The organism is Macrococcus brunensis (assembly GCF_004359615.1).
GTDB lineage: Bacteria > Bacillota > Bacilli > Staphylococcales > Staphylococcaceae > Macrococcus > Macrococcus brunensis.
In genome coordinates, this window is the sequence record NZ_SCWA01000001.1 from 57,672 (window position 1) to 115,342 (window position 57,671).

Annotated in this window: 63 protein-coding genes (2 of these 63 cut by a window edge); 27 read left to right on the top strand and 36 right to left on the bottom strand. The window is 41.7% G+C overall.

Translation table 11 applies throughout. The features are described 5' to 3' along the window. The 12 genes from uvrB to ERX27_RS00365 form a co-directional block, all read right to left on the bottom strand. Positions 1-4 carry the start of an excinuclease ABC subunit UvrB gene (uvrB, locus tag ERX27_RS00310; protein WP_133430814.1) on the bottom strand. It extends 1,973 nt beyond the left edge of the window, so only the first 4 of its 1,977 coding nucleotides appear in the window; the start codon lies at positions 2-4; its stop codon lies off the left edge, out of view. A gap of 104 nt (positions 5-108) precedes the next feature. Next, positions 109-339, bottom strand: a complete 231-nt coding sequence (locus ERX27_RS00315; protein WP_133430815.1) for a DUF2198 family protein — start codon at positions 337-339, stop codon at positions 109-111. A gap of 9 nt (positions 340-348) precedes the next feature. Beyond that, positions 349-888, bottom strand: coding sequence for a TlpA family protein disulfide reductase (locus tag ERX27_RS00320; RefSeq protein ID WP_133430816.1), 540 nt, complete (start codon positions 886-888; stop codon positions 349-351). 81 nt (positions 889-969) lie between these two features. Then, the gene (locus ERX27_RS00325) at positions 970-1,404 is read right to left on the bottom strand and encodes a CHAP domain-containing protein (RefSeq protein ID WP_165983029.1); all 435 of its coding nucleotides are present in this window, start codon (positions 1,402-1,404) and stop codon (positions 970-972) included. Positions 1,405-1,563: 159 nt separating this feature from the next. After that, entirely contained in the window at positions 1,564-2,496 is a 933-nt protein-coding gene (locus ERX27_RS00330) for a C40 family peptidase (RefSeq protein ID WP_133430817.1), read from the bottom strand. Between the two features lie 109 nt (positions 2,497-2,605). Continuing rightward, positions 2,606-2,923, bottom strand: coding sequence for a cytochrome c551 (cccB, locus tag ERX27_RS00335; protein WP_133430818.1), 318 nt, complete (start codon positions 2,921-2,923; stop codon positions 2,606-2,608). A gap of 54 nt (positions 2,924-2,977) precedes the next feature. After that, positions 2,978-4,079, bottom strand: a protein-coding gene (gene prfB / locus ERX27_RS00340; protein WP_133430819.1) for a peptide chain release factor 2 whose coding sequence is annotated in 2 segments (ribosomal slippage) — positions 2,978-4,006 and positions 4,008-4,079 — 1,101 coding nt in all. Because the reading frame shifts where the segments join, the coding sequence is not laid out codon by codon here. Then, positions 4,079-6,610 (bottom strand): preprotein translocase subunit SecA, encoded by a 2,532-nt coding sequence (gene secA / locus ERX27_RS00345; protein WP_133430820.1) that lies wholly within the window; start codon positions 6,608-6,610, stop codon positions 4,079-4,081. Before secA ends, prfB begins: the two co-directional genes overlap by 1 nt. A 113-nt stretch (positions 6,611-6,723) precedes the next feature. Next, complete coding sequence (hpf, locus tag ERX27_RS00350; RefSeq protein ID WP_133430821.1) at positions 6,724-7,278, bottom strand: ribosome hibernation-promoting factor, HPF/YfiA family; 555 nt, start codon at positions 7,276-7,278, stop codon at positions 6,724-6,726. 65 nt (positions 7,279-7,343) lie between these two features. Beyond that, the gene (locus tag ERX27_RS00355; RefSeq protein WP_133430822.1) at positions 7,344-7,823 is read right to left on the bottom strand and encodes a ComF family protein; all 480 of its coding nucleotides are present in this window, start codon (positions 7,821-7,823) and stop codon (positions 7,344-7,346) included. Positions 7,824-7,999: 176 nt separating this feature from the next. Next, entirely contained in the window at positions 8,000-9,214 is a 1,215-nt protein-coding gene (locus ERX27_RS00360) for a DEAD/DEAH box helicase family protein (RefSeq protein WP_133430823.1), read from the bottom strand. 69 nt (positions 9,215-9,283) lie between these two features. Beyond that, the gene (locus ERX27_RS00365) at positions 9,284-10,141 is read right to left on the bottom strand and encodes a DegV family protein (RefSeq protein WP_133430824.1); all 858 of its coding nucleotides are present in this window, start codon (positions 10,139-10,141) and stop codon (positions 9,284-9,286) included. Between the two features lie 122 nt (positions 10,142-10,263). On the opposite strand from ERX27_RS00365, the gene ERX27_RS00370 reads away from it, so the two are divergent. Beyond that, positions 10,264-10,893 carry a YigZ family protein gene (locus ERX27_RS00370; protein WP_133430825.1) on the top strand — a complete coding sequence of 210 codons (630 nt, stop codon included), beginning with the start codon at positions 10,264-10,266 and terminating at the stop codon, positions 10,891-10,893. On the opposite strand, the gene ERX27_RS00375 is transcribed toward ERX27_RS00370, so the two are convergent. Next, positions 10,894-11,937 (bottom strand): glycosyltransferase family 4 protein, encoded by a 1,044-nt coding sequence (locus tag ERX27_RS00375; RefSeq protein ID WP_133430826.1) that lies wholly within the window; start codon positions 11,935-11,937, stop codon positions 10,894-10,896. Between the two features lie 165 nt (positions 11,938-12,102). Here ERX27_RS00375 and ERX27_RS00380 point away from each other — a divergent pair, with 165 nt between their 5' ends. Genes ERX27_RS00380 through pepT form a run of 5 tightly spaced genes read left to right on the top strand, consistent with a single transcriptional unit; the run spans position 12,103 to position 16,537 of the window. Further along, positions 12,103-12,972 (top strand): YitT family protein, encoded by an 870-nt coding sequence (locus ERX27_RS00380; protein WP_133430827.1) that lies wholly within the window; start codon positions 12,103-12,105, stop codon positions 12,970-12,972. Further along, positions 12,965-14,026 carry a GGDEF domain-containing protein GdpS gene (gene gdpS, locus ERX27_RS00385; RefSeq protein WP_133430828.1) on the top strand — a complete coding sequence of 354 codons (1,062 nt, stop codon included), beginning with the start codon at positions 12,965-12,967 and terminating at the stop codon, positions 14,024-14,026. The genes ERX27_RS00380 and gdpS overlap by 8 nt, the downstream gene beginning before the upstream one ends. Positions 14,027-14,072: 46 nt before the next feature. Continuing rightward, positions 14,073-14,822: a threonine/serine exporter family protein gene (locus ERX27_RS00390; protein ID WP_239035351.1), complete on the top strand. Its 750-nt coding sequence runs from the start codon at positions 14,073-14,075 to the stop codon at positions 14,820-14,822. Next, on the top strand, positions 14,804-15,286 hold the full coding sequence (locus ERX27_RS00395; protein ID WP_208001740.1) for a threonine/serine exporter family protein: 483 nt from the start codon (positions 14,804-14,806) through the stop codon (positions 15,284-15,286). Before ERX27_RS00390 ends, ERX27_RS00395 begins: the two co-directional genes overlap by 19 nt. A gap of 27 nt (positions 15,287-15,313) precedes the next feature. Next, positions 15,314-16,537 carry a peptidase T gene (gene pepT / locus ERX27_RS00400; protein ID WP_133430830.1) on the top strand — a complete coding sequence of 408 codons (1,224 nt, stop codon included), beginning with the start codon at positions 15,314-15,316 and terminating at the stop codon, positions 16,535-16,537. 28 nt (positions 16,538-16,565) lie between these two features. On the opposite strand, the gene ERX27_RS00405 is transcribed toward pepT, so the two are convergent. Then, positions 16,566-17,633, bottom strand: coding sequence for a glycerate kinase (locus ERX27_RS00405; RefSeq protein WP_165983030.1), 1,068 nt, complete (start codon positions 17,631-17,633; stop codon positions 16,566-16,568). Between the two features lie 54 nt (positions 17,634-17,687). Further along, positions 17,688-18,008 (bottom strand): bacillithiol system redox-active protein YtxJ, encoded by a 321-nt coding sequence (ytxJ, locus tag ERX27_RS00410; protein ID WP_133430832.1) that lies wholly within the window; start codon positions 18,006-18,008, stop codon positions 17,688-17,690. 101 nt (positions 18,009-18,109) lie between these two features. On the opposite strand from ytxJ, the gene ERX27_RS00415 reads away from it, so the two are divergent. Further along, the gene (locus ERX27_RS00415) at positions 18,110-18,310 is read left to right on the top strand and encodes a hypothetical protein (protein WP_133430833.1); all 201 of its coding nucleotides are present in this window, start codon (positions 18,110-18,112) and stop codon (positions 18,308-18,310) included. 9 nt (positions 18,311-18,319) lie between these two features. Here ERX27_RS00415 and ERX27_RS00420 read toward each other — a convergent pair whose 3' ends face one another. Then, a complete protein-coding gene (locus tag ERX27_RS00420) occupies positions 18,320-19,210 on the bottom strand; it encodes an EMYY motif lipoprotein (RefSeq protein WP_133430834.1) in 891 nt (296 codons plus the stop codon). A gap of 77 nt (positions 19,211-19,287) precedes the next feature. Here ERX27_RS00420 and ERX27_RS00425 point away from each other — a divergent pair, with 77 nt between their 5' ends. The 6 genes from ERX27_RS00425 to ERX27_RS00450 all read left to right on the top strand — a co-directional run bounded on the left by ERX27_RS00425 (position 19,288) and on the right by ERX27_RS00450 (position 24,033). Then, a complete protein-coding gene (locus ERX27_RS00425; RefSeq protein WP_133430835.1) occupies positions 19,288-19,752 on the top strand; it encodes a GrpB family protein in 465 nt (154 codons plus the stop codon). A gap of 44 nt (positions 19,753-19,796) precedes the next feature. Then, on the top strand, positions 19,797-20,717 hold the full coding sequence (gene murB / locus ERX27_RS00430) for a UDP-N-acetylmuramate dehydrogenase (protein ID WP_133430836.1): 921 nt from the start codon (positions 19,797-19,799) through the stop codon (positions 20,715-20,717). 30 nt (positions 20,718-20,747) lie between these two features. Then, entirely contained in the window at positions 20,748-21,404 is a 657-nt protein-coding gene (locus ERX27_RS00435; RefSeq protein WP_133430837.1) for a response regulator transcription factor, read from the top strand. Beyond that, entirely contained in the window at positions 21,397-22,581 is a 1,185-nt protein-coding gene (locus ERX27_RS00440) for a sensor histidine kinase (RefSeq protein ID WP_133430838.1), read from the top strand. The genes ERX27_RS00435 and ERX27_RS00440 overlap by 8 nt, the downstream gene beginning before the upstream one ends. Positions 22,582-22,648: 67 nt before the next feature. Beyond that, complete coding sequence (locus ERX27_RS00445; protein WP_133430839.1) at positions 22,649-23,083, top strand: DUF2231 domain-containing protein; 435 nt, start codon at positions 22,649-22,651, stop codon at positions 23,081-23,083. Between the two features lie 2 nt (positions 23,084-23,085). Continuing rightward, entirely contained in the window at positions 23,086-24,033 is a 948-nt protein-coding gene (locus ERX27_RS00450) for a cation diffusion facilitator family transporter (protein WP_424960601.1), read from the top strand. Positions 24,034-24,055: 22 nt separating this feature from the next. Here the strand turns inward: ERX27_RS00450 and ERX27_RS00455 are convergent, their stop codons facing one another. Next, positions 24,056-24,769, bottom strand: a complete 714-nt coding sequence (locus tag ERX27_RS00455) for a FixH family protein (RefSeq protein WP_133430841.1) — start codon at positions 24,767-24,769, stop codon at positions 24,056-24,058. 198 nt (positions 24,770-24,967) lie between these two features. On the opposite strand from ERX27_RS00455, the gene ERX27_RS00460 reads away from it, so the two are divergent. Continuing rightward, positions 24,968-26,161, top strand: coding sequence for a GTP-binding protein (locus ERX27_RS00460; RefSeq protein ID WP_133430842.1), 1,194 nt, complete (start codon positions 24,968-24,970; stop codon positions 26,159-26,161). A 17-nt stretch (positions 26,162-26,178) separates the two neighbouring features. After that, on the top strand, positions 26,179-26,328 hold the full coding sequence (gene rpmG, locus ERX27_RS00465) for a 50S ribosomal protein L33 (protein WP_096076614.1): 150 nt from the start codon (positions 26,179-26,181) through the stop codon (positions 26,326-26,328). 175 nt (positions 26,329-26,503) lie between these two features. Here rpmG and nrdF read toward each other — a convergent pair whose 3' ends face one another. Genes nrdF through nrdI form a run of 3 tightly spaced genes read right to left on the bottom strand, consistent with a single transcriptional unit; the run spans position 26,504 to position 29,948 of the window. Further along, positions 26,504-27,469 carry a class 1b ribonucleoside-diphosphate reductase subunit beta gene (gene nrdF, locus ERX27_RS00470; protein WP_133430843.1) on the bottom strand — a complete coding sequence of 322 codons (966 nt, stop codon included), beginning with the start codon at positions 27,467-27,469 and terminating at the stop codon, positions 26,504-26,506. Between the two features lie 24 nt (positions 27,470-27,493). Continuing rightward, positions 27,494-29,599 carry a class 1b ribonucleoside-diphosphate reductase subunit alpha gene (gene nrdE / locus ERX27_RS00475; protein WP_133430844.1) on the bottom strand — a complete coding sequence of 702 codons (2,106 nt, stop codon included), beginning with the start codon at positions 29,597-29,599 and terminating at the stop codon, positions 27,494-27,496. Then, positions 29,571-29,948: a class Ib ribonucleoside-diphosphate reductase assembly flavoprotein NrdI gene (gene nrdI, locus ERX27_RS00480; RefSeq protein ID WP_133430845.1), complete on the bottom strand. Its 378-nt coding sequence runs from the start codon at positions 29,946-29,948 to the stop codon at positions 29,571-29,573. The genes nrdE and nrdI overlap by 29 nt, the downstream gene beginning before the upstream one ends. Before the next feature lie 306 nt (positions 29,949-30,254). Between nrdI and ERX27_RS00485 the strand changes: the two genes are divergently transcribed. The 5 genes from ERX27_RS00485 (at position 30,255) to ERX27_RS00505 (ending at position 35,849) form a co-directional block, all read left to right on the top strand. Continuing rightward, positions 30,255-31,103: a DMT family transporter gene (locus tag ERX27_RS00485; protein ID WP_133430846.1), complete on the top strand. Its 849-nt coding sequence runs from the start codon at positions 30,255-30,257 to the stop codon at positions 31,101-31,103. 49 nt (positions 31,104-31,152) lie between these two features. Then, positions 31,153-31,647 (top strand): preQ(1) synthase, encoded by a 495-nt coding sequence (queF, locus tag ERX27_RS00490; RefSeq protein WP_133430847.1) that lies wholly within the window; start codon positions 31,153-31,155, stop codon positions 31,645-31,647. A 116-nt stretch (positions 31,648-31,763) separates the two neighbouring features. Next, a complete protein-coding gene (locus ERX27_RS00495) occupies positions 31,764-33,236 on the top strand; it encodes a peptide MFS transporter (protein ID WP_133430958.1) in 1,473 nt (490 codons plus the stop codon). Between the two features lie 133 nt (positions 33,237-33,369). Further along, positions 33,370-34,872: a peptide MFS transporter gene (locus ERX27_RS00500; protein WP_133430848.1), complete on the top strand. Its 1,503-nt coding sequence runs from the start codon at positions 33,370-33,372 to the stop codon at positions 34,870-34,872. A gap of 71 nt (positions 34,873-34,943) precedes the next feature. Next, entirely contained in the window at positions 34,944-35,849 is a 906-nt protein-coding gene (locus ERX27_RS00505; protein WP_133430849.1) for a diacylglycerol/lipid kinase family protein, read from the top strand. A gap of 35 nt (positions 35,850-35,884) precedes the next feature. Here ERX27_RS00505 and ERX27_RS00510 read toward each other — a convergent pair whose 3' ends face one another. Genes ERX27_RS00510 through ERX27_RS00535 form a run of 6 tightly spaced genes read right to left on the bottom strand, consistent with a single transcriptional unit; the run spans position 35,885 to position 43,584 of the window. Then, the gene (locus ERX27_RS00510) at positions 35,885-36,421 is read right to left on the bottom strand and encodes a 5' nucleotidase, NT5C type (RefSeq protein ID WP_133430850.1); all 537 of its coding nucleotides are present in this window, start codon (positions 36,419-36,421) and stop codon (positions 35,885-35,887) included. Next, positions 36,418-37,479: a histidinol-phosphate transaminase gene (gene hisC, locus ERX27_RS00515; protein WP_133430851.1), complete on the bottom strand. Its 1,062-nt coding sequence runs from the start codon at positions 37,477-37,479 to the stop codon at positions 36,418-36,420. Before hisC ends, ERX27_RS00510 begins: the two co-directional genes overlap by 4 nt. Positions 37,480-37,491: 12 nt before the next feature. Next, positions 37,492-39,006 carry an ABC transporter permease/substrate-binding protein gene (locus tag ERX27_RS00520; RefSeq protein ID WP_133430852.1) on the bottom strand — a complete coding sequence of 505 codons (1,515 nt, stop codon included), beginning with the start codon at positions 39,004-39,006 and terminating at the stop codon, positions 37,492-37,494. Continuing rightward, on the bottom strand, positions 39,006-39,926 hold the full coding sequence (locus tag ERX27_RS00525) for an ABC transporter ATP-binding protein (RefSeq protein ID WP_133430853.1): 921 nt from the start codon (positions 39,924-39,926) through the stop codon (positions 39,006-39,008). Before ERX27_RS00525 ends, ERX27_RS00520 begins: the two co-directional genes overlap by 1 nt. A gap of 39 nt (positions 39,927-39,965) precedes the next feature. Continuing rightward, the gene (gene recQ / locus ERX27_RS00530; protein ID WP_133430854.1) at positions 39,966-41,726 is read right to left on the bottom strand and encodes a DNA helicase RecQ; all 1,761 of its coding nucleotides are present in this window, start codon (positions 41,724-41,726) and stop codon (positions 39,966-39,968) included. A gap of 1 nt (position 41,727) precedes the next feature. Then, on the bottom strand, positions 41,728-43,584 hold the full coding sequence (locus tag ERX27_RS00535; protein ID WP_133430855.1) for an ABC-F family ATP-binding cassette domain-containing protein: 1,857 nt from the start codon (positions 43,582-43,584) through the stop codon (positions 41,728-41,730). Between the two features lie 90 nt (positions 43,585-43,674). Here ERX27_RS00535 and ERX27_RS00540 point away from each other — a divergent pair, with 90 nt between their 5' ends. Then, complete coding sequence (locus ERX27_RS00540) at positions 43,675-44,487, top strand: ZIP family metal transporter (protein ID WP_133430856.1); 813 nt, start codon at positions 43,675-43,677, stop codon at positions 44,485-44,487. Positions 44,488-44,524: 37 nt separating this feature from the next. On the opposite strand, the gene ltaS is transcribed toward ERX27_RS00540, so the two are convergent. From ltaS to ERX27_RS00565, 5 genes are all read right to left on the bottom strand, one after another. After that, on the bottom strand, positions 44,525-46,465 hold the full coding sequence (gene ltaS, locus ERX27_RS00545) for a polyglycerol-phosphate lipoteichoic acid synthase LtaS (protein WP_133430857.1): 1,941 nt from the start codon (positions 46,463-46,465) through the stop codon (positions 44,525-44,527). A gap of 188 nt (positions 46,466-46,653) precedes the next feature. Beyond that, positions 46,654-47,520: a 5-oxoprolinase subunit C family protein gene (locus tag ERX27_RS00550; RefSeq protein ID WP_133430858.1), complete on the bottom strand. Its 867-nt coding sequence runs from the start codon at positions 47,518-47,520 to the stop codon at positions 46,654-46,656. 44 nt (positions 47,521-47,564) lie between these two features. Beyond that, on the bottom strand, positions 47,565-47,777 hold the full coding sequence (locus ERX27_RS00555) for a hypothetical protein (protein ID WP_133430859.1): 213 nt from the start codon (positions 47,775-47,777) through the stop codon (positions 47,565-47,567). Positions 47,778-47,827: 50 nt separating this feature from the next. Next, positions 47,828-49,504 (bottom strand): aminodeoxychorismate synthase component I, encoded by a 1,677-nt coding sequence (gene pabB, locus ERX27_RS00560; protein ID WP_133430860.1) that lies wholly within the window; start codon positions 49,502-49,504, stop codon positions 47,828-47,830. Beyond that, positions 49,501-50,064 carry an anthranilate synthase component II gene (locus ERX27_RS00565; RefSeq protein WP_133430861.1) on the bottom strand — a complete coding sequence of 188 codons (564 nt, stop codon included), beginning with the start codon at positions 50,062-50,064 and terminating at the stop codon, positions 49,501-49,503. Before ERX27_RS00565 ends, pabB begins: the two co-directional genes overlap by 4 nt. A gap of 165 nt (positions 50,065-50,229) precedes the next feature. Here ERX27_RS00565 and queC point away from each other — a divergent pair, with 165 nt between their 5' ends. The 5 genes from queC (at position 50,230) to ERX27_RS00590 (ending at position 52,860) form a co-directional block, all read left to right on the top strand. Further along, a complete protein-coding gene (gene queC, locus ERX27_RS00570; protein ID WP_133430862.1) occupies positions 50,230-50,886 on the top strand; it encodes a 7-cyano-7-deazaguanine synthase QueC in 657 nt (218 codons plus the stop codon). Then, positions 50,883-51,296 (top strand): 6-carboxytetrahydropterin synthase QueD, encoded by a 414-nt coding sequence (gene queD, locus ERX27_RS00575; protein ID WP_133430863.1) that lies wholly within the window; start codon positions 50,883-50,885, stop codon positions 51,294-51,296. The genes queC and queD overlap by 4 nt, the downstream gene beginning before the upstream one ends. Beyond that, positions 51,293-52,000, top strand: coding sequence for a 7-carboxy-7-deazaguanine synthase QueE (gene queE / locus ERX27_RS00580; protein ID WP_133430864.1), 708 nt, complete (start codon positions 51,293-51,295; stop codon positions 51,998-52,000). The genes queD and queE overlap by 4 nt, the downstream gene beginning before the upstream one ends. 102 nt (positions 52,001-52,102) lie before the next feature. After that, positions 52,103-52,357, top strand: coding sequence for a GlsB/YeaQ/YmgE family stress response membrane protein (locus tag ERX27_RS00585; protein ID WP_133430865.1), 255 nt, complete (start codon positions 52,103-52,105; stop codon positions 52,355-52,357). Positions 52,358-52,407: 50 nt separating this feature from the next. Next, a complete protein-coding gene (locus tag ERX27_RS00590) occupies positions 52,408-52,860 on the top strand; it encodes a DUF4385 domain-containing protein (protein WP_133430866.1) in 453 nt (150 codons plus the stop codon). Positions 52,861-52,933: 73 nt separating this feature from the next. Here ERX27_RS00590 and ERX27_RS00595 read toward each other — a convergent pair whose 3' ends face one another. Then, on the bottom strand, positions 52,934-53,653 hold the full coding sequence (locus ERX27_RS00595) for a YwiC-like family protein (RefSeq protein ID WP_133430867.1): 720 nt from the start codon (positions 53,651-53,653) through the stop codon (positions 52,934-52,936). A gap of 120 nt (positions 53,654-53,773) precedes the next feature. Here ERX27_RS00595 and ERX27_RS00600 point away from each other — a divergent pair, with 120 nt between their 5' ends. After that, a complete protein-coding gene (locus ERX27_RS00600) occupies positions 53,774-54,568 on the top strand; it encodes a TIGR00266 family protein (RefSeq protein WP_133430868.1) in 795 nt (264 codons plus the stop codon). A 164-nt stretch (positions 54,569-54,732) separates the two neighbouring features. Here the strand turns inward: ERX27_RS00600 and ERX27_RS00605 are convergent, their stop codons facing one another. From ERX27_RS00605 to ERX27_RS00620, 4 genes are all read right to left on the bottom strand, one after another. Beyond that, a complete protein-coding gene (locus tag ERX27_RS00605; RefSeq protein WP_133430869.1) occupies positions 54,733-55,437 on the bottom strand; it encodes a pseudouridine synthase in 705 nt (234 codons plus the stop codon). A 37-nt stretch (positions 55,438-55,474) separates the two neighbouring features. After that, entirely contained in the window at positions 55,475-55,783 is a 309-nt protein-coding gene (locus ERX27_RS00610; protein WP_133430870.1) for a DUF3817 domain-containing protein, read from the bottom strand. Beyond that, a complete protein-coding gene (locus tag ERX27_RS00615; protein ID WP_133430871.1) occupies positions 55,780-57,117 on the bottom strand; it encodes a hemolysin family protein in 1,338 nt (445 codons plus the stop codon). The genes ERX27_RS00610 and ERX27_RS00615 overlap by 4 nt, the downstream gene beginning before the upstream one ends. Positions 57,118-57,225: 108 nt before the next feature. Further along, positions 57,226-57,671 carry the 3' portion of an alpha/beta fold hydrolase gene (locus ERX27_RS00620; protein WP_133430872.1) on the bottom strand. 328 nt of this gene lie beyond the right edge of the window, so only the last 446 of its 774 coding nucleotides appear in the window; the start codon falls outside the window, past its right edge; it ends in the stop codon at positions 57,226-57,228.

Genomic DNA, 57,671 nt, shown 5'->3' on the forward strand with positions numbered 1-57,671 from the left:
CCATGTAACCCCTCCTTAACGTATCTATTTTAGCAAATATAACCTTAAAAATACAAACATCTGTTCGCTCTCAAAATAAAAACACGTTCGCATTTGCGACCGTGTCTATTAATAATGACTCGTTTGATCCAGCTTCAGCTGATCAACTGCAAAATAGCCCAGCATCAGCGAGAGAGTATCAAGAAACACAATCATTTCTGAATGAAAAAAGCCTTTGTAGACAGATACCCCTATCACTAAAGCGGCTAACGCTAATCCTGTATATTTATTTTTTATCATCATACTGAACATAATCACCATGATAGCCGGCAGAAAAGAAGCAAGTATATACCATATCATAATACTGATCTATGATCTCCCTTCCACTTCCTGAACAAGAGTCTCCAGTTTACTGGCATCCAGTTCGCCGACATAAGTCGAGAGGACCTTACCCTCTTTACTCACAAAAATAGTTGTCGGTATATTATAGATTTTGTAATATTTGACCATATCCTCAGTACCAGTAACAATCGAGTAATCAGGCTGATACTTCTTAAGAAACGCGTCTCGTCCCTTTTCTTTATCCTGGACGTTCATTCCTATCAGCTTAATGTGATTCGGCTTCTGCTGATTGTATTTGATCAGTTCAGGCATTTCTTTATTACATGGTTCACACCAGGAGGCCCAGAAATTAATGATATTAATGTCAGCTGTCAGTTCACGGCCTAAGTTCAGTTTCTCTCCTTCCAAACTCTGCACCGGCTCCTTGCTGATATTGCGGTCGTTTATGTAATGCGCTTGTCCGCTGACTTTCAACTCTGTCGTGTCCTGATTGATGACAGTATATACACTGTATGCCGCCAGCAGCATAAAAATACCGCTCAATACCCACATCAAGATTCTTTTCATATTCTGCCTCCTTCTCCTTCGCTATTATAACAAGAATCCATAAAAAAAAGGATAAACAAATTCGTTTATCCTTTCTAAAAATTAATAGATATATTGGAAATTACGTACTTGATAGCTAGGAATTGTACGGTATGTTTTAACGCCCTGACGTGGATAGTTCATTTCTGATACAACAATTGAACCATTTGTATATTTTTTCTCAACAACTGCTACGTGACCATAGTAGCCTAATTGTGAAACAAGGACAGAACCTTTAATAGGTTTACGGCTCACCGTATAACCGTAGCGTGATGCATTGTATGCCCAGTTTCTTGCATTGCCCCATTGGTTGGAAACATAGCGTCCGAGTTGAGCACGACGATTGAATGCGTAGTATGCACAGCTGCCCCATGTGTAGTAGTTAGCCGCTTTATATTTTACAGGATTTGAATAAGCTTGAGCAGTAGGCTGTTCAACAGCAGTAGAGATAGTCAGTAACATAAGGACAGTTAAGATCGACAGCATCATTTTTTTCATCGTGAATTGTTCCTCCAACATTTTCTTAGTAAGATGATAATAGCATAGAAAATGAGAGCAAAATTCGATGTTACTTAAGCGTAATATAACTGTTACCTATTATATACTTATAGACATATTTCTATAAAATTAAACAAAAAAGACAGCTTTCGCCGTCTTTTAATATCTATAATAACCTGTCACACTACCGTTAATATAACTGACTGCACGCTGCTTAACGCCTTCTTTCGGATTTAGAGCATCCACCATCTGGCCGTTGCCAATATAGATACCTACGTGACTGCCCTCATTAAAGAAGACAAGATCTCCTGCAACTGGAGAAGTGACTCGTTTTCCAACTGCCATCTGCTGGTAAGTCGTCCGTGGCAGAGATTTACCCATAGCAGCGAAAACTTGTTGAGCAAAAGAAGAACAATCGACTTGTGTAGATGAATTGGCACCATAGACATAAGACTTATTGGCTGCAATTTTCAGTGCAATCTGAGCAATGCGGTTTGAAGAAGGTATTTTGACTTCTGACCGTTCGAGTTTTGTTTCAGTATCTGTGGCATCAAAATGATATGTTTCAGGTGAGATAAAATTGTTCTCTTCATCGTGTGGTCTGATGATCGGTGAGTCAGATTCTGCTGATTCAAAATCATAAGTTTCCGGGGAGATGACGTTGACTTCTTCATCATACGGTCTTATAACAGGCGCTGCTGCTTGTTCAGGTTCTGATTTAACGGTGATGGTTGGTTCAGCGGCCTGGTCTCGTCCTTCTGCAGCGGGTTCTGTAATTTTAGCTTCAGACTTTTTTTCAGTTTTGACAATATCGATTTTCGGATCCAGCATCGTTTTAAGTTCATGTGACTTTTTCACTTTTTTCTCATCAACAATTAAGATTTTACCTGGTTTTAATTGATTTGATTTAAGGTTGTTCCATTTTTTGAGACGTAACGTAGAAATTTCATATTTATCAGCTACTTTTAATAATGTATCGCCTTTTTTCACTTTATATTCTCCGGCATGCGCTTTTTCAGCTGCATCTGCGCCGGCTATAGATGTCACTGATAATGTTGTTGCTAAAGTCAGTGTTAAGATTACTTTCTTCATATAAAAAAATTCCCCCGCCTTTAAATCAAATTCACAAATTTGATTCAAATATAGCACAGGGGAACCTGTAAAGATATAGACTCAATGATATCTTTATATAACTGTAATATTACTTCTGTTTGCTTAAATATTCAGCAATTTTATCGACGTCTTCGCCCTGAGCCTGACCTTTAGGCATATTGCCTTTACCATTTTTGATGATATCTGCAATTTCTGCTTTAGAGTATTTAGCGCCTACCTGAGTGAGGTTCGGGCCGCTTGCACCTTCTAAGTCTTTACCATGACAGCCGACACATGAATTATTCTGGAACGCTGTTAATCCAGGATCTGCGTTACTATTATCTGCTGTTTTCGTCTCTTCTCCGTTGCCACACGCTGCAAGAGCTAGCGTTCCTGCTAAAACTGTACCTACTAACCATTTTTTCATCAGCAATTCCCCCTTTTTATTTACACTTACCATTATAATACATCTGCTAAACCATTACAGCTGACTTTTTAAGTAAGCATCAATAAAAAGTGAGATGTCGCCATCCATGACGGCTGATGTGTTTCCTGTTTCAGCGTTTGTCCTGTGGTCCTTGACCATTGAGTACGGGTGGAAGACGTAAGAACGAATCTGAGAACCCCAGCCAATTTCTTTCTGTTCACCACGTATAGCAAGCATCTCTGCTTCCTGCTCTTCCAGTTTACGCTGGTAGAGCTTCGCTTTCAGCATCTTCATCGCCTGTTCACGGTTTTTGATCTGTGAACGTTCGTTCTGACAAGTCACCACAATACCGGTCGGCTGATGGGTAATACGAACGGCGGAGTCAGTCGTATTGATGTGCTGCCCACCTGCGCCTGTCGCACGGTACGTATCCACACTGATATCTTCCGGATTAATCTCGATCTCAATATTATCGTTATCAAATTCAGGCACCACTTCACATGAAGCAAAAGATGTATGACGCCGGCCAGATGAATCAAATGGTGATATACGCACAAGACGATGGACGCCTTTTTCGGCTTTTAAATAACCATAAGCGTTGTGTCCTTTGATCAATAGCGTCACACTTTTAATACCTGCCTCGTCTCCCGGCTGGTAATCAATGGTCTCTACTTTAAAACCTTGTTTATCGCTGAAACGCTGGTACATGCGTAATAACATGGCACCCCAGTCCTGCGACTCCGTACCTCCGGCACCTGGATGAAGTTCAAGGATGGCATTGTTAGCATCATATTCACCATCTAACAGCATCTTCAGTTCAAACTGATCGACATCCTCGCTGAGACTTCTTAAGTTTTCAGCGATTTCTGCTTCCATCTCTTCATCACTTTCTTCTTTAACCATCTCAAGCATGACTTCAATATTTTCTTTTTCTTCAGCCAGCGCTTTATAGCCATTGACCACTTCTTTTAAGGCATTACTTTTATTGATGATGTCCTGAGCTTTGTTTGCATCGTCCCAGAAGCCTGGATCAGCCATCATTTCATCGTATTCCTGTATATTCGTCTCTTTTTCCTCTAAGTCAAAGAGACCCCCTGAAACTATTTAATTTTTCATCTATTGATGAAAGAGTATTCTTGATTTCGAATGCTTCCATTAATTCTCATCTCTTCCGTGACAGTTTTTGTATTTTTTGCCGCTGCCGCATGGACAAGGTTCATTTCGTCCGATAGTCGGCTCAGCCTGCTTAGGCTGTTTCTTCACTTTTTCTTTACCATCATTTGCGACCATGGCTTCGCCTTGAGCCACTTGTTCACGCTCTACCTGCTCACCTTTATCGATGATGGATTTAAGTACATATTTAGAAACGTCATCTTCAATGTTATCAAGCATATCTTCAAACATTGTGAGACCTTCATTCTGATATTCACGTAGCGGGTTGATCTGACCGTATGAACGTAAATGGATACCTGTTCTCAGCTGATCCATCGTATCGATATGATCTGTCCACTTCATATCAATCGTACGAAGGAGAATCATGCGCTCAAATTCATGCATCTGTTCGCCCAGTTGAACTTCCTGGCGTTTATACTGTGCATCAATATGATCCATGACGACATTATATATTTCATCGTTATCACGGCGGGCAATTTCTTCTTCTTTTAAGTCGCCCTCAGGAATATACATGTCTTCAATGTAATTGATGAATGTTTCGTAGTCCTGCCGACCGTCTTCCCCTGTGAAATGCGCGTTAACTGCACGACGGACTGACTCCTGAATCATTGAATGAACCTGAGCTGAACAGTCTTCCTGCTCTAAGATGTCATTACGTTCTTTATAGATAATTTCACGTTGTTTACGCAGTACATCATCATATTCAAGGACACGTTTACGGCTGTCATAGTTATTCCCCTCTACTCGTTTCTGAGCAGATTCTACAGCACGTGACACCATTTTAGATTCAATCGGTGCCTCGTCATTCATGCCGAGACGCGTCATCATATTCTGCATACGCTCAGAACCGAAACGGACCATAAGTTCATCCTGCAGTGACAGATAGAAACGACTGAAACCTGGGTCTCCCTGACGACCTGCACGACCACGAAGCTGATCATCGATACGACGAGATTCGTGACGTTCTGTACCGATAACTGCGAGCCCACCGATTTCCTGAACACCTTCACCGAGTTTAATATCTGTACCACGACCAGCCATGTTCGTTGCAATCGTCACAGCGCCTTTTTGGCCCGCGTTCGCTACAATCTCTGCTTCTCGCTCATGATTTTTGGCATTCAGTACATTATGACGGATGCCACGCTTTTTAAGCAGATCTGAAATATATTCACTCGTTTCAACTGCTACAGTACCTAACAGAACGGGCTGTCCTGCTTTATGACGGGCAATCACTTCTTCAACTACAGCTCCAAGTTTCCCTTTTTCTGATGCGAAGATTAAATCGGCATTATCTTCACGCGCAATTGGTTTATTCGTTGGAATCTGTGTGACAACCATATTGTAAATACTGATAAATTCCTCTTCTTCTGTTTTCGCTGTCCCTGTCATACCGGACAGTTTGTTATACATACGGAAGAAGTTCTGGAATGTAATTGAAGCCATCGTTTTAGATTCGTTTTGAATCTCCACGCCTTCTTTTGCTTCAATGGCCTGATGGACACCATCAGAAAAACGGCGACCAGGCATTGTACGTCCAGTGAACTGGTCGACGATAACAATTTCACCATCTTCAACGACGTAATCCACATCTTTCAGCATAGAGCGATGAGCTTTCAGTGCAATATTGATGTGATGCATCAGGCTGACATTTTTCACGTCATATAAGTTATCCACTTTGAACATTTTCTCTGCTTTATCAATACCGCTTTCTGATAACTGGATGCCTTTTGTTTTTTCATCATAGTTATAATCCACATCAGGTTTCAGCATCTTAACGAAGACATTTGCCTGAATATACATACCTGTTGACTTCTCAGCCTGACCAGAGATAATCAGAGGCGTTCTCGCTTCATCAATCAGGATAGAATCGACCTCATCGATGATGGCAAAGTTAAGTGGACGCATGACCCGTTCTTCACTATACGTCACCATGTTATCCCGTAAGTAGTCGAAGCCGAGTTCATTATTCGTGCTGTATGTAATATCAGCCGCGTAAGCTTCACGTTTCTCAGCCGTTGTCTTACTATTTAAGTTAAGACCGACAGACAGGCCGAGGAAATTATAAAGCTGTGCCATTTCTTCAGACTGCGTGCTTGATAAGTATTCATTGACGGTAACTACATGCACACCTCGTCCTGTCAGTGCATTTAAATAGACGGGCATTGTAGCCGTCAGTGTCTTACCTTCACCGGTCTTCATCTCTGCGATATCCCCGCGATGAAGAACAGTCCCACCCATGATCTGTACAGGGTGAGGGAACATTTTAAGGACACGCATCGATGCCTCGCGCACCACCGCGAAAGCTTCCGGTAAAATGCGATCGAGATAATCCTGCTGTGCTCTATAATCTTCTATTTCTTTCAGTTCATTCTGATACATAACGGTCATGTTTTTCAGTTCATCATCTGTTTTTGCTGCCATGACATCTTTGAAACCATCAACTTGATCTGCAATTTTAGACAATGATTTTACTTCACGTTTATTGCCGTCAAACATCTTTTTAATGAATCCCATGTTTTTCTCTCCTTTAGTTACCATCTACAACAATTAATAATACCATTTATTTAATTGTTATAAAAACATAACGGCATGAAAAATCCCCTTTTACAATTAAGAGGGGATTCAAGTTATTCAGCTGATGTTTCGATTAAACCATACTTACCATCTTTACGACGGTAGACAATGTTAGTTCCGTTTGTCTCTGCATCATTGAAGATGTAGAAATCATGACCCAGCATATTCATCTGAAGTACCGCTTCTTCAGAGTCCATCGGTTTTAAATCGAACTGTTTAGAACGGATGATTTCGATTTCAGGTTCTTCCTCTTCTTTTTCTGTTTCAGGGAAGACAGGGAAAACATCTTTTTCAATTCCTTTTTCGCGGAATTTACGATTAACTTTTGTTTTGTGTTTTCTGACCTGGCGTTCTAATTTTTCAACAATCAGATCGACTGCCGCATATAAATCATCATGACGTTCTTCTGCGCGAAGCGTCACATTTTTAAGCGGGATAGTGACTTCAATTTTAGAGCGAGAATCTTGGTAAGTCTTAACTTTGACATGTGCATTCGCATCCGGCACATTAGCAAAGTAACGCTCAAGTTTACTTAATTTCTCCTCGATGTGGTTACGGATTGCATCTGTTACTTCAATATTCTCTCCGTGAATTTCATATCTGATCATAATGAAACAACTCCTTATGAAACCTATTCTGTGGTGTTTCTTCCTACCTTTATTTTAGCATATTATCAAGGTCTTGCAAGCGCTAACACTTCAACCGTATGAACACCTTGTGACCGAAGAATCTCGGCTGCATGATGCACAGTCAGGCCTGTCGTATAGATGTCATCGATAAGAAGAACACGACCGTGGACCTGGCTCGAGACCGTAAAAGGATTCACTTGTTTCAACCGTTCTTTTTTAGTCAGTTCAGACTGCTTTATCCGACTTGCCATTGTCAGAGAGTGACAAAGTGTCACCGGCAGATGTGACAGAATTTCTTCCATTTGACTGAAGCCGCGCGTCTTTAGTTTCTCCGCGCTAGTAGGTAATGCGATAACGGCGTCAAACGATTTCATGTAGGATACATGGCCACGCAGCAAATAGGCGAATATTTGAGCGAGCTTAATATCACCTCTACCTTTATATGCATGAATCACCTCTTTCATGAAATCATTGTAATCAAATAACACCTGAATCCGGTCCAGCGGCTGAAAATACTGATGCATGAACAGACAGTCTCTGCAGGTTTCCTCATCAATCAGGAGTCTATGACAGTGCGTACAACGCGGTCCTTGTATTTTTTCAAAAGATGCTTCGCATTCACTGCAGATGATTTGCGGCGCTTGAAAGTAGTTGCTAAGGAACAAGGTTTCATTTACTTGCTGAAAACAGATCAGGCACCTCAGTCGATCCACCCTCTTTTCTTCGCATTCAGATTCATCGTCCTGATTTCCTTTACAGCTAGCTGCATATCTCTTGAGACACCATCATGAAAGAATTTGACCGTTCCGTCATAAGGTATAAACTTGCGATCGACCCGTCCGGACATCTGGACCAGACATTCAGCTGTATAGGATTCTGCCCCTATGACGTAGACATCCAGATTTGCCATCGTAAAGCCGCGTTCCAGGATGGTTGTCGTAAATATGATGGCGTGATGTCCAGCCCGAATGGCTTCAACTTTTTCATGTCTCAAGGCATCAGAAGCATAAACTGTCACCGGACTGAAGTCGCTATATACTTCTGCTGCTTTCTCCATATCCGAGATATTGTTGAAAAAGACCAGCAGATAAGTGTCAGGCCGTCGTTTCAGAAAAGGAGTCAATCCTCCTTTCATCAGCCGCCTCTTCGACAGATATTTGTAACTCGGAACAGGCAAAGGTCTCCTATGATATCTTGCGGGCAGAACAACTGTCACATCTTGCATATCCTTTTGCATCTTCTTTGGGGGCGTCGCTGTCAGATAAATAATAGCGGCATCTTTTTCAGCGGCACGTTCTATCGTCTTTTGAAGTCGTTCATCCATCGGTAAGGGAAATGCATCCACTTCATCGACAATCACCAGTCCGAAATGGTGCTGATACTTGACCAGCTGCTGGACGGTACTGATGACAAAAGTACTGCTGTACTTAAGTGTCTGTCCCTGATAAAGAACATCTATCTCTGTATTAAAGTAATCACTCATCCGCAGAAAAAGCTCCTTGACGACATCTACACGCGGAGAGACCAGTGCAACGCTTTGCCCGTTCTGCCGCGCTACTTTTATTCCTTCTATAATCATCTCCGTCTTCCCTGCACCCGTGACCGCATGAAGTAGCTTTCTGCCTCCTTTTATCACTGTTTCCACTATTTCATGACTGGCATATTGCTGCTGGTCGGTCAGCTCAAAGTCCAGCTGATATTCGACATCATCAACAACATCAGGCAGCTCTAGTAAATCATAGAATGTCTCCGTTGAAGAGTATGTCATGCGAATGCAGGCCCGGCAGTAAATGACTGCTTTTTCAAAGCGGTGATGATAGAACTGATGAAACAGTTCCTTTTCTTCATTCATACAGTAGTGACAGCGTTCATCTTTTACACCTTGAATTGCTTTCCCTTCTATAAGTAAGCTCATTTTCTCCTCCAAATAAAAAAGCACACTTAAATAAGTGTGCTGTCATAAAATATTAAGAATAAAAACAGTTTACAATTTTAAATCACGTTTAACCATGCCAAGTGCCATCGCACCTTCACCTAAGTGAGTCGCGATAACCGGCGTTACATCTGCTACGATGAAATGAATATCCGGGAATCTCTTCTGAACATCTTTCAGCCATTCAAGCGCTTCTTCTTCTGCATTCGCATGTAGAACACACCCTGTTGCTGTTGTTTCACCGTCCAGAAATTCCGCCATCAATTCTTCAATGCGTTTCAGTGCTTTCTTTTTCGTTCTGACTTTTTCTGCAGCAACTATTTTAGTCTCTACAAAATGCAGAATCGGCTTAACTTGCAGCATACTGCCAACAAAGGCTTGAGCCCCTGTTAAACGGCCACCCTTTTTAAGGTTCTTCAGATCATTGACCATGAAATAGGCGACATGATTTCTAACCATCGACTGAAGTTCTGCCACTATCTCATCAATAGAAGCGCCTTCTTCAATCATCTGAGCAGCTCTGAAGCACAGAAAAGCCTGTGGTGTCAGTGAAATTTCTGAATCCACGGCATGAACGTTGATGCCTTCCACCATATCGCCTGCTGTAATAGCACTCTGATACGTACCGCTGATACCACTGGATAAATGCACAGCGATAACATCTGTGTAACCTGCTGCTTTCAGTTCTTCCAGTTTATCCACGTACTCACCGACCGCTGGCTGGCTGGTCGTCGGCAGTTCACTTTCTGTACGCATTCTGCTGTAGAATTCCTCCTTGGACATATCTACATTTTCACGGTAAGCCTGTCCATGAAATAAGACATTCAGATAAACTTCATGAATGTGATAACGTTCTTTCATTTCGTCGCTGATATTTGCGGTTGAATCTGTTAATACTGCAATTTTCATGACTTCCCTCCTTACAGTTCCCCACAAGTGTATCATACCATTTTTATCCTAAAAATAAAGTTAAAGCATTGTTGATGTGTTGCAAGTTGACTATACTGAAAAAGAATATGGAGGAATGCTTAATGGAGAACTATATTACGATTAAACAGGACTTTGAAACAGAAGAACTGATCAGTAAATCACGTTTTATTACTTACTTATTTAAAGTAGAGGACGAGGAAGAAGCGAAGAAGCGAATAGCTGAAATCAAATCGCTGCATAAGTCCGCGAATCATAACTGCTCTGCCTACACGATAGGTGATCAGCATCAGATACAGAAGGCAAGTGATGACGGTGAACCCTCTGGTACAGCAGGCGTTCCTATGCTTGAGACACTCAAAAAAGAAGATGTCCATAATGTTGTCGCTATTGTCACGCGTTACTTTGGCGGCATCAAACTCGGTACAGGCGGGCTCATTCGTGCTTATCAGTCAGGTGTAACAGACGCCATCAAAGCAGCCGGTAAAGTAAGAATCCAGAATGCCATACTTTATGAAGTGACTTTAAACTATGATCAGACGGGCCGTTTTGAATACGATATAGCGGACCAGCCTTATGAAGTTGTCGGTCAGACGTATACAGACAAAGTGACTTACAGCATCCATGTGACTGCTGAAGACACAGAAAAATTCGAAAACTTTGTCAGTGAGAATACACAGGGACAAGGGCAAATAAAAAAAGAAGCAGAACTCATGCTTCCTTTTCCAATCTAGCTATTTAATGATTTTTCGGCAGAGCTTGATGAACGGCTTATAGTTATCATCAATTAATCCGGTAAACTCAACAATCATTTCAATTGTAAATAAAATAAGTAGTGTCATGACTATAGCGCCCACATTAGTTGATAGATAGAGAATGACAGATGCCGAACTGAATAGCAGTGCTATAGAATAAATCAGGATAACGGTCTGTGGATGTGAGTATCCATGATCGAGTAATTTATGATGCAGATGAGACTTATCCGCCTGCATGACCGGTTGTCCTTTCATGTAACGTCTGATCATCGCGAATACCATATCGATGAACGGCACACCTAAAATAATAATCGGGAATAAGAGGGAGATCAGCGTGATATTCTTGAACCCAAGCAGACTGAGGACACCGATAATAAAGCCGAGCATCAAAGCGCCGTTGTCACCTAGAAAGATCTTAGCCGGATAAAAATTATAGCGAATAAAACCGAGCAGAGAACCAATCAGTACGCTACAGATCATTAAAATAAAAATGTTGCCCTGAAAAATAGCAATGAGACCGATAGTACCAAGTGCAATCATGGAGACACCCGACGCCAGTCCATCGAGTCCATCCACTAAATTGATGGCATTTGTCACGGCGACTATCCAGAGAATCGTCACAGGGACACTGAGAACACCGAACTGGATAATGACACCAAACGGTAACGTGATCAAGTCAATCGTAATCCCGTGATAGACAACGACCAGACTGATTAAAATCTGACCGATCAGTTTAACGATAGGTTTTAAATCAAATATATCATCAATAAGGCCGAGCAAATTAATGAGGATAGCACCAATCACTAACGGTACGATCTCCTCTTCTATCGGCTGCGCAATTTTAATACCGATTAAAAATGAGATAAGAAGTGCCAGTCCACCGATAACGGAAACAGGCGCTTTATGAACTTTACGTATATTAGGTTTGTCCATTGCACCGATATAGGGCGAGACCCAGATTAAAAGCGGTGTCAGACAGAATGAAATAGCTGCTGTAATAAGAATCAGCTTTAAGGTAAACATAGACCACCTCGAGGTTTATCTTATCTTTAAATATAGCATAATCGTATTCAACTAGGAATTATATTAAATATTTATTAAGACGCCTGGTCACATTGACGAATGGTCATTTATGACTCATAATAAGACGGTTAATGAAAAAATACAATTTTTAAGAAGGAGGATTATATGAAAAATCCGGTTTTAAGAGATTACTTCTATATGATTATGGGCTCTATTTTAGTCGGTATCAGCTATAACTTTTTCCTGCTCCCTTCTGAGATAGCAGCAGGTGGTATATCTGGTGTTAGTACCATCCTTTATAATGCGTTTCATATTCAGCCTTATTTGACACAGGCTCTCATTAATATCCCCATCTTTATTGCCGGATGGATTATTCTCGGACGTTCGTTCAGTCTGAAGACAGCTATTGCGACTTTCCTGATCCCCTTCTTTATTTTTATCTCGAAAGATTTTGTTGTTCACGGAGTGCATAATTCACTGCTTGGTGCGATATACGGGGGTATCGTTCTCGGTATAGGGCTCGGCCTCGTTTACCGGGGTAAAGGCTCAACAGGAGGCACCGCAACCCTTGCTCAGATCGTCAAAAAATATACGTCGTTATCCAGCGGTTTCTGTCAGCTGATCGTTGATGCGGTCGTTGTACTGATGAGTGCATTTGTTCTGAGCTTTGAGTCTGCCCTTTATGCTTTGATGTCAATTTATGTGACAAGCAAGGTCATTGATTTCGTCGAACTGAAAGCAGGCGATAACAAGCTCGTCTTCATCATCACAGACCAGGAAGCTGTTGTCGGCCAGCTGATTTATGACACTGTAGAACGGGGTTATACGAAAATCAATTCCATGGGTGGTTTCACCGGTGCAGAGAAAGCGTTACTGTTTTCTGTCATGGAGCAACGGGAAGCGATTTATTTCAAGCAGGTCATCAATGACGAAAACATTGATGCCTTCACCGTCTTCCTCAGTGCCTCTGATATCATTGGACGTGGATTCTCAAAAGAGAAAAACTTTATGACTAAGGATGTGCCACATGATTGAGAGCCTGATATTTAACGTTGCTATTACAATCAGTGGATTCTATCTTTTTCACCGCCTGCAGTTTTTTGAAGAAAAAGAAATCGTCTTTTCAAAAAACTATATAACCATGCTGATGACATTTATCAGCTGTCTGTTATTGACTAATCCACTTCAGTTCGATGAGGTCACTTTTGTTCTTGCATTTGTTCCTTTATTATTTCTTGCTCGCTACACTAACTTTATCTATACGATGGTCGGTGCTGTCGTGACCAGTCTGGTTGCTGTCTTCTGGCTTGGCTACGATCTGGATATTGCGATTATCCTCCTTATCATTGCAGCTGTCACAGGGATGATAGGCCCGTTTCTATCCTATTCACACTTTGTCAGCATCCAGTGGCTGACAGCTATCAGTCTCGCTATTATTGCAGCAAGTCTGTATTTCAGAGATTTAAATAACCCGTTAGAGTATTTCATTCTCATATTCTGTTCTTCTTTTATTCTGTCAATCTGCAGCAGCCTGATGTTTGTGGATATATGGCGAATTTCTCAATTGATTCAGCGCTATGAAAATGAAAAGACGATGGATTATTTGACAGGGCTCGGCAACGTCAGAGAATTTGACCGCTCACTTAATAAACTGAGCTACGAAGCTGAGCACCGCACGATTGCTCTTTTACTGATAGACATCGACGGCTTTAAAGACGTTAATGATGCTTACGGCCATAATGCAGGAGACGCCGTTTTAAGACAGATGGGACAGGTCCTGACAAACTATATCCCTAGAACCATGAAAGCTTATCGTAACGGCGGTGAAGAATTTTCCGTTATTCTGACAGATGTCACTCTTGACGCTGCGATTAAGCTCGCTGAGAGTATTCGTAAAGGCGTCAAAAATTCTGCCTTTCATTTACCCAATAAAGAAACAATTTCCTTGACTGTATCCATCGGTGTTGGGTATCTTCAAGAAAAGGATATCAAATCGCATCGCAAAATCTTTAAAGATGCAGATGATACGCTTCATGCTGCTAAAGAACAAGGACGCGACACAGTGATGTTCAATCCAATTATTAAATAACAGAAAGTCTCCTTTCTGTTATTTTTTTATGAACAAGGAGGTCAAAATGAATCAGATAGATGAAAACAAAGTGGTCGCCGTTGTTTTACTCGCCGGTAAGATCTTACTTGAAAGCGGTGCAGAAACGTACCGCGTCGAAGATACTATGACACGAATTGCGAGACACTATGGGCTTCATTCCACCCATAGCTTTGTCACACCTACCGCCATCATTTTCTCTGCTTCTACAGAGTCTCCGTCAAGGCTGCTTCGGGTCTTATCAAGAACGACAGACCTCGAAAAAATCGTAGAAACGAATGAAATATCACGTGCCATTACAGCGGATATATTGTCACTCGAGACCGCACATGATGCGCTTCAGGATCTATCTGACTCCAATAAGCACTTTCCTTACTGGCTGCGCATGTTATCAGCGGCTATTGTCAGCGGCCTGTTTCTGATTATGTTCAACGGAGATTTCAGAGATATCGTTCCAAGTGTTATAGCGGGAGGTATCGGGCTGATGGTTGCTGAATTCATTCAGGAGCATACCCGCTTGAAATTCTTCGCTGAATTTGCCGGCGCATTTGTTATTGCGATGACCGCTCTACTCGCAGTCAATTTTTTAGGCGGTGTCTCCTTGAATAAAGTGATTATTTCTGCTGTGATGCCGCTTGTGCCCGGGGTTCTCATTACGAACGCCATTCGGGATCTCATGGCAGCGCACCTTCTCGCCGGTGCCGTTAAAGGCGTCGAAGCCAGTCTGACCGCATTCGCAATAGGAACGGGGGTTGCAGTATGTCTGATTTTACTTTAGAAATTCTCTGGTTCATCCTGCAGTTTATCACGAGCTTCTTTGCGACTATTTTCTTCGCAATTGTTTTCAATGCACCTAGGAAGCTCCTGCTGCCATGTGGCTTTGTTGGTGCAGTCGGCTGGATAGTCTACTATGTCCTCTTCACTTACGACGTCTCAGCTGTGACCGCTTCATTTGCGGGAGCGCTTCTTCTTGGCGTCATGGCCCATCTGATGAGCCGGTATTATAAACAGCCGGTCATCATCTTCTATGTGGCCGGTATCATTCCTCTTGTCCCAGGTGGCCTTGCTTATGACGCAACAAAAAATCTGATCATCAATGACTATGATACAGCCATTCAGAATGGTATTAAGGTTGCACTGATATCCGGTGCTATCGCTTTCGGGCTGATCGTCGCTGAAATGATTTTCCATTCCTTCTTCAGAGCGCGCAGATATGTTCGCAGAAGACAAAATTCGTTATAATAAGGGGATAACAAGGGAGGGGTTCAAATGAAACAAGCATTAATCGACCGTCTAAGTCGTTATGTCCAAATTGATACACAATCAGATGCCGCAAGCACGACAACACCATCTACAGAGAAACAGTGGGATTTACTGCACTTACTGGAAAGTGAGATTAAAGCGCTAGGTCTTGAAGTCTCAGTCGATAATCAAGGCTATTTGATGGCGACACTGCCGTCGAATACCGATAAAAAAGTACCGGTTCTCGGTCTACTGGCACATGTGGATACAGCGACAGATTTTACAGGTACACACGTTAAACCACAGATGATCGAGTCTTATGACGGCGCTGATATCACCTTAAAAAGTGGATTAGTCATCTCTAAAGATAAGTTTCCAGAACTTCAGTACTACACTGGCCATACTTTGATGACAACTGACGGCACAACGTTACTCGGTGCTGATAATAAAGCAGGTATCACGGAAATCATGGAAACCATTATCTACCTGCAGAATCATCCAGAAATCAAGCATGGGACTATCCGCTTCGCCTTTACACCAGATGAGGAAATCGGTCGTGGTCCTCACCACTTCGACGTTGAACGTTTTGGCGCTGAATTTGCCTATACGATTGACGGGGGTCGTCGTGGTGAACTGCAGTTTGAAAGCTTTAATGCAGCGGGTGTGGACGTCCAATTTAAAGGCGTCAATGTGCATCCGGGTTCTGCGAAAGATAAGATGGTGAATGCACAAGCACTGGCTATGGCCTTTCATCACCAGCTGCCAGAAGACGAAGTACCTGAACGGACAGAGAACTACGAAGGATTCTATCATTTGGTTGAGATGACTGGTTCTGTCGAGGCTGCTTCTCTCTCTTACATTATCCGTGACCACGATAAAGAAAAATTCAATGCACGTAAAGAAATAATGACACAAGCAGCTAAAACAATTGCAGAGACATATGGAGAAGATGCTGTTCAGATCGATATTCACGACCAGTACTTCAATATGGGTGAGAAAATCAAGCCTTATCCAGAGTTGATTGATATCCCGCTTGAAGTGATGAAGGAACTTGATATTGAACCGATTGTCGAACCGATTCGCGGTGGAACAGATGGTTCACAGCTTTCTTATATGGGACTGCCGACCCCTAACCTGTTCACAGGGGCTGAAAACTTCCATGGCCCTTACGAATACGTTTCAATCGATGATATGGAGAAATCAGTTCATCATATCGTTGGTATCATCAGAAAATTTGAAGAACGCGCATAAAAAGAAGCCACTGATCAGTCAGTGGCTTCTATTTTTTTGCTATAGCAAGTATTGTTTTAATACTGTTCTGCAGCTGTATCCCAAGCTTTAGTTTATCCGTGTCAGTTGACATATCCGGATAGATATTCAGAAAATGCACGGCTTCACTCGGCGGCGCAAACTGCTGTCCGGCCGATAAGTAAATATAAAGCTGAGGACCTGCTTTTTGAGTGATCGCCTGGGCGACAAGTGAACTTTCAGATGGTCTGACGGTTCCTCCGCCGTATATGACAGCATCTGCCTCATCAAGAAGGTCCTTCAGACTGGTTTCCTCAAAAATCATATCTTTTGACGATAGAATCCGTGCATCAAACAGACTTTCAAAAATACTTCTCAGTCCACCTGCATGGCCGCCATTTTTCGGATTAACAGACAGACCCGCTTTTTTATACTGCTCATTTAAATACCAGATGTTATTATCAATGGTCATTTTTACAGCATCTTCTATTATAGAATCTGCCACCTGGCTTTTGTTACCAAAAAGATAATAATCAAGATCGCTGATGACTTTAAATGTACTCTCTGACAGTCGGTCATCCAGTCCACTCAAATCTATTCTTCTGACGTGTTTGATATGTGCTGAAGAAAGCGGACCCGTCATTTTATGGTCATCTATATCAAAGAAAACAGCACCGAGTTTCTCAAGCATTCCGATACCGTAGTCATAAACCTGTGACTCCCCTAGCGCAATGGTAAAAGAACGATAGCCAAGATCTAGACCATTTAATATCATCTGACCGAGTCCATACGAAGAAGTATCCAGCAGATCAGCTGTCTGGCTGAATACACGCGAACAGTCAATATAGAGACAGTCATGGATAAGGGCTGCTGTCACCTCTCGCTGTCTGAGATTGGCATCTTGAATCTGCCAGTTGTACTTGATGCCCTGCTGCCAGGATAATATTCCTTCTATTAAGTGTTTCTGACCATCAAACAAAGGCACACTGATCACATTTGCATTAGGATATACTGTTTTCACACCTTCTTCAATATAACTGGACGCTTCTCCTGAAGTTAATATATCTTCGAAACGATCTATCGCAACTAATATATTCATCATAATCTCCTTTAAAAATAAATAACCAATAGCTAAGCTATCAGTTATCCCTTTTTATTCTTCTGCTGCTGATAATGAAGACACCGTAATATGATTGTGTGAGTCATGCCATGCAACCTGCTGGTCTACAAAGTAGAAGACTTGTGGTGATTCATGTTTGATACCGGTCTTTTCAGCGATATAATTTGAAAGTTCTCTCGCTTCCTGCACGGTCAGATAATACCCGTCCATATCACGCTCATACAGAAAATTGTTAAATTGATCATAAGCATTCAAGGAAATCGGACATGTCAGGGAATGCTTCATCACAAAGACTTTATCATGATCCTGGATGGTCTGTTCGAATTGTTCAATACTATTTAATTTAATAACCATTCTTTCACCTCTTCATTGGTTAACTCTTTATCTTATTTATTTAATACCCCACGTCGCTTTAAATAGTCATGTTATAATCTAAATAAAAAAGGAGGGATATTATGGCCAAGCCCCCACTTCCCGTTAAACGCTGGAGTATGCTTGACACGATTAATACATGTCTGCTGATTGCGGTCTGCCTGTTCGTCATAGACTTTCAGAAAAACGCCACTTTATCATGGGTGACTATTACTGCATTCGGTATCTGGGTTGTAACTGTGATTGCTCGCAATATTTACTTGTCTAACTTAAGGAATAAATAACTTGAAGAGTTAGTTCTGCTCTTCAAGTTTTTTTAATGTCTGATAGTATTTATCATCTACCGTCTTAATTTCCCTGGCTTTTGACAGGATGGTCTGAACAGGTAGTTTTCTCAGTTTTTCTTCTATTTGCATCGCTGTTTTACGCTCTTTATAATAGCTGATTAAGCTGTAATAGATCTCAAGCTGTGCCTGTCTTAAATGCAGCGTATTCTCAGAAGTCATATGCATTTGATTGAGCATCTGGATATGACCGTTGATCAACGGAATCAGCTGAATGTCGATAAAAGCCATCCGTTTTGATGTTTCTGAAATATTCATCAATTCTTCCACATGCTTTTTAAGTGCTTCGTTATTATTGTTGATGGTCTGAGACAATTTATTGAAATCCTTTGCTTCCCTTTTATTTTCTGAAGCGGCTGCTGCGTATTTCTCACTTGTTTTTTTATTTTTTTCGAATATCTGTGTGTAACCCAGAATTTCTTCATTTGATTCTATTGAATCATTATAAAGTGAGATATAGTCATGGATGTTGTTGATAAACGTTTTTTTCTCATCAAAGTTATTGATATAAATATCATGGACATCCTGTATTTCAGGATTATCCACTTTCACTTTATTCATCTTATTCTCATATACTATCAGTTGAGGCAGGACTTTTTTTTCAATTGCCTGCTCTTTTTGCTGCAAATTCTTTTTTTTCTGATCTGTCACTTCTGAACCTATCAGCTGATCAACTTTATCCAGTGCCAGCTCATCAATATATTTCACTAATTTCTTTTCTTCAGATTGAACATCTTTCATCTGCATCTTATAATCTTTTATATCGGCATGCAGACTATTGCCGCATCCTACTAAAAAAATAATAGCGAACAGCATTAGACTATAGCATTTTATATTCATATATCTACTCCTTGCTCTTCCTATTATAACTAAACCGTACAGCAATACAAATACTAAATTATGACAGAGGTTATTTCATGACTGATATTCAGAATCAATTTGATAATAAACGCCGTATACTGTTGGACCTTCTGGATTCACCTGTAATAGATGTTCGCCATATCGGCAGTACTGCTTTAGGTGACGAAGGGATTATGGATATCCTAGTGATTGTCCCTAATTTACATGCCATGACCACCCTCGATGAGAAGAGACTGAATCAATCAGGATTTTATAGACTTCACCACCCTTATCACAAAAAATGTGTCTTCAGCGAATTTCATGATCTGATTTCACTGAAAGAGAAATGTCGTCTTCATATTGTGGAAAATAACGGCAATAAAGCGCGCATCTATCTGGAAGCTCAGAACATGCTTGCCGAATCTGAGGCTCTGGCCGCAGAATTCAGATCATATAAAGAAAAGATCAGGCATCTTTCCCAGAAAGACTATGAATCAGCAAAAGCAAACTGGTTCAGACTACGTATCGCAAATAAGCATTAAAATTGCTATAATGATTATTAAGATTGTACGAAAGGGCGAACGCCATGATTGATAAGACATTACTAGAAGAACTCTCTACTCTCGTTCCAAATGAGCTGATTAAAGTAGACGAACCTCTGAAGAAATACACCTATACTAAAACCGGCGGCCATGCCGATCTCTATATTTCACCGAACCGTTACGAAGAGGTCAGTACGGTGATGAAATTTGCCAGAAAATATGATGTTCCGGTCACTTTTTTAGGTAACGGTTCAAATATCATCATCCGTGACGGTGGCATCCGCGGCATTGTTCTCAGTCTACTCAACCTCACAGATGTCCAGATTAAAGGTGAACAGATTACCGCAGGAAGCGGTGCTGCGATTATCGATGTCTCAAGAACTGCACGTGACCATCATCTGACCGGCCTGGAGTTTGCCTGCGGTATTCCCGGCTCAATTGGCGGCGCTGTCTATATGAATGCAGGTGCATACGGCGGTGAAGTAAAAGATTGCATCGCTCACGCTAAAGTGGTTAATGAAGAGGGCGACATCCTGACCCTCACTAAAGAAGAGCTGGAACTGGATTACAGAACAAGTTCTATACAGAGTCAGCACCTTGTCATTCTTGAAGCTACCTTCTGTTTGGAACGCGGCGATATCGCTGACATCCAAGCCAAGATGGACGACCTGACGCAGCGCCGTGAGGAAAAACAACCCCTTGAATATCCTTCGTGCGGCAGCGTCTTCAGAAGACCACCGGGACACTTTGCTGGCCAGCTGATTCAGCAGGCGGGTCTGCAAGGTCATCGTATCGGAGGAGTCGAAGTCAGTACAAAACACGCCGGCTTTATCGTCAATGTCGATAATGGCACCGCCACAGATTACGAGGAAATTATTGCTTATGTCCAGAAAACTGTCCGTGACCATGCTGGCGTGGAACTACAGCCGGAAGTAAGAATTATAGGTGAACAAGCAACAGACTGATCTGCTGTTTTTTTGATAGGGGTGAGATAGATGAATATATTACTGATTGAAGATGATTTGAGATTAGGCAGGATGACGAAGATGCTGCTTGAAAAGAAACATCATACCGTTAACTGGCAGGCAGATGGTGCTGATGGCCTCGAATATGCCCGTGCCGCTTCTCCGGATATCCTGCTGATTGACTGGGTGCTTCCCACTCTAAGTGGTCTGGAAATCATCGCCGAATTGCGGTCAGAACGTATTAATACCCCTATTATTCTGCTCACTGCCAAAGGTGAGATAGATGATAAGCTGGTCGGATTCATACAAGGTGCAGACGACTATATCACGAAGCCATTCGATATAGAAGAACTGAATATGCGTATGATGGCACTGAATAGACGTGCAGAAAAACGTATTACTTCTTTTATTACGTTTGGCCCGCTTGTTCTTAACACTGAAAATGGGTTAATTACACTCGATAAGCAGACGCTAACTTTGACTCATAAAGAACATCTCCTGCTCGAGTTACTTCTTCATTATCAGCACGGGACAATTTCAAAAGAACTGATTTTAGATAAAATCTGGCAACTGGATGGTGATGTCAGTGAAAATGCAATCGAAGTATTAATCGGTCGTCTACGTAAAAAAATTAATCCTGTCAAAATCAAAGCCAGCAGAAATATAGGATATCAACTTAGTGAATAATCAGTTGAAACGCTTATTTATATTCTTTGCGGCTCTTATTTTTCTGCTTCTTATTTCTTTTTCACTTATCGCTTATTTCAGTCTGTCATCGAGCATTCACTATCAGCAGCAATTAGAGTCTCGTCAGAAACTTGCGGAAGAGAAAGATGAGCATTTTATCAATACGGCTTCAGGACCAAAATTATCTTTAGAAGACCCTTCTTCAGACGATGAAGCCGTGCTTTATTTCATTACTGACGGCAAACATATCGTCAAGTCTTCACAATTTGGCCAGCCACTGATTAAGAATCTATATCAGCGCTTACCGCCATATCAGTTGAATCATCAGCTTTACTTTATTGACGAACGATATTTCACTGTCGCCAGCATGGCTATCAAAACGCCGTCAAAGACTTACTGGATCTACACAATTCATGATTCTACAGAAGCCTATCATGGATTGAAACAGCTACGTACAACGCTGTTCAGTCTTGTTATTCTTTACGTGCTCCTCATTGCACTAGTCAGCTATTCGTTTGCCAAGCGGGCTATTGAACCTTACACAGAAGGTATTCAACGAGAGCAGCAGTTTATTCAAGACGCCACTCACGAACTGAAAACACCACTTGCTGTTATGCAAGCCGCAACTGATGTCATCAAATTGTATGACGGAAAAAAACTGTCCTCTGAAAGTCAGAATGCCTTAGAGGATATGCGCAGTGAGATCACTGATATGTCTTCACTGATCACTGACCTTACCTTGTTGTCTAAAGTCGTTAATCTGAAACCGCTCAATCTCTCTGAGCTCTGTGAGGATAACGCCAGAAAGTTAAGAATCAATTCATCTGTTGAACCTGACATTTTTATACTAGGAGACAGTCAGGCACTTAAACGACTGATTTATATTCTGACTGATAATGCCAGAAAATATAATCATGCAGATGTCCAGATTTATTTAACTCTGAGGACAGTTGGATCAGATACGTTCCTGACTGTCAGAGATAATGGCTCAGGTGTACCTGACGAAGCTCTCCCTTATGTTTTCGACCGCTTCTACCGTGCAAAAGGACAGCAGCATATTGCGGGATCAGGTATCGGCCTTGCTCTTTTCAAATCTATAGTCGATCAACATCATGCTATATATCAAGCATACAATGACAATGGTTTTGTCATTGTAATAAAAATTAAAAAAATTTAGTTTTGTCAGTTTATTGTCAGTTTGGCATGTTATCTTTCTATTATTAAATAGAAGAGAGGTTTTATATATGCCATTACATCCATTAATCGTTCATTTTCCAATTGCCTTATTATTACTTGCGACTATTATTGAACTCATTTCGTTGAAATACAGAGGCCAGCTTAATATGACCGGCACTATTCTTCTAGTGGTCGGCGTTGTAACAGGGATTATCTCCTATATGACCGGTGACAGCGCCGAGCGTTTCGCTGAAATGCATTTCGGTGAGGTTGAGGGTTTGATTCATCAGCATGAACAGATGGCGCTTACTTCCATAATCTTGTTTGGTTCTGCAGCAGTCATTAAACTTTACACACATTTCAGCGCAAAATTTAAAAAAGAACTATTAATCGTTGTACTTATTCTTTCTGTATTCGGTAGTGGCTTTCTTGCTTACACAGGCCACCTGGGGGGTAGAATAGTATATGAGAATAACAAAATTATTGCGACTCAAGGAGAATAATGATGAGAAAAACATACAGTCAGCCTCAGTACTATCATCATGTTGAACACCTGAAAGAACAGCAGGGCTCCAAAAAGACGCTCTGGGTGTCTCTTTTAATCACATTATTTTTTACGATTGTTGAAGTGGTCGGCGGTATATTGTCGAATTCACTCGCTCTGCTGTCAGACTCTGCACATATGTTAAGCGATGTATTAGCCCTTGGGCTGTCGATGATTGCGATTTACTTCGCAGCAAAAGCACCTACTGCCCGTTATACTTTCGGCTACTTAAGACTTGAGATTCTGGCGGCTCTACTCAATGGTCTTGCGCTTGTCGTCATCGCTCTCGGCATCTGTTATGAGGGGATTATGCGTATCCTGCATCCCCAGGACGTCGATGTCAGACTGATGCTGACGATCTCACTTATCGGCTTAGTGGTCAACATCATTTTGACGATCATCCTTACCCGTTCACTGAAGGGTGAAGATAACATTAATGTTCAGAGCGCACTCTGGCACTTTATCGGTGACCTTTTAAATTCTGTCGGCGTCATTGTCGCAGTTGTCGTCATCTATTTCACACATTGGGTGCTGATTGACCCTATATTAAGTATTGTGATTTCATTGATCATCTTCCGCGGTGGTTATAAGATTGTTAAAAATGCCTGGGATATTCTAATGGAGAAAGTACCTGATGAGTTAGATACAGATGAGATCATCGGTCGAATGAAAGAGCATCCGAATGTTCTGGATGTCCATGAATTCCATCTATCTGCTATTACGACAGGTCACTACAATCTGTCAGCTCATGTGGTCGTGGATAACAGAAGTGATGCTGAGAACTACAAAGTCATCAATGACCTGGCTGCGATGCTGCAAGAGACTTATCAGCTTGATCATACGACGCTGCAAGTCGAACATCTGCAGGCCAATCATTTGGATGACCCTTATTTCGAACAAATCAAATAAGAGACAGGCAGCTGCCTGTCTCTTATTTTACTGTGAAAGTTGCGTCTGTATGGACGTGGAAACCTTGTTTATTTTCAGCATGTGCGGTCACGGTGTACTTACCTGTCTGGTCAAATGTTTCCTGGCCTTCATACTGACCTGCTTTTGTCTCTTTCAGGTCAACCCATTTAGTTTTACCGTCAGGCATCATCACTTCTAAACGCGTCATGAGTTTTGCTTTCGTTTTACCTGCTTCATCCTTGACATGAATCATAAAGTCAGCGGGCTCACCTTTCACTGCTTTAATCGGCATCACGTGAATAGCGCCTTCATGATGCGCATGCTCACTATGTTTGACATTGCCGATCATGATTGTTTTATCCGGCATCGTGTGCTGGTTTTTAGCGGTGACGTGGCTGATGACCTGATAGCTGCCATCTTTATCAAATGTATAAGGCAGTTCATAGAGTCCGTCTTCAGCTTCTTTCACTATTTTTTTCACCGATTTGTCTTTGTCTCCATCTTTGATGATTTCAAACATCACTTCGTCAGCATCATTGATTGCTTTTCCCTCCTGGGTGACTTTTGCAGTCAGTTTAACTTCCTCACCTGCTTGTGCTTTTTCAGGGACGCTCAAGTCTACTTTAACAGGCTCAACTGATGCGGTCTCCTGTTTGGCGTGGTCATGCTTTTCTTCTGTCTGGCCGCAAGCTGCAAGTACAAGGCCCGCCGAGAGAATTACTGCTAGTTTCTTCATTTCATAACTTCCTTTCTGTTTGTCAGTCAATTCCTATTATCTTGATTCAGCTCCTATTAATCAATGTCGAAATCGTGACAGCAGGCTGCTTAAATAACATTGTTTCGATTTCTGACAAAATTTCAGTCCTCTCTTTACTTTTACAGAAATCTAGTGTAATATAATAAATCGTAATAATTACGAATTGGAGGTAAACGAATGGCCGTTCCTATCACAGTACTCAGCGGTTTTCTCGGAGCAGGTAAAACGACATTGCTCAATCATATACTGACCAACACACAGGATATGCGTATCGGCGTCATCGTCAATGATATGAGTGAAGTCAATATCGATGCTGAACTTGCCGTTATGAAACGAAGTGACGAAAAAATGATTCAACTCCAGAATGGCTGCATCTGCTGTACACTACGCGAAGATTTATTGATTGAAATAGATAAACTTGTGCAGTCGCATCAGCTTGATTATATCGTTATCGAATCAACCGGAATTTCTGAACCATTACCTGTCGCTCAGACACTGACACTTGAAGACGAGGTACTCGGCATCAAATTATCAGAGAACACTGTACTTGATACAATGGTAACAGTTGTAGATGCGAATCAGTTCTGGCATGATTTTGCGTCAGGAGAATCACTCGCAGACCGCAAACTAGGTAATAATGAAACAGATGACCGCGAAGTCATCGATTTACTTATCGATCAGATAGAATTTGCGAATGTCATCCTGCTGAACAAGATTGATTTAATATCAGAAAATGACCGCGAAGAATTGAAAAGACTACTTAAGCAGCTGAATCCAGAGGCACAAGTTTATGAGACACAGAACTCGGTTATCGACCTTAATCTCATAGTGAATACGAAACTTTTTGACTTTGAGAAAGCAAGTCAGAGCGCCGGCTGGATTAAAGAACTGAACGAAGAACATACACCAGAGACAGAAGAATATGGCATCGCCTCTTTTGTATATCGCAGGAAGAGACCTTTCAATGCCGAACGTTTTATGGCATTTCTGAAGAACTTCCCGCTTACTGTCGTGCGTTCTAAAGGATTTTACTGGCTCGCGACAAGAAATGAGATGTGCGGCTTACTATCACAGGCAGGGAGTTCTATTCAGCTGCAAGGTGCTGGTGAATGGATAGCGACATATAGCGATGAAGATATCGCGCTTGAAATGCAGGAAGACCCTACTTTAGCTGCGAGATGGGATAAGGTCTATGGTGACCGTCAGACTGAACTCGTCTTCATCGGGATTGAAATGGACCAGTCAGCCATTACGAAGGCGCTGGATGCTGCCCTTCTGACAGATGAAGAGATGGCACAGGACTGGTCACAGATGCCAGACCCTCTGCCTGCTTATACCGTAGAAGAAACAAATGCAGATCTAACATTATAAAAAAAGGAGCAATTAAAATGAGAGTAAATGTAACTTTAGCTTGTACAGAATGTGGAGACCGCAACTATATCACGAAAAAGAATAAACGTAATAACCCTGAACGTATTGAACTGATGAAATACAGCCCACGCTTAAAGAAATACACGCTGCACAGAGAAACAAAATAAGAAAAGTAATAAGATTAGATTGAGTAAAGTTCAGCAGATCCGTTTTGCGGGACTTTGCTCTTCTTAAGGAGCCTCTTTGTACTGCGTAAAGTCCAGCAGATCCACTTTGCTGGACTTTACTCTTCTCTATAACCAAAAACCCATCACAACTTGCTTCGTTGTGATGGGTTCATTTTTATTCGAATATAAAGTCTTCGTCTGTCAGCGCTTCGACGTTTAACGCGAGCACGTAACCGTCGCCTTTAACGCTGAAGAAATCATGGTTCTTCGTGCTTGTATTCAGTGCGTTCTCGATAATCGGATTGAAGCCGCGTTCTTCGAAGTAAGGTTCAAATCCTAAGTTAGCGAGTGCTTTATTACCATTATATTGAACATAATTCAGTACATCTTCTGTCAGCCCGACACGGTCATATAATTCACGTGTATAAGACTCTTCATTTCGATATAAATCATCCAGCATCGCATACATTTCTTTGTCCGCTTTCAGCTTATCATCATCTGACAGCTCATTGCGTAAGCTCTGTGCATCAAGTCCTGTAAAGACACCGTGAATAGATTCATCCAGCAGAATTTTACGGATGATTTCACCTGACGTTGTCATGCGACCTTGTCCTGCCAGATATAACGGATAGTAGAAACCGCTATAGAACAAGAATGTTTCCAGGAATACAGATGCTACACGTGCCATGTACTGATCATAAATACTCGCTTCTTTTGTCCACAGTTTATGATATTTCTCTAAAATGCGATTCGCTTTGTAAGTTAAATGCGGTTCACTTGGTACCCATTCGTTCAATAGTTCATCTGTTTCATTCGTCGGCAGAAGAGTCGTGAAGATGTGAGAATAACTTTTCGCATGGATATTCTCCATCATGCCCATAAATGAGTAGACTGCCTTTTTACGAAGGTCAGTTGTATGCATCATAATAAGCGGCATGCCGTCATCTGCCTGCTGTGTATCGAGACCCGTCAGACCTGCTAAAGCATGATTGAATGTATACTTTTCATCTTCCGTCAGCTCTTTCCAGCTGGCGATATCTTTTGAGACTTTAAATTCTGTTTCCACCCACATCTGTGAGATATTCTGACGCCAGAACATGTTGGTCATGTCTTCCTGCGTATTCCAGTTTACTGCTTTCATCTTATCCATCCTTGCATTAATTAGTTAGATCGCACAGCTTGTACATTCTTCAACGCTCAGTAATTTGTTACGTGTATAGTAAAGTGATTTAAGTCCTTTATGATGGGCATAAACGTATAGTCGTGAGAGTTCACGCGTAGATATCTCAGAGTTGACGAACAGAATCGTCGAAATACCCTGGTCAATATGCTGCTGGATTGTTGCGATTAAATCGATCAGTTTCATCTGGTCTGTACTGAATGCTGATTTGTAGAACCACATGGTCTCCGGTGATAAAAACGGCATCGGATAGAACGTTTCAGCATTACCATACGTACGACGTTCAATCTGGTCCACAATCGGCATAACAGAACTTGTCGCGTTCTGAACATAAGAAATACTTTGTGTCGGTGCAATCGCTAAGCGGTATGCATGGAAGAGTCCATGTTCTTTAACCTGTTCGCTTAATGCCTGCCAGTCTTCTTGAGTCGGGATATGCATGCCTTCAAAAAGTGCCTGTACTTTCTCTGATTTCGGTGCAAAGCTTGCGCTGACATATTTATCGAAGTACTGTCCTGATTTGTAATCTGACTTTTCAAAATCTGCATAGACTTCCCGACGTTCTTTTGCAATTTCCATAGAACGTTCAATTGAATAGAAGTTCATCATCATAAAGAATGTATTGGCGAAATCTTTTGCTTCGTCTGATTCATAAGCAATTTTATTTTTTGCAAGATAACCGTGCAGATTCATGACACCAAGGCCTACAGAATGCAGTTCACGGTTCGCTTTTGCGACACCGGGGGCATTCTTGATGTCCGCTTCGTCACTGACTGTTGTCAATGCATCCATCCCCGTATGCACTGATTCGCGCACTTTACGGGATTCCATGACGTTGACGATGTTGAGTGAGCCTAAGTTACATGAAATATCACGCTTAATCTCATCTTCTGTGCCATAGTCGTTGATGACAGACGTCTCCTGCAGCTGGAAGATCTCCGTGCAGAGATTGCTCATCTTAATCTGTCCGATATTACTGTTCGCATGCACTTTGTTGGCATTGTCTTTAAACATTAAATACGGGTAACCGGACTGCAGCTGAGTCTGTGCGATTGTGTTCAGCATCTCGCGGGCATCCTTCGATTTCTTCATGACCTTAGGATTTGCCACGAGTTCGTCGTACATTTCATCTAAGTTGATATCATCCAGTGTCTGGCCATATTCCGCTTCTACTGTATGTGGTGCAAACATATAGAAGTCCTTGCCTTCTTTTGCCAGATCAAAGAACTTGGACGGCACAATCAGTCCTGTTGAAATAGTAGAAAGACGTAAATCTTCATCGGCATTTACTTTCTTCGTATCTAAAAACTCAAGAACATCATAGTGGAAGATGTTGAGATAGACAGCACCAGCACCTGGACGCTGACCTAACTGATCGGCATAGCTGAAGCCACCTTCCAATGCTTTTGCGACAGGGAGTACGCCTTTTGCGACACCTTTGATGCCTTTAATCGCTTCACCCCGTGCGCGTAGTTTGGATAAATTGATGGCTACGCCGCCGCCAATCTTAGAAAGTTGTTTAGCTGTTGAATCGATATAATTGATAGAGTTCAGTGAATCATCTACTTCAAGCAGGAAACAGGATACCAGTTCCCCGCGGCGTGCACGGCCTGCATTCAGGAAGGTCGGTGTTGCCGGCTGATAACGCTGTTCAACCATCGCATTGATGAGTTCCTTCGCTTTCTCTTTATGACCTTTCGCAAGGTAGAGGCTGACGATAACCACATGCTCTTTATAATCTTCAAGGTAGGATTTTTTATCATTCGTCTTCAGCGAGTAATCCTTGAAGAACTTGCTTGCTGACATATAGCTTGCAAACTTAAATGGCAGACTCTCTGCATAAGCAATAATCTCTACAAGATCAGCCTCTGAATAATCTTCAAACAGATTATAGTAGAACTGATTGTCGACTAAATGATGAAGACGTTCAAGGGGTGAATCAAAATGAATGGTCTTTTCGTTTACTTCCTCTAAATAGACGGCAAGTGCGTCCTGGTCTTTTTCGATATCAAAGAAACCGTCTGCACGACGCTTTGTCACCTGGTTATTAAGTTCAATATGGTTATACTGTTTGTCGTCTAAGACTTTCATTTACTTCATCCACCTTTTCGTTGAATAATTGTACATCATGCGCATTGCCATGAAGTTCAAATTTCATAAGCAGCGGAACATGATATTCAGCTGCAATCAGATCACCTGATCGTGCAAAATTCTGTCCCCAGTTACGGTTGCCGCTGCTCACGACTGCTACTAGATATCGGCTGTTACGTTCTAAAAACTGACGAACTGGATCCGGTACTTCACCAAAACCAATTGTCCCTGTTACCACAATAAAAGGCTCATCAATCGACTGGATATCCAGCAATGATTCGCCAGTAAATTTTGATTTTTGCAAGAAACGTCTCACATTGCCCGTGAGCGAATAGTAGATTACTTTCACATTTATCACTTCCTATGTAAAAAACGCTCTAAAACTGAATATGTAGGGTATATAAGGATAAAACACAATATATTGTGTTTTATCCTCATAAGCACCACAAGATATATGAAATATTATAGCACGTTTGTTCGCTCTTTCAATCGATTATACCCAGAAATTTATTAATTTAGGCTCTTGACTTTTAGCTGAAATTCTTAACCTGTTGCTACACATAGCTTTGAAAAATTATTACATTTTGATGACACGATTTAAGACTTAAACAGTGCGTATGTTAAAATGAATTATCCTATTTGAAAGGTCGTCAACATGAACAATATACAAAAAGGTATCCTTGCACTGCTCATCGCCTCACTCGGATTTAGTCTGATGGGTGCATTTGTTAAACTGTCTGGTGATATCCCCGTCCTGCAGAAAACATTATTCCGGAATATCGTCGGTATGATCATTCCGCTTTACTTCGTTATCAAGTATCAGGAGCGTCTCTTCGGTCAGATGAAAAATCAGCCGCTTCTTATCGCAAGAAGCACGTTCGGGCTGGTGGGTGTTGTCCTGAATTATATTACGATTGATCACATGGTGCTGAGCGACTCAGATATGCTGAATAAACTCAGTCCGTTCTTCACCATTCTACTTTGTGCACTGTTTTTAAAAGAAAAGATCAAACCTTACCAGATCACGGCCATCATCATCGCTTTTCTTGGTTCTCTCTTCATTATTAAGCCGAGCTTCTCAAGCGATATGTTCTATGCACTTATTGGTGTAGCCGGGGCGCTGTTTGCCGGTTTTGCTTATACTACTTTACGAGTACTGGGACCACGAGAAAAGTTCTATACGACTGTATTCTATTTTTCTTTCTTCTCAACCATTGTACTGCTGCCCTTTGTGCTGACTGACTTCCATCCGATGACCATGACTCAAACGTTCTATCTTATTCTGTCCGGTATTTTTGCGACAATCGGTCAGTTCGGTATCACGATTGCCTATCAGTATGCGCCCGCAAAAGATATCTCTATTTTCTTTTATGCAACCGTACTCTTCAGCGCTATCATCAGTTTCGTCCTGTTCAATCAAATACCGGATATGTTAAGCTTCCTCGGTTACTTCATCGTCTTTGGCGCCAGCTATTATATGTTCAGAAAAGCAAAGCTTGAGTAAACAACAGATTTATAGTAGTATCAGTACGATTAATGAAGGAGGTCATATTATGACACGTTCTAAAGATGAACTGCAGGATATTACACTGCTTGGCAATCAGAACAATCAATACTTATATGAATACGATCCATCTATATTAGAGTCATTTGATAACAAGCATCAGGGCCGTGACTATTTCGTCAAGTTCAACTGTCCGGAATTCACGAGTCTATGCCCTATAACGGGTCAACCTGACTTCGCGACCATTTATATCAGCTATATTCCAAACATTAAGATGGTAGAATCTAAATCCTTGAAGCTGTATCTTTTCAGCTTCCGTAACCATGGTGACTTCCATGAAGACTGCATGAATATTATTATGAATGATTTAATCGAACTCATGGATCCTCATTATATTGAAATATGGGGTAAGTTCACACCACGTGGCGGTATCTCAATCGATCCTTACACTAATTACGGACGCCCAGGTACTAAATATGAAGAAATAGCAAACTACCGACTGATGAACCATGATTTATATCCGGAAACGATTACTAATAGATAAATTTGAATTGTCAGAGAATTAAAAACAGTGTATAGTAAATACATTGTTTTTAATTTTTTATTTTGGAAAGGAAGATTGTTTTGGCTCAACACACGCGCGAAGAAATCGTCAACAGTATGCCAAGAACGGGTTTCTTCGGACATCCTAAAGGACTCTTCACTTTAATGGTGACAGAATTCTGGGAACGTTTCAGTTACTATGGTATGAAAGCGATTCTCGCATTTTACCTTTATTATGAAGTTTCAAAAGGCGGCTTCGGACTTGAAGAAGGCACCGCCTTACAAATCGTCTCTATTTACGGCGCACTGATTTATATGAGTGGTATTATCGGCGGCTGGATTGCTGACCGCTTACTCGGTACAAGGCACTCTATTTTAATCGGTGCCATATTGATTATGATCGGTCATATTTTACTGTCATTACCTAATCAGTTCACACTCTTTTTAGTTGCTTTATTCTTTCTGATCATTGGTACCGGCTTACTGAAACCGAATATTTCATCCAATGTCGGTGAACTCTATCTGAAGAACGACTCAAAAGTTGATTCTGCATTTACGTTATTCGTCATGTCTATTAACTTAGGGGCATTCTTATCTCCTCTGCTTGTCGGGCTCCTTCAGACACGTATCGGCTTCCATGCCGGATTTGCGGCAGCTGCTATCGGTATGTTCTTCGGACTTATCGTTTACGTGCTGACAGCGAAAAAGACGCTCGGTCTGTCAGGCTTAAATGTACCGAATCCGATTACACCGGAAACAAAAAAGAAAACATGGTTATATGTAGGTGTGCTCTTTGTTGCTATTATTCTTTATCTATTTGTTTTAAATAAGCTCAATAAACTGGATTTACAGACTATCAGCTTAACTATCTCTATTTTAGGGGTAATTTTACCTGTCATCTATTTTGCGACGATGTTTCTTTCACGTCAGACAACTAAAATCGAGAAATCACGTCTCCTTGCATACATCCCGTTATTCCTGGCTTCCGTGATGTTCTGGATGATACAGGAGCAAGGTTCGACTGTACTCGCTAACTTCTCTGATAAACGAACACAGCTTGACCTTGGGATTGTCACAAATGGTCTGATTGACTTCACGATTCCTGCAGCCTGGTTCCAGTCACTCAATCCATTGTTCATTGTGACGCTGGCACCACTTGTTGCATCACTCTGGGTACGCCTCGGCCGTTACAATCCACCGACAGTTATCAAGTTTGGTATCGCGTTATTACTTGCCGGGTCAAGCTTCCTGGTCATGATTTTCCCGTTGATTTCAGGTGTTGAGCTCATCAATCCGTTCTGGCTTGTTCTCAGCTTCTTCCTTGTTACTGTAGCAGAACTCTGCCTGTCACCTGTCGGATTATCAACGACGACTAAACTCGCGCCTCAAGCTTTCACTGCTCAGATGATGAGTATCTGGTTCTTGTCTAATACGATGGCGCAAGGCTTGAACGCTCAGCTCGTTAACGTCTATACAAGCATTGATTCTGCCCATTACTTCGGTTATTTCGGTGCTATTGCAATTGGACTCGGCATCATCGTTATGCTGTTCAGTCCATTTATAAAAAAACTCATGCATGGTATCCACTAATTTAAAGCGCTCAAAAAGAGCGCTTTTTAGTTTGACTTAAATTATTTCAGTATTCCAACTTTTTACACAACTATTGTTCTTTCGATAGTTCATCGCTACAATATGATTAATCATAAAGACAGGGGTTGGAAGTATGAAACACACTAGAGAAGAAATGGTCAACAGTGTCCCTCAGACTGGATTCTTTGGTCATCCAAAAGGACTTGGCATTCTATTTTTCGTAGAATTCTGGGAACGATTCAGTTACTACGGTATGCGCGCGATACTTGTCTATTACATGTATGACAAGGTCATTAATGGTGGTCTTGGAATGGAGCAGACGACAGCAGCGAGTATCGCTTCAATGTATGGTGCTTTAATCTTTATGACAGGTATTGTCGGTGGATGGTTAGCCGACCGGGTACTTGGCTCGAGACGGGCGCTTATGTATGGGGCTGTTCTGATAATGGCAGGACATGTTGCTATGAGTCTGCCATTCGGTGTCCCTTCCTTCCTTGCATCAATGTTCCTTATTATTGTAGGATCGGGTCTCATGAAGCCTAATATTTCAAATGTCGTCGGTGGTCTATACCATAAAAATGATGATCGTATGGATGCAGGTTTTGTCATTTTCTATATGTCCGTTAATATGGGTGCTCTTTTATCACCATTTATCGTCGGTACTTTGCAGAAAAACTATAACTACCATATCGGCTTTTTGGCTGCAGCTATCGGTATGGCACTTGCACTTATTGCTTATATCATTTTCCAGAAACGTTCACTCGGTCTTGTGGGTCTGGCACCAACACATCCGCTTAGCACTCAGGAAAAAGTAAAGTACACTAAAATCATTACTATATCAGTTCTCCTCTTGATTGCACTTATCGTCATCACCCTCAAGATGGGTATTCTGACATTTGGCACTTTTTCAATTGTTGTTACAGCACTAGGTGTATTACTGCCTATTATTTATTTTCTTACCATGTACAATAGTCATGATGTCAATTCGACTGAGAAATCGCGATTACTGGCCTATATTCCACTTTTCATTGCAGGCGTAATGTTCTGGTCTATTCAGGAACAAGGTGCCAACGTACTGAGCATCTTCGCAAATGAGCATACTCAGCTAGATTTAAACAAATTATATGGAATTAACTTCTTAGTGCCTGCTGCTTGGTTTCAATCTATCAATCCGTTTTTTATTGTCTTACTCGCTCCATTTATTTCAGCCATGTGGACGAAACTTGGTAAGCACAATCCATCTACACCCGTAAAATTTGCATTAGGTCTATTTTTTGCTGGAATTTCCTTTTTAGTAATGATTATTCCGGCTCTCTCAAATCATGGTGAACTCTATAATCCATGGTGGCTTGTCTTATCATTTCTCCTTTGTGTAATCGGGGAACTTTGCTTATCACCAACCGGTTCATCTGTCTCTGTAAAACTAGCACCTGAAGCTTTTAGCTCACAGATGCTGAGTCTATGGTTCTTAACGAATGCCAGTGCACAGGCCATCAATGCGCAGCTTGTTAAACTCGTTGAACCGATGGGCTATACCAACTACTTTGGTTTTATCGGTGGATTAGCTATCGTACTATTCGTTATCTTATTACTCATGAATAAATGGGTTTCTCGTAAAATGGAAGGTATCCACTAATAAACACGTCCTCTTCGGACGTGTTTTTCTTTTATTTTTGGGTACTGTTAGGTAAAGGAGATGTATCATCTATGGTTAAGTTCAATAAAGGTATTCTTTACTATCATGAAGCTGCAGGTCAAGGAGACGTTCACGTTGAACTAGGACAGGTTTCAACGAATCTGTTAAAGATGTGTAAGGAGCTTGTCATCTATCGGAGTGACGAGGAAGGCGATATCAAGAAACATTGTCAGGTCATTAAAAAAGAGGATTATGATGTCATCTTTATACTAGGCGGTGACGGTACGGTTCATGAGCTTATCAACGGCGTCATTGAAGCAGATTTGAATCTACCAATCGGCATACTGCCTGGAGGAACGTTCAATGACTTCACGAAAACGCTGAACCTCCCTCCTACACCGAAAGAAACATCTGAAGTATTGCTTGAAGGTCACGTTAAACATATCGATGTGATGCAGGCCAATGACCGCTATGTACTTAATTTCATCGGTATGGGACTCATTGTTGAGAATGCCGAAGCTGTCGTCGATGAGAAGAAAAGTAAACTGGGTAAATTCAGTTATCTCTTCTCTACTTTAAAGACGGTAACAGATCCGACTTTCTTTGATTATGAGATAGAAGTAAATGGAAAAACTGAGTCCGGCACTGCATCCATGATTGTAGTCGCCAATGGTCAGTTCGTCGGCGGTAATCGTATCCCTCTTAAAGAACTATGTCCGGATGACGGCGTCATGCATGCGTTTATCTTTAAGGAAGCGGGCATCAAGTTATTTACTGAAATGATCAATGAGAAATCGATCGATAACTGGAATAACATCAGTAAAAATGTAGAACAGATAGAAGGAACAGATTTTACTATCAGAACAAAAGAGCCGATGGAAGTTGACGTAGATGGTGAGATTGATTTATCAACACCTGTCCATATCACCATCCTTAATAAACGGTTACGCATGTTTACCGGACCTGAAGTATGTTAAAAAAAGAGATTCCTCTAAATTAGAGGAATCTCTTTTTATGCCTGACCAAAGAAATAGTCTTCAACTTCTTTCCAGCTGTGAACACGGTCAAAGCCTTCTTCGTGAATATTATGTGCTGCATTGAACATGATTCCTTTACCTTTAAACGCTGCAAGCTGTTTAGGATTGTCATCAATCAAGTAATCTGTCCCGACGACACCTTTATCCCCGCAGAAAATAAAATGCTGTGGATCGAGAAACGGGAAGTGCTCCAGAAGCCACTCATATTTGGCATCAAAAGAAGTCGGAACATCCATCGCAGCCGTTGCGATATAGACATCATAATGTTCCGTCAGTCGTTTAACGACGCGTACAGCATCCGGGAATACTTCAAGGTCCCGGAAAAAGCTGCGGTCAAGAAGAAGGTTTGAAAGGCTTTCAACATGCTGTGGATGTAAATCGCGCAGCTTGACGCCTTGAAGGTCTTCGGCTGTTACTGTTTCTCCTGATTCTTCATTGAATTTGAAGATGACTTTTTTCAGTGTATCTGCTAATACTTCATCCATGTCAATCGCAATGGTTTTTCTCACTATGCTTCCTCCTTAAAATACTCATTTAATACTTCAATGATAACATCGTTCTGGTCTCTTGTGCCAATCGTCAGACGTACACCACCAGGTACCGGACGAGCAATAATCCCTTTTCTAAGCAGAAAATCATTTAACTGACTCGCATCATCTACTTGAATAAAGACAAAATTCGTCTCTGATGGGAGGAGATGATTTTTAAATTCAGACGCGTAGTAGCGTGCTCGTTCCGTCGCGTTCTGTGTCACGATTCTTTTCAGATAATCCTGATCGGCAAGCGCAGCTTCTGCTGCTTTAAGTGATAATGTCGTCACATTAAAAGGCAGCTTGACACGATGCCAGAGATCCGTCCATTCGTCCGATGAAATGGCATAGCCGATTCTTAAAGAAGCAAGTCCATAAGCTTTAGAAAAAGTTCGCAGGATAATGATATTTTCAAATTGATCCCTCAGTTTCAGGCTGTCCGGGTAATTTTCAGCTGTCACATACTCTGCATATGCTTCGTCCAGCACGACAGGCACATCTCCCACTTCCCTCAGGAATGCAGTCAGCTCTTCTTCAGAAAAATAGTTGCCTGTCGGATTGTTTGGATTACAGAGCCAGACGAGTGCTGTCTTATCAGTCACCTGACCAAGAAGTGCTTTTAAATCGAATTTGCCGTTCGTAAGTGGCGCTGTTACTATCGTACAGTCTTCAATCACTGCATGATGCGAATATTGGACAAATGTCTGTTCACTTGTCACAATTTCGTCTCCAGGCTTCAGTATTGCCCTGGAAAGCATCTGAATCACTTCGTCCAGTCCAGCACCCAAAAGAACTGCTTCAGATGGAACTTGATAAAACCTGCTGATGGCCTGTTTGAGGTCAGTTCCCGCTGCATCCGGATACTCATGAATATTCTGTATGGCAGCTTGAAGTGTTTTTTCTACTTCCGGTGAAGGTCCGTAAACATTTTCGTTAGATGATAATTTCATCATCTCACTTTTAATGTTCAAATCACGCTGTATTTCTTCTGCTGTTTTACCAGGTGAATAAATATTTAACGAGGCAAGCTGTTTCTTCATCATCAAATCTCCTTACTTAATCAGCTGTTTCTTCTTCAGGAAGGCATGCGCAACGTCTTCAGCCTTTTTCTTTTTGTAGGCGACTTCATAGTTCATCTGCTGCATTTCTTCATCTGAAATCTGCCCGGCTAGTTTATTCAGTGCTTTCATGACTTCCGGATATTTCTTGACCGTTTCTTCCTTCAGTAATGGTGCACCTTGATATGGCGGGAACAGATGCTGATCATCTTTTAATACAACCATATCATATTTCTCTAGTTCAGCGTCTGTAGAATAAGCATCGATCAGATCTATCTTATTGCTCTCAATCGCCTGGTAACGGATTTTAGGTTCCATCGTGTTCACATGACTGAACTTCAAGTTGTATTTCTTCTGGATGCCTTTATAACCGTCTTCACGGTCATTGAACTCAAGGGTGAATCCGGCACGGATATCATTTTTCACTTTGCTGAGGTCAGAAATGGTTTTCAGACCATGTTCTTCTGCATAGCTCCGTTTCACTGCGAGCGCATAAGTGTTATTGTACTTCATCGGTTCAAGTAGAGACATCTTCTCTTTCTTCATAATGCTGTCTTTAGCCTGTTGATAAACTTCTGATTCTGTGTTTCCTTTTGGCGTTTCTTTGACCAATTCGCCGAGGACTGTTCCTGTGAACTCTAAGTAGCCATCTATTTCATCAGCTTTTAATGCATTGAACAGGAATGACGTCTTACCAAGTCCTGGTTTAATTTCAACAGAGACATCTGTCTCGTCCTCTATCAGTTCTTTGTACATATTCGTGATAATCTCTGGTTCAGTCCCTAGTTTACCTGCAAGTTCAAGCTGCCCTTTTTCCTTGGAGAAGAGGGGAATGATTGCCATAAGCAGTGCCACGAGCAGAATAAGACCTAAAATAATTCCAATCTTCTTATAAGATAGTTTAGCCATCCATCTGAGCAGTAAATCAAAGAAAATCGCTAAGATAGCAGCAGGGATTGCGCCGAGTAGAATCAGCGCCATGTTATTGCGGTCGATACCGAGTAAGATGAGGTCACCAAGTCCACCTGCTCCGATAAATGCAGCGAGAGTGGCTGTCCCGATAATCAGGACCATCGCTGTTCTGATCCCTGCCATGATGACAGGCATAGCGAGCGGCAGTTCAACACGGGTCAATCGTCTGAACGGATTCATACCGATGCCACTTGCCGCTTCTTTAAGCGATGGGTCTACTTCTTTGATGCCTGTATATGTATTTCGCAGAATCGGCAGCAAAGCATAAATGACGAGTGCGATGATAGCTGGGACACGCCCAATACCAAAAAGCGGAATCATCAGACCTAAGAGTGCCAGAGACGGGATAGTCTGCAGGACAGCAGTCACATTGATGATGGGTTCAGCGATACGTTCACGTCTTGTGAGTAAAATACCAAGCGGTACTGCAATAAGCATCGCGATTAACAGGGCGATAAAAGAAATCTGGATATGTTCAAATAAGGCTGTCCAGAGCTCTCCTTGACGTTCCTGAAACGTTGAGATAAATTCTTTCATTATTCAGCGCCTCCTTTACTCAGCGTCTTGAAGACTGAAGTACGTGTCACAGCGCCTCTGTATTCTGTATCAATGACATTCAGCTGCTCGTGTTCAGCGAGCAGAGCATAGAGCTCAGATACGGGTGTCTCTGGTTTTACTGCTGGATAGGTTGCATTATAAGGGATAGGCTCCAGACAGTCAGCTGCCAGACGCTCTATCGTGGCGTTACCGATAAATGACTGCACAAATTCGCTGTTGGGTCTCTCGACAAAATCTCGTGGTGTGCCAATCTGCTCTATACGACCTTGATTCATGAGACAGATGCGGTCACCCAGCCTAAATGCTTCATTGATATCATGTGTGACAAAGATAATGGTCTTATTGATCTCTGACTGCAGGTGCAGCAGGTCATCCTGCAGTTTCTCACGACTGAGTGGATCAAGTGCACTGAACGGTTCATCCATCAAAATAACCGGTGGATCGGCAGCAAGCGCCCGGACGACACCGATACGTTGCTGCTGGCCCCCTGATAGTTCAGATGGATAGCGATCCCTAAACTGCTCATGTGGCAGTCCAACCATATCGAGAAGGCGATTGATCTGTTCATCTATACGACTCGTCTCCCACTTTTTCATCGTCGGGACTTGCGCAATATTATCACGCACTGTCATATGGGGGAAAAGCGCGATCTGTTGCAGGACATAGCCGATATCCCAGCGCATTTCATCAAGCTTGTAACTACTGATAGGCTGATTCTTAAAATAAATATAACCACTCGATAACGGAATCAGTCGGTTGATCATTTTCAGTGTTGTCGTTTTACCGCAACCTGACGGACCGATCAACACGAAGAATTCCCCTTCATTCACTTCAAAGGAGATATGATCTACAGCCGCTTTATCACCGTAAACTTTAGAAACATTGTCAAATTTTATCATGTCTTCACCTCTGTACACTAATAGCCTGTATAAGACGGACTAAACTGTGGATTGATAACTTTTTATCGCTTCGATGAAACGCGGGCAGTAATGTTTGAGTTTATAGGATCCAACTCCTTCGATATGGAACATTTCCTGTTTCGTCGTCGGCTGTTTCTGTGCAAATAAAGTCAGTGTCCGGTCGGAGAAGATAGTAAAAGGAGGGACATTCATTTCTACAGACAGTTCTTTTCTGACTTTCTTCAGATGTTCAAATAAGTCTTCATCAACATTGACAAGCGTATGAATCGTGACGCGTTCATTATAGGAAACAGGATGGTAGTGTGTCATGATTTTAACGTCACTCATCAGGACATCTTTAGCACTTGGATGTACGTGCAGTTTACCATCTATCTCATCTAAATAACCATTGAATAGAAGGGTATCAATAAAGCCGTGAATATCTTTTGTCTCATAATCTTTCATCAGGCCAAATGTACTGAGCTGAGACATTTCTTGTGACACCTGCTCACCTCTGATGACTTTCGTCAGTATCCCCCTGCTGACAGGCGTCTTGATGCGAATCAGACAGCTCATCAGTTTCTTCGCTTCAACGGACATATCATATTTTGCTTCCATCAGACAGTTTGTACATCTGCCACACGGTTCAAGATGTTCTTCCGGATTGAAGTAATTGATGAGTGTCCCCTGCAGACACTGCGTAGTCTTCGTATACTGAACCATTTTCTCAAGTTTTTCTTTCTTACGTTCCTGAATGACTTCGTCCGGTGTGTTACCGATAAAAAACTGCTGCAGCCGTATATCCTGTTCACTATAGAGAAGAATACATTCACTCTGCAGACCATCACGCCCGGCACGCCCCGCTTCCTGATAGTAAGATTCCAGATCCTGAGGCAGATTATAATGGATGACGTATCTGACGTTAGATTTATCAATACCCATTCCAAATGCGTTGGTCGCTATCATAACAGGACTGTTGTCATTGACGAACGCGGTCTGATTCTGCTCTCTTACTTCACTGGAAAGACCCGCATGATAAATGGTATGACTGATATTCTGATCAGTGAACTGCTCGCTGAGTGCTTCCACTTGTTTGCGTGTCGTCGCATAAATAATACCTGAATCTTTCATATGTTCCTTCACATAGCGTCTGACCATCTTATCTTTCTGGAACGTCGGATCAATCTTAAAATCAAGATTATCGCGTTTAATACTCGTTTCAACGACACAATCATCACTAATGTAAAGGAGTTCCTGAATATCTTTTCTGACATCTACAGTTGCCGTCGCCGTGACAGCTATACACGGCGCGCCTATTGTCATCACGCGAGAGACGACTTGACGATAACTCGGTCTGAAATCATGTCCCCATTTTGAGATACAATGCGCTTCGTCAAAGGCGATCAATCTGATATCCAGCTGTGTCAGTAAATATCTGAAGTTATTCTGTTCGAATCGTTCCGGCGCGACATAGAGGAACTGATAAGCACCCTTTTTTAAATCAGATTCAACAGCGCGAACTTCTGCTGCTTTCTGCTGACTGTTCAAATAAGCAGCTGGTATCCCCGCTGCACTCAGTGTATCAACCTGGTCCTTCATCAAGGAGATGAGCGGACTGATTACGAGCGTCAATCCGCCTCGGGCAATACCCGGCACCTGGTAACAGATTGATTTTCCGCCGCCTGTCGGCAGGATGCCAAGTGCTGACTGATTATTCATCACATGCTCAATCAGCTCTTTCTGCCCTTCTCTGAATGTCTCATATCCATAATATTTCTGTAATATATCTTCTAGCTTCATTTTATTCCATCCGTTCTGCGAGTTCGCTCCACTCTAAAAATGATTCTTCATATCGTGTATTGAGGTCTTCTCGTGTTGCCGTTAATTCATTAAGACGTTCATAATTCGTCGTCTCCTGCGCAATCTGCTCATCTGTCTCTTCAAGTTGTTTCTCCAGTGATTCTATTTCTTCGCCTAATTCCTCGAAACGACGTTTATCCTTGTAACTGACTCGAGTCTGAGTCCGTTTTTCTTTCACGACTACTTCTTTCACGGGCGTTGTCACGACAGATTTTTTATAAGCAAGGTAGTCATCGAACTCACCGAGAATGATATTGACTTTCTGATTCGAAATATACCAGTACTTAGTCACGACTTTATCCAGGAAGTAACGATCATGGCTGACTGTAATGACTGCGCCATTAAACTCAGCGAGATATGCTTCAAGTATCGTCAGCGTCTCTGTGTCCAGATCATTTGTCGGCTCATCCAGCAGCAGTACATTCGGTCCTTCTATCAGAATGCTGAGGAGATAAAGTCTCTTTTTCTCTCCACCTGACAGGCGGTGAATCAGTGTGCCGTGCATACTGGACGGGAAAAGAAAACGCTCAAGAAGCTGAGTGACAGAGATTTTAGTACCATCTTTCTGTGTCGCTTCTTCTGCTTTCTCACGCAGAAAATCAATGATACGCATTTCTTCATTCATTTTTGCGTAAGACTGCTGGTAGTAACCGATTTTAACGGTCTGTCCCGTCTTAAGTGTTCCTGTATAGTTGGTCAGACGCTCGCTCAAGATATTTAAAAGTGTTGATTTACCGCTGCCGTTCTCACCGACAATACCAATACGGTCAGTCGTCTGGACGATAGTCGTTAATCCATTAAACAATTCTTTATTACCGATTGTGATACCGATATCATCAAGTTCAAAGACCTGCTTACCCAGTCTTTGATGATTGAGATCGATAGACATCTGGTCCTTCGTCTGGTGCTCGCTGACTTTCTCTTCTATTGACTTAAAACGGTCTATACGGGCCTGCTGCTTCGTCGTACGTGCTTTAGCACCTTTTCTCATCCAAGCCAGTTCCTGCTTGTAAAGCTGCTTCTCTTTATGTTGAATACGTTCTGCTGTCAGTTCTTCTTCAGCCTTCTGCGCGATATAAGCATCATAATTACCGACGTAAGGATGAAGATGTCCATTTCTCAGTTCGATGATGCGGTCAGTCACCTCATTTAAGAAGAAGCGGTCATGGGTAACAAATAAAACAGCCTTCGGATAAGTCTTAATATACTGAATCAGCCAGGCAATGGATTCGAAATCCAGATGGTTGGTCGGTTCATCAAGAAGCAGTAAATCTGGTCTTGATAACAAGGTCTTCGCAAGTGCAACCCGTTTCTGCTGACCCCCACTCATTTCACTCAGCAGTTTGTCGTGATCCATAATACCGAGCTTCGTCAGAATGGTCTTCGCTTCAGCCTGATAGCTGAAGCCATCAACTGCTTCAATCTGTTCCTGAAGCTGATTAAATGACTGCATAACAGGGTCACACATATTGGTTGTCATTTGGATGAGCACTTCATTATAGTCATTCAGCAGTCTGACGACCGGATTTTCTGGATCCATTACATTTTGTACTGCATTCTCTTTCAGGCTGAGTACCGGATCCTGTGCTGCATAACTGATCTTAAAACCATTTGAATGAGTCACTATGCCATTATGTGGTTCGATTTCTGCGATGGCTTTTAGAAGCGCGCTTTTACCCGTGCCATTTATACCGACAAGCGCAATCTTTTCGCCTTCAGCAATGCTCAGGTTGACCTGGTCGAATATGGTCTTGTCTCCGTATTGTTTCGCTAAATTCTCTATCTTATACGCTTCCATCGTTAACCTCTTTCTCATATATGTGCTATGATGTTGTTATTGTCAAAAATTCATTAATATATTATACACTTTTACGGAGAAGGAGACACTATGTTAGAGTGGTTTAGTCAACTATCACATGTTTATCAGGCTCTTATCGCTGGTATTTTTACCTGGGGCATGACAGCTTTAGGCGCAGCTGTAGTCTTTTTAGTCAGATCAGTCAACAATAAGCTGCTCAATACGATGCAAGGTTTTGCGGCCGGCGTTATGATCGCAGCATCCTTCTGGTCGCTCTTGGCACCCGCACTTGAATTCAGTGAAAAAGCAGGACAGATTCCCTGGATTCCAGCTGCAATCGGTTTCCTGCTGGGCGGTATCTTCATCCGTGGCCTGGATGTTGTTATTCCTCATATGCACGCTCATGCATCATCTGGCCATCAGACAGAAGGCCGTAAAAGTAATTTAAATAAATCTACGTTACTTTTACTTGCTATCACCCTTCATAATATCCCTGAAGGACTGGCACTCGGTGTTGCATTTGGTGCGATTGGTCATGCGACTGACAGCGGACTTATGGCAGCAGTCGGACTCGCAATCGGCATTGGTATCCAGAACATTCCTGAAGGAACTGCACTTAGCCTGCCAATTCATGGTGACGGCAAATCGAAATGGCAGGCTTTTAATTTTGGCCAGGCTTCTGCACTTGTTGAACCTGTCTTCGCCGTCATCGGTGCCGCAGCCGTTCTACTCGTCACACCTCTATTACCTTATGCCCTCGCTTTTGCGGCAGGTGCGATGATCTTCGTAGTTGTAGAAGAACTGATACCTGAATCACAGTCCGGAGAAAATACAGACCTTGCGACACTCGGATTAATGGTCGGCTTTACGATCATGATGATTCTCGATGTCTCACTTGGATGAAAAAAGAGACGATTTCAGTTGAAATCGTCTCTTTTTTCTATTTCATCGAGCTGACTGTACCATTCTGGTATTCATAATCAGCAGGATTAATTTTCTTGAATTCTTTGTTATTGTAGAAACGAAGTAAGTCTCCGTTCAACAGACTATCTGACATTTCAAGTTCTGTAGCCACCGTATTTTTGATTTTCGTTGCTTTCGCAATCAGCTTCTCATCTGTCAGCTGCGCGTTCGTCTTATTGTCATAAAAGACACCATTCAACGACTTGATTTCCGGTGTAATGAAATCACCGTTTCTGAAGACGACGACTTGACGATGTTTTTTAGATAATAAGTCAGTACCGAAAATCGTATAAGGTTTTGCATCGATTCCTGTTAAGTGAAGGATTGTCGGCATCACGTCCACCTGACTCGCATAAGTAGGGTCAACATGCCCTTTAATGCCAGGCACTTTCAGGAATAAACCTGTACGTTGCAGATCCATAAACTTAGCTGGTGTCACAGTTTCACCGATCAGTTGACCCATCGCTTTATTATGATTCTCTGAAATACCGTAGTGGTCTCCATAAATCATAATGACGGAATCATCATAAAGTCCGTTTTTCTTCAAGTCAGTCATAAATTGTCTCACTGCTTCGTCTAAATAACGGGCAGTCTGTACATAACCATCAACTGTTGCGTCACCTGTATTCGGAGAAGCAATTGTCGCTTCAGATGGATCCACTGTGAAAGGATAATGGTTCGTCAGTGTGAGCAGATGTGAATAGAACGGCTTCGTTTCTTTTTTCAGGTAAGGAATAGATTCCTTAAAGAACTCTTTATCTTTAAGACCCAGGTTCTCAAGATTTTCTTCGCTCATATCATAATACGTTGCATCATAGAACTTATCGATGCCGAAACGTTTGTAAATCTGATCACGGTTCCAGAACGTCTTATAGTCTCCATGCATGACAGAAGTCGAATAGTTCTGTTTCTGGTGCAGGATAGCCGGCAGCGACTGGAATGTGTTGTCGCTTTTCAATGAGAAAGCAGACCCTTGCTGCAGACCATACATGCTGTTATCCATTGTTAACTCAGCATCAGATGTTTTACCCTGGCCAGTTGAATGGAAGAAGTTGCTGTAATAGATGAAGTCATCATTACCTGTTGCCAGCTGATTCAAATAAGGTGTGACTTCTTTACCATTCACTTTCAGACCGATCATCTCTGTCTGGAAACTTTCCAGATGAATTTTGATGATATTTTTTTCTTTAGCAATACCGAAATATTTTTTATTTGGTTCGGCGTATTTCGTTTTTGTATAGGACTGCAGGCGCGTCAGATCGTCTGCACTTGCCATCGCTTTCTGCTGATTGTTCTGAATCGTCTTCACGCCGTCATAGACTGTAAAGTTATAAGGTCCCAGATACTTCACCAAATATTTATGGTCAAACGTACGAGTCAAAAGCTCAGGACGATCCATTTCTGCGAACGCCAGATTAATGAAGAATAGTGCGATTGAAACACCCATCATGACAGGCACAAACTTTCGTTTAAATGACTGTGTTGACAATACATCTCGTTTAACAGTCAGTAGGACCAAATAAACAATGGTATCCAGAAAATATACAAAGTCATACCACTGGAATGAGCTCCAGAGTGCTCCGGACATAGATTCAACGTTGCTGACCTGATTGAGTGTACTGAACGTCAGGAAGTCTGAGAAGAATCTGAAGTAGACGACGTTACTATATAGGAGCAGCGTCAATAGTGTACCACCTGTAAAAACTAGCCAGAATGCTTTTCGCCCTTTGAAAAACAGCAGTGTACTTAATATAAGCGCCACTAGACTATAAGGATTGAGCAGGAGAATCAAGTTCTGTACAATACCTTTAACGCCTAGTGATAAGTCAACATAATATGCAAAATAAGTCTTAACTGATACTGTCAGTACAGTCATCAGAAAGAAAGTAAATATCGTTATTTTTTTGTCTTTAAACATTCATTTAACAACTCCAATCTATACCATCCCATATAAAATTTACACAAAATTAATGTTCTTTAATTTAAATTAATATGATTAGCTTCAATATATAAATTTAACCTTATTTTGTTATTTAAGCAAATAAAAAATAGCTTCTCAGCTATTTTTTGTGTAATATGTGAATGATTTTTGTCTATAATCAGATATCAGGAACTGACATAACTTTTCAGCTGATAAGATAGCTGCATTAAAAGACTTTTTACCCAGTGGTCGTAAGAATTTTTGCGTTCATAATACTCTTCCTGAGATACGTTTTTAAAAATAAGTTTCGACCCTGGTCGCTTTTGAACCAGTTTTAAGAAATGATAAGGCGCAATCTGTGCCACCGCTTCCTGGCCATCCATTGCAGTCAAGATCACTCTTAGTTTCTGGTCAACTGTAACCTGGATGCTGCCAGGATTCAGCTGCGCTTCAGCTCGCTCTTTGTATTTAATCAACGGTCCTTCTAATGTAAAGCTCTGTCGATTCAGATAACTTGAAACTTCATAGACTTCATCATCCGGAATCACCACATCCTTAACGGGATAAATGTGGAAAATATCAGAGTAATAGACACGTGATAAAGAGTAAAAATCAACACCCCATGGGCATGACTCGACGACAGATAATTTCTGAATCAGTTTCTTCTGTATGTCTGTATATTCATGCACCAGTTTAAAGGTCGTATCTGCTTCTATTTTCTGATTCAGTACTGCCTCCTGCACACCGCCCGCAACGGCAAGGTAGACACGTGTCCCTTTCGCCGCTCGTCCGAAATGCAGAGTCTCTCCTTTAGCCATCAGATGTGGCTTGAACATCTCAATTTCACGTTCCGAAGTATAGGCGTTGTAATCCGCACCTGTTAAGGCTATTAAAGTCTCTTCTTCAAAATAGACCGTCGCCGGTACCATAGCCATCTCAAATGTCGGCATTTCTGAATCATTGCCGACAAGTGCGTTGGCAATAGTATGAGACAATTGATCGCTTTTAGCTGTCTGATAAGTTGTATATAGTCCTGCATCTTCAAATATCATGATAGAACCTCTCTCTACTTGCTAATTTCTAAATAGAAGACCACCTAATGGTGATAAAAAACATCAAGCAGGCTGATTACTTCCTGTCTCATACTGAAGACAAGAACACCTACAATCAGTATAGCGGTTACCATCGCTACATAGAGCCAGATCAATGCGTTTCTATCTTCTCCTGTTTTTAAAAAAGATATCACACGCTGATTACAATAGTAGATCCAGACGCATAAACCGATGAGAAGTATTAAAGTGATAATCATAAAGTTCTCCTAACGCTCATAAGTTAATTGCTTTTATTTTACGCTTTTATCTAGAACTTTGCCACGTTTTGTTTACAAAGTTCAACTTTCACCCATTCTCTGAGGGAATTAATCATCCAGAATTGCTCTACTGAATCAAGTTCATTGAGATGCAAGTCACGCCTTTTAATCTGGTGAGTGGCGAGAAGTTCTGCCTGCATACTGCCTGGCAGCTGGTCTTCTAAAGCAGGGGTATAAAGAGTCCCATCAAGAGAATAGACAAGATTGCCAATATTGAACTCTGTCAGATAATTATTCTTATTATAATACAAAGAAAGGAAACCGTCAGCTGACGTGTAATGATTCCGCTGTGAAGTCTTATGCTGCAGGCGCTCTAAAGATACTTCTTCCATAGGGGTCAGCAGCGCTTTATCTATTGTCTTTGTGGGAAGTGGCCGCTTCGTCACTGAGATATAGCCGTCGTAGGCAGCGATTCTTAAGCTGCCAGCTCCCTGCTGTTCAAATATCCGCTGAAGGAGATGGCTGTCATAAGCAAAATCAAAGTGTGTCAGGCTTTTTAAGAGTCTATTAAAATGATATTCGCGTCGTCTGATCCCCGTTGCATCCAGCCGCATCGTTTCAATTAAGTTGAATTCAGAGTAATGAGCCAGCTGTCTCAAAATATGGGTCTTCATGACCATTTCATTGAATTCTGCTGTTTCATCAGAATCGATGGTCATCCCCCCACCTACACCGTAAAGCAGCTGATTATTTTTCTTTTCGATTGTACGAATCGGTACATTAAAAACAGCCTGTTCAGGTGTCAGAATACCGATTGTTCCGCAGTAGATGCCTCTCGCGCTCTCGAGTCCGTTAATGATATTCATAGTACTAATTTTCGGAGCACCAGTAATCGAGCCACAAGGAAACAGCGCCTTCAGTACGTCATACAGTGTATGTGATTTCTTAATGACCGCTTCTACTGTAGAGGTCATCTGATAGACTGTCGGATACGCTTCGATATCAAAAAGCGCAGGAACCTGTACAGAGTTCTTCTCTGCTATACGGCTTAAATCGTTGCGCAGTAAGTCAACAATCATCACATTTTCTGCCTGATCTTTCTCTGAACTCTTCAGCTGTTCAAAGTTCCTTTTATCCTGTAGAGGATCTTGATGACGGGAAAGAGTCCCTTTCATCGGTTTAGTCTGAATGACACGAGAAGCCCTGTCGTATTTAAAGAATAGTTCTGGCGAGATACTGATGATGGCATGATCTTCTTCTTCGATAAATGCACAGTAACCCCCATTACTGACTTCAGTGAGTTTCAGGTAAAGGGCATAGGCATCAACATCAGCAGTCGCCTTCAAGCGTGTCGTATAGTTGACCTGATAAGTATCCCCGAGACGTATACGTTCTTTAATCTCCCTTATATGGTCTTCTATCATCTCTTTTGTTTCTGTAAAGGCAAACTTAACTGGTTGTCTCAGCACCGACTTTTCAAAAGGCCGGGCCGGCTCACTGAACACATAGAACTTGGCATAGCAATCCGCTTCTTTAACAGCCATTAATGGTGAGAATGCTTTCGCAGCTTCATAGTTCAGATAGCCGACAACATAGTTCGCCTTGCTCCACTTTTCAGCAGCGTCAATGACTGGTTTTACCTCATCCAGCGTATTTGCCGTCAGTACTTGAAGTGGCTCTTCAAAATATAAAGTATCAAACTCTTTAAACTGAATACATGCTCTCATTCTCTGCACATCCTAATGAATTGTTTTAACTGCTCATGACCGTGTTCTGTCAGCACTGATTCAGGATGATACTGCACCCCTTCAACGAGCGAGTCACAATGTCTGATACCCATGATAATACCATCATGCGTTTTTGCTGTGACAATCAGACATTCTGGCAGACTGACCGCTCGGAGCGAGTGATAACGTGCTACTTTTAGAGAATCTGGCAGATTCATGTACAGCCCTTTCCCGTCGTGTGTGATTTCAGCACTATGGCCATGGACAGGCCGACCTTTATCGACTTTACCACCGAAAGCCGTTATAATCGCCTGAAACCCGAGACAGATACCGAGCAGCGGAATTCTACCTGCAAATGTTTTAATCACCTCGAGTGTCAGAGCAGCATCTTCCGGGTGACCTGGACCTGGCGACAGAAGAATGCCCTCCGGCTGCATGTCTTCTATATCGTGAGTCGTGATTTCATGCGGCTGACGTACGATGATTTCTTCGTCCATTCCTTCGATATAATGCACGATGTTATAAGTAAATGAGTCGTAATTATCTATCATTAAAAACATACTTTCACTCCGGTGCTCAAAATTTATCTCTTTTAGTATAGCTTTTTTTCTGCTACAATGAGTAACGAATTTAATAAGAGGTTCCTAGCGCATACCCTCTATAAAAAACTAGTCAGACATCTTGCTAGGGATAAGATGTCTTTTTTTATTGAAAAGGTGGAAAAAATGAAACTAAACAATGATAAAGCACTCGTCGTCTTCAGCGGTGGACAGGATAGTACGACCTGTATGTTCCATGCTCTGAAACATTATAAAGAAGTTGAACTCGTGACTTTTAACTACGGTCAGCGCCATGCGCTTGAAATAACAGTCGCACAGAATATTGCTGAAGAACAGGGATTGAAGCATCACGTCCTCGATATGTCTCTTTTATCTCAGCTGTCACCTAATGCTTTAACGGATCATACGATGGCAATAGAAGAAGGTAATATCCCTAACACATTTGTGCCGGCGCGGAATCTCCTGTTTATGAGCTTTGCAGCTGCACTCGCTTATCAGATTGGTGCGAAACATATCATCACGGGTGTCTGTGAAACTGACTTCTCAGGGTATCCGGATTGCCGTGACATCTTTATCAAGTCGCTTAACGTCACAGTGAATCTCGCGATGGACGAAAACTTTGTCATTCATACCCCGCTGATGTGGCTGGATAAAAAAGAAACATGGCAGCTGGCAGATGAACTCGGCCAGCTGGATTATGTTCGAAATAACACATTGACCTGTTATGAGGGCATCATGGCTGATGGATGCGGAGAATGTCCAAGCTGTCAATTAAGAAATGCGGGATTCACAGCCTATCTCGCAGAAAGAGGTGCGAAATGATTGGTCAGATTTATCCACAAGTCCCCCACTCCTACCGTTTTGAACTGAATAAAGATATGAACTTCTCAAGCGCACATTATATTCCTGATGAGCGCGCAGGGGCATGCGCACGCGTGCATGGTCACACTTATTTTCTGTGTCTGACGATTGCCGGTAACGAGCTGGATGACCTTGGCTTTCTCGTTAATTTCAGCGAGTTAAAAAAACTCATTCACGGCCGTTTTGATCACCAGCTTCTAAACGAACTGCCAGAGGTCAAAGGGATGATTCCTTCGACAGAAAAAATGGCCGAACTTATTTATACGCTGGTTCAGGATTATCTGGATGAACTGGATAACGGGGCTAAATGCCTGCAGGTCTTTCTGCGTGAAACACCGACAAGCTACGTCGTTTACAGAGGTGACCTATGATACCTGTGATGGAGATATTCGGTCCGACGATACAAGGTGAAGGGATTGTCATCGGCCGCAAAACGATGTTTGTCAGAACAGCCGGCTGTGATTTCCGCTGTAGCTGGTGTGACTCGAAATTTACATGGGACGGATCCATGAAAGAAGATATCAGAATGATGACTACTGAAGACATTTATAGAGAGCTCAGAGAAATCGGCGGTCAGTCATTCAACCATGTGACTATTTCAGGCGGCAACCCTGCTCTTATCAAGGACATCGGTACACTCGTGGATTTACTGCATGCCGAAAGCTGCCAGGTCGCCCTTGAAACACAGGGTTCCAAGTTCCAGACATGGATGCGTGACATCGATCAGCTGACTATCAGTCCGAAACCACCGTCATCAGGTATGAATCAGAATCTTACTATTCTAGATGACGTCATCAGCCAGCTGGATGCGACGAAAATCAACTTGAAAGTCGTTGTATTTGATGAAGCAGACTATCAGTTTGCTAAGCAGATGCATCATCGTTATTTAAATCTGCCGTTTTATGTTCAAGTGGGTAACCCGTATCTTGAAGACGAGGTAAATGCCCATACATCCAAGCTGTTAGCACGGTACGAAGAAGTCATCGACCGTGTGATGCAGGATGATGATATGAATCATGTCTATGTGACCCCTCAGCTGCATACACTTTTATGGAGCAATAAAAAAGGCGTATAAATTTTAAATTCTCATGTTTTGTGCTTAAACTCCTGGGTATATATAAATCATAAGAGTCAAACGTCTTATTATTCTAATTTTATTTAATAGGAGGAAACACACATGGGCTTTATTTTAATGTTAATCATGGGTGGTCTTATCGGCTGGGTAGCAGGTATGATCATGGGTACTGATATTCCAGGCGGAAAAATCGGTAATATCATCGCAGGTTTACTTGGTGCATCAATCGGTGGATCATTACTTGGACACTGGGGACCAGAAATCTGGGGCGTATACATCTTACCAGCATTAGTAGGTACTATCCTGTTAATCGCTATCGTTTCAATCGTACTTGGTATGATGCACAAACGTCGTTAATTTTTTAAAAAAGAGCCTTTGAGGCTCTTTTTTTATTAGGAGGAATTTTTGTGAAGGAATTCAATTATGATCAGGATTTTGATAAGCTGGATTTCCGTGAACACTCTGAGCTGTACCAGGTTGGGCGCGGAGAACAAGGTGTGCTGTTAGTCCAGCCGTATAAAGGTGAAATCTTGCCCCACTGGCGATTTAAGACACCGGAAATCGCTAAAGAATCAGCCGAGAAAATATATGACCTTTACCAGAATTATAAGAAAGAAAATGATTTTGTCGGCATGGACATGTCACGCAAGTTCATCCAGATGGGCTATACGCGTGCGATGCGCTACGCCCATCATAAGAGCGGCAAAAAATATGCAGAGAATGGGTCTGTCTATTTGAACGACGAAGCACCGGAAAAAAGAGAATCTGCACTTATCTTCAAGGAATACTGGGATACTATTCGGGAAGATAAAGAATATTTAAAGATGAAAAAAGAACATCGCGAGAAATATGAAAAATGACGACCGAGTGGTCGTCATTTTTTTGGAGAAAAGCGTTATCAGCTACAAATACCATTTATCGCCAGTAACTCCACTATTTAAGAAAATACAACGCTACAAAGAATGTCACGAAGCAGGCATTCGCTATTTCAACTATCCCTATCTTCATCGGCTTATAATTCTTGCCATAGAACGTTATCGCTCTAATCAAACTAGGGACTACGGCAATTCCTATCAGAACGTGGAACCAAAATCCTGCAACCACCAGTAGCATATGATAACTAAAAGATAGCCATTTATACTTTACATTTCGTTTTTCACGAATCATTGTTTTAACGTAAAGAATCGTACCCACAAAATACAGAAAACTGAAAACAAAGACTTTGATCATCTCACCATCTAATTCTTCATGCCCGATAAAATAACTGATGCAGCCGGCTATTGAAAAAATGATAACTGCACTGAGATCATTTAACACATTTCGCTCATCACGGATACTCGCAAAGTAAATATTAAGTCCGCCAAAAGGAATCATCATGCCAAAAAAGAACAGTAATGACGGCTGGCGAAGAATCAGAACTCCTAAACATAATGCCGCAAGCACGCCAAACATGCCAGCTGACAATAAATAGCCATTATCTTTTTTACGTTTTTTGATATAGAACAGTAAATTATCTGTCGCAAAGAAGACTAAAAACCAGCCTAATATAAATAATAAGTGAAATAGATTAAACTCTCCCGCAAAGACTCCAAATAAAAAAGGCATAATCAGCATAGCCCAGACTCCGTGCTGATTAGGTTTCTTAAATTTCATAGGATTCACCTCAAGCTCATTATACTAAAGGTGTATTTGTTATCTATCTTTCATTCTTAACAACTTTGTGGCGATTAATCATACAAATCGTTATACTGGAGAAAAAAGGGAGATGACAAGATGAATAACCATGAAATAGATTATAAAATTTACGGTGATGATATCCAGTATGTGGAGATAGAGCTTGATCCGAATGAAACAGTTGTATCTGAAGCTGGCAGTATGATGATGGTCAACCCTAATATTGAACTTGCAACAATCTTCGGCGATGGTTCTAAGCAAGGTGGCGGCTTTATGGATAAACTTTTTTCTGCCGGCAAACGTACATTGACTGGTGAAAGTCTTTTTATGACGACTTTTACAAACCGTGGACATCAAAAAGAACATGTTTATTTGGCAGCACCTTATCCAGGTAAGATCATTCCACTGGACCTTAGTCGTTTAAATGGTGAATTTATCTGTCAGAAAGATGCATTTTTAGCGGCTGCTAAAGGTGTTTCAGTTGATATCGCACTTCAGAAAAAGCTCGGTGTCGGCTTCTTCGGTGGTGAAGGCTTTATTATGCAGCGACTGACTGGTGATGGCATGGCCTTTATTCATGCAGGCGGAGCGATTGTTGAGCGTCATTTACAGCCAGGTGAAGTCCTGCAGATTGATACAGGTTGTTTAGTCGGTATGACGTCAAGCGTTCACTATGATATTGAACCGATACCTGGTATCAAAACAAAAATGTTCGGCGGCGAAGGCTTATGGTTTGCCCGTGTCCAAGGTCCAGGAACAGTATTCGTTCAATCATTACCATTCTCCCGTCTGGCAAGCCGTGTATTTGCTGCAGCGCCCGCTTCAGGGAAAAGTTCAAGCTATGGTGAAGGCAGCCCACTCGGTGGACTGTTTGACATGCTCGGCGGTGAATAATAAAGCGGTGATTGCCTATTAAATATTCAGAAATGTAAACAGCGATAAAATCTGATTGAATCAGAATTTATCGCTGTTTTTTGATATGCAGCGTCTGCTCATTTAGTGAGCATCGTCCCACTAACTGCTTTTGCGGGACTTTACGCGGCGCTCATTCACTCATCTTATCTTTTCGGCTGATAGTCCAGCTGTCTGAAAAGTTCATCCTTCTCTGTCTGCGTTAAATCTTTCCACTCACCTAGTTTCAAATCATCTACATGAATGTTCATCACTCGTATGCGGCGTAACTGTCTAACCTCATAGCCAAGAGCTTCACACATCCGTCTGATCTGTCGGTTGAGTCCCTGCATCAGTATGATATTAAATGTCCGGTCATTAATTTTTCTAACTTGGGCCGGTAATGTCGTTGTCCCGAGAATATCTACACCGCTTGCCATCTGTTCGATAAAATCATCAGTGATTTTCTTGTCGACGGACACCACATATTCCTTCTCATGTTTATTTTCCACACGCAGGATTTCATTGACGATATCCCCGTCATTCGTCAGTAAAATCAAGCCTTCTGAATCTTTATCCAGTCTTCCGATATGAAAGATACGCTCCTGATGTCCGACAAAATCCACGATATTTCCTTTAATGTGACGTTCTGTTGTTGAAGTAATGCCTCTTGGTTTATTTAATTTCAGGTAAACATAACTTTTCTCGAGAGTAACAGCATTGCCATCGACAGTGACAACGTCTCCTTCTTCTACTTTGCTCCCGAGTTCTGCTAATTCACCGTTAATTTTAACGCGACCGGCATCTATATATTTATCTGCTCCACGTCTTGAAGTAATGCCGGATTCTGAAAGATATTTATTGATTCTCATCGCTTAACCTCCAAAAAAAGAGAGACCCTCGTCTCTCTTATTCGTTTCTATAATATAAAGTCCTTTTATAATAATGATCAAATACAAATGTACCAAAAGGCAGGAATGCTGAAATTACAGCGCCGGCCACCCATTTAAAGGTCCATTTAAGTTTGAACATCAACCAGATAACCAGAATGATATAAACAGTAAACAGAAAGCCATGAATAGAGCCGAAGACCGTCACCACTTCCGGCTTACCTGCAAAGCGCTTTAGAGGAACCGCTATAAAGAAAAGAATTAAAAGCGATCCACCTTCCAGATAACTAAAAAAGCGAAACAAACTATTTAATGTTGAATGGTTCATGCTTCAGTTTCACCGTTTTCTTCTTCTCTTGATGCATGGAAATCCTTGTGAAGCGCCACTGATTTAATCTGATGGCTTTCCGCATCTAGCACAACCCATTTATCAAAGTGGGTATCGACATAATCATCTTTATCGATATCAGGATTCTGTGCCTGCATCCAGCCACCAATCGTATCGATATCGTCTGATTCTTCGAAAGTGATACCAAATTGCTCTTCTATATCTGCTAATAAAACTCTACCGTTAATCTGATAAGTCGCTTCACCCGTCTTGATAATATCGTTGACTTCGTCATCATCGAATTCATCACGAATTTCGCCGACAATCTCTTCTAGAATATCTTCCATCGTCAGAATACCTGCTGTACCACCGTATTCGTCAATAACAAGTGCCATATGAACGCGTTCACGCTGCATTTTAATCAGAGCATCACTGATTCGAGTGACCTCATGAATAAGGGGCAAATCATGGACATGTTCTTTAATGCGGACTGGATCGCCAGACGCATATTTAGTCAGGAATTCTTTGACGTTGATAAAACCGATAATATGGTCTTTATCCCCGTCTTCTGTAATCGGATAGCGAGTAAACTGGTGTTCATTGACCACTTCAAGCAGTTCTGAAATATCAAATGGCTGCGTCAGTGAAATCATCTGTGTACGCGGCACCATAATGTCTTTAGCCAGACGTTCATCAAATGAAAAGATATTCTGCATATAAGCAAGTTCAGTCCGGTTGATTTCACCGCTCTGGTAACTTTGCGTCATAATAATCTTCAGTTCATCTTCGCTCATCGCCTGTTCATGCCCGGCCGGCTGTACACCCACCATTCTGAGAATAGTACGCGCCGTACCGTTCATCGCCCAGATTAAAGGTTTCATCAGAATACCGAAGTAATAAAGCGGTCTCGCAAAAATTAAAGTCATCCGTTCCGCATATTGGATAGCGAGTGACTTAGGCGCTAATTCCCCTAACACAACGTGCAGGAAAGTCACAATCAGGAAACTGAGTGCGATTGAAATGGGCTTCGCGAGTTCAACAGGAATATGTAAGAGTTCCAGTCCTGGATGGATGACTGCTTCAAAAGTCGATTCACCGATCCAACCGAGTCCAAGTGCTGTGACAGTAATACCTAACTGACAGGCAGATAAGTAATAATCCAGTTCATGAACCATGTGCTGGACAATCTTAGCTGCTTTGTTGCCTTCAGATACGAGTTGATCGATACGAGAAAGTCTGACTTTAACTAAACTGAATTCAGATCCAACGAAAAGTGCAGTCATTAAGATTAAAAATGCAAATACGAAAAGCTTGATTATGGTCTCTATGTCCAATTAATTCCCTAGAATTAGGGATTCACCTCCGAAAAATTTTATGACTGCCTAAATGACAGCCACTTTTAAAAATATTAATTCTATTCTAACACATTTTATGCCGCAGCGTTACACGTGCGACATAATGAATCGTTTAGAAATATCATTGAAAATATCTGGCTGATCAATATTACAGACATGACCACAGTTTTCAATAATCTCTACTTTAAAGTTGCTGTTTTCTTCAGCCACTTTTCTGACCGGCGGGATAAAAAGATAGTCTTCAGACCCCATGATAAAGACGGTCGGAATTTTTTTAGTCGAGACCTGTAGATGGCTCAAGTAAGGGTTGATCAGTTTCGTCAGACTGAACCATTTAACAAACTGCTTCTGACTCATTTTTTTTGCTTCATTGACAAACGCAAGTCGGGATTCCTCGTGGTTTTTTCTTGGCATAATGATATATGCAAACAATTTATAGAGGAGCATAAATGGAATGATGCGCTTAATAGTGCGACCCAGCCATAGTAAAAGTTTTGTCCGTATATCAAGTGCGATAATAGCGCCGCCTAATA

Excerpts from the sequence above, each read along its gene's own strand:
- ltaS (WP_133430857.1), bottom strand. The coding sequence starts at position 46,465 with ATGTTTAAAGACAAAAAAATAACGATATTTACTTTCTTTCTGATGACT.
- rpmG (WP_096076614.1), top strand. The coding sequence starts at position 26,179 with ATGAGAGTAAATGTAACTTTAGCTTGTACAGAATGTGGAGACCGCAAC.
- ERX27_RS00445 (WP_133430839.1), top strand. The coding sequence starts at position 22,649 with ATGCCATTACATCCATTAATCGTTCATTTTCCAATTGCCTTATTATTA.
- ERX27_RS00355 (WP_133430822.1), bottom strand. The coding sequence starts at position 7,823 with ATGCATCAGTATTTTCAGCCGCTGGACCGGATTCAGGTGTTATTTGAT.
- ERX27_RS00605 (WP_133430869.1), bottom strand. The coding sequence starts at position 55,437 with ATGAGAATCAATAAATATCTTTCAGAATCCGGCATTACTTCAAGACGT.
- ERX27_RS00555 (WP_133430859.1), bottom strand. The coding sequence starts at position 47,777 with ATGATTATCACTTTAATACTTCTCATCGGTTTATGCGTCTGGATCTAC.
- ERX27_RS00375 (WP_133430826.1), bottom strand. The coding sequence starts at position 11,937 with ATGTTTACCTTAAAGCTGATTCTTATTACAGCAGCTATTTCATTCTGT.
- ERX27_RS00325 (WP_165983029.1), bottom strand. The coding sequence starts at position 1,404 with ATGAAAAAAATGATGCTGTCGATCTTAACTGTCCTTATGTTACTGACT.
- ERX27_RS00365 (WP_133430824.1), bottom strand. The coding sequence starts at position 10,141 with ATGAAAATTGCAGTATTAACAGATTCAACCGCAAATATCAGCGACGAA.
- pabB (WP_133430860.1), bottom strand. The coding sequence starts at position 49,504 with ATGAGAGCATGTATTCAGTTTAAAGAGTTTGATACTTTATATTTTGAA.
- ERX27_RS00425 (WP_133430835.1), top strand. The coding sequence starts at position 19,288 with ATGACTGATATTCAGAATCAATTTGATAATAAACGCCGTATACTGTTG.
- ERX27_RS00495 (WP_133430958.1), top strand. The coding sequence starts at position 31,764 with ATGCCAAGAACGGGTTTCTTCGGACATCCTAAAGGACTCTTCACTTTA.
- ERX27_RS00420 (WP_133430834.1), bottom strand. The coding sequence starts at position 19,210 with ATGAATATAAAATGCTATAGTCTAATGCTGTTCGCTATTATTTTTTTA.
- ERX27_RS00320 (WP_133430816.1), bottom strand. The coding sequence starts at position 888 with ATGAAAAGAATCTTGATGTGGGTATTGAGCGGTATTTTTATGCTGCTG.
- ERX27_RS00500 (WP_133430848.1), top strand. The coding sequence starts at position 33,370 with ATGAAACACACTAGAGAAGAAATGGTCAACAGTGTCCCTCAGACTGGA.
- ERX27_RS00315 (WP_133430815.1), bottom strand. The coding sequence starts at position 339 with ATGATATGGTATATACTTGCTTCTTTTCTGCCGGCTATCATGGTGATT.
- ERX27_RS00505 (WP_133430849.1), top strand. The coding sequence starts at position 34,944 with ATGGTTAAGTTCAATAAAGGTATTCTTTACTATCATGAAGCTGCAGGT.
- ERX27_RS00540 (WP_133430856.1), top strand. The coding sequence starts at position 43,675 with ATGTTAGAGTGGTTTAGTCAACTATCACATGTTTATCAGGCTCTTATC.
- ERX27_RS00550 (WP_133430858.1), bottom strand. The coding sequence starts at position 47,520 with ATGATATTTGAAGATGCAGGACTATATACAACTTATCAGACAGCTAAA.
- hpf (WP_133430821.1), bottom strand. The coding sequence starts at position 7,278 with ATGATCAGATATGAAATTCACGGAGAGAATATTGAAGTAACAGATGCA.
- ERX27_RS00595 (WP_133430867.1), bottom strand. The coding sequence starts at position 53,653 with ATGAAATTTAAGAAACCTAATCAGCACGGAGTCTGGGCTATGCTGATT.
- queD (WP_133430863.1), top strand. The coding sequence starts at position 50,883 with ATGATTGGTCAGATTTATCCACAAGTCCCCCACTCCTACCGTTTTGAA.
- recQ (WP_133430854.1), bottom strand. The coding sequence starts at position 41,726 with ATGAAGCTAGAAGATATATTACAGAAATATTATGGATATGAGACATTC.
- queC (WP_133430862.1), top strand. The coding sequence starts at position 50,230 with ATGAAACTAAACAATGATAAAGCACTCGTCGTCTTCAGCGGTGGACAG.
- nrdF (WP_133430843.1), bottom strand. The coding sequence starts at position 27,469 with ATGAAAGCAGTAAACTGGAATACGCAGGAAGACATGACCAACATGTTC.
- queE (WP_133430864.1), top strand. The coding sequence starts at position 51,293 with ATGATACCTGTGATGGAGATATTCGGTCCGACGATACAAGGTGAAGGG.
- ERX27_RS00405 (WP_165983030.1), bottom strand. The coding sequence starts at position 17,633 with ATGAATATATTAGTTGCGATAGATCGTTTCGAAGATATATTAACTTCA.
- ERX27_RS00390 (WP_239035351.1), top strand. The coding sequence starts at position 14,073 with ATGAATCAGATAGATGAAAACAAAGTGGTCGCCGTTGTTTTACTCGCC.
- ERX27_RS00565 (WP_133430861.1), bottom strand. The coding sequence starts at position 50,064 with ATGTTTTTAATGATAGATAATTACGACTCATTTACTTATAACATCGTG.
- ERX27_RS00610 (WP_133430870.1), bottom strand. The coding sequence starts at position 55,783 with ATGAACCATTCAACATTAAATAGTTTGTTTCGCTTTTTTAGTTATCTG.
- queF (WP_133430847.1), top strand. The coding sequence starts at position 31,153 with ATGACACGTTCTAAAGATGAACTGCAGGATATTACACTGCTTGGCAAT.
- cccB (WP_133430818.1), bottom strand. The coding sequence starts at position 2,923 with ATGAAAAAATGGTTAGTAGGTACAGTTTTAGCAGGAACGCTAGCTCTT.
- ERX27_RS00370 (WP_133430825.1), top strand. The coding sequence starts at position 10,264 with ATGGAGAACTATATTACGATTAAACAGGACTTTGAAACAGAAGAACTG.
- nrdE (WP_133430844.1), bottom strand. The coding sequence starts at position 29,599 with ATGAAAGTCTTAGACGACAAACAGTATAACCATATTGAACTTAATAAC.
- ytxJ (WP_133430832.1), bottom strand. The coding sequence starts at position 18,008 with ATGGTTATTAAATTAAATAGTATTGAACAATTCGAACAGACCATCCAG.
- gdpS (WP_133430828.1), top strand. The coding sequence starts at position 12,965 with ATGATTGAGAGCCTGATATTTAACGTTGCTATTACAATCAGTGGATTC.
- ERX27_RS00535 (WP_133430855.1), bottom strand. The coding sequence starts at position 43,584 with ATGGAAGCGTATAAGATAGAGAATTTAGCGAAACAATACGGAGACAAG.
- murB (WP_133430836.1), top strand. The coding sequence starts at position 19,797 with ATGATTGATAAGACATTACTAGAAGAACTCTCTACTCTCGTTCCAAAT.
- ERX27_RS00460 (WP_133430842.1), top strand. The coding sequence starts at position 24,968 with ATGGCCGTTCCTATCACAGTACTCAGCGGTTTTCTCGGAGCAGGTAAA.
- ERX27_RS00520 (WP_133430852.1), bottom strand. The coding sequence starts at position 39,006 with ATGAAAGAATTTATCTCAACGTTTCAGGAACGTCAAGGAGAGCTCTGG.
- ERX27_RS00435 (WP_133430837.1), top strand. The coding sequence starts at position 20,748 with ATGAATATATTACTGATTGAAGATGATTTGAGATTAGGCAGGATGACG.
- ERX27_RS00360 (WP_133430823.1), bottom strand. The coding sequence starts at position 9,214 with ATGAGCTTACTTATAGAAGGGAAAGCAATTCAAGGTGTAAAAGATGAA.
- ERX27_RS00330 (WP_133430817.1), bottom strand. The coding sequence starts at position 2,496 with ATGAAGAAAGTAATCTTAACACTGACTTTAGCAACAACATTATCAGTG.
- hisC (WP_133430851.1), bottom strand. The coding sequence starts at position 37,479 with ATGAAGAAACAGCTTGCCTCGTTAAATATTTATTCACCTGGTAAAACA.
- ERX27_RS00415 (WP_133430833.1), top strand. The coding sequence starts at position 18,110 with ATGGCCAAGCCCCCACTTCCCGTTAAACGCTGGAGTATGCTTGACACG.
- ERX27_RS00525 (WP_133430853.1), bottom strand. The coding sequence starts at position 39,926 with ATGATAAAATTTGACAATGTTTCTAAAGTTTACGGTGATAAAGCGGCT.
- ERX27_RS00380 (WP_133430827.1), top strand. The coding sequence starts at position 12,103 with ATGAAAAATCCGGTTTTAAGAGATTACTTCTATATGATTATGGGCTCT.
- ERX27_RS00455 (WP_133430841.1), bottom strand. The coding sequence starts at position 24,769 with ATGAAGAAACTAGCAGTAATTCTCTCGGCGGGCCTTGTACTTGCAGCT.
- ERX27_RS00485 (WP_133430846.1), top strand. The coding sequence starts at position 30,255 with ATGAACAATATACAAAAAGGTATCCTTGCACTGCTCATCGCCTCACTC.
- ERX27_RS00600 (WP_133430868.1), top strand. The coding sequence starts at position 53,774 with ATGAATAACCATGAAATAGATTATAAAATTTACGGTGATGATATCCAG.
- secA (WP_133430820.1), bottom strand. The coding sequence starts at position 6,610 with ATGGGATTCATTAAAAAGATGTTTGACGGCAATAAACGTGAAGTAAAA.
- pepT (WP_133430830.1), top strand. The coding sequence starts at position 15,314 with ATGAAACAAGCATTAATCGACCGTCTAAGTCGTTATGTCCAAATTGAT.
- ERX27_RS00585 (WP_133430865.1), top strand. The coding sequence starts at position 52,103 with ATGGGCTTTATTTTAATGTTAATCATGGGTGGTCTTATCGGCTGGGTA.
- ERX27_RS00450 (WP_424960601.1), top strand. The coding sequence starts at position 23,086 with ATGAGAAAAACATACAGTCAGCCTCAGTACTATCATCATGTTGAACAC.
- ERX27_RS00395 (WP_208001740.1), top strand. The coding sequence starts at position 14,804 with ATGTCTGATTTTACTTTAGAAATTCTCTGGTTCATCCTGCAGTTTATC.